Source organism: Micromonospora sp. NPDC050187 (genome assembly GCF_044459745.1).
GTDB lineage: Bacteria > Actinomycetota > Actinomycetes > Mycobacteriales > Micromonosporaceae > Micromonospora.
Genome location: NZ_JBITJH010000002.1, coordinates 360388 through 416644, shown reverse-complemented (window position 1 = coordinate 416644; position 56257 = coordinate 360388). Strand labels below are relative to the sequence as shown.

Sequence of the window (56257 nt, the reverse complement as noted above, 5' to 3'; positions counted from 1 at the left end):
GGCGGACCGCCGGCCCCCGGTGCCGACGCCCCGCTGCCCGCCCTGCTGCGCCCCGACCGGGCCACCGTGGTCGGTCCGGACGGGCGGCTCACCGGGCCCCAGCTGCGCGGGCGGGCGGAGGCGGTGACCGAGGCGTTGCGCGCGGCGGGCGTCGGTCCCGGCGACCTCGTCGGGATCCACCTGCCCCGCAGCGCCGACGCGGTCGCCGCGATGCTCGGTGTGCTGCACGCCGGCGCGGCCTACGTTCCGCTGGCACCCGATCAGCCCACCGCCCGGCTGGCCGACGTCGTCGAGCAGGGCGCGTTGCGCGTGGTGGTGTCCCGGTCCGCGCTGCCCCCGCTGCCCGGCGCGACGGCGACCCTGCACCTGGACCGGCTCACCGCCGCCGACCCTGGCGGTACCGACCACGGTGGTGGCGACCCGGCCGTCGGGCTGGACGACGCGGCGTACGTGCTGTTCACCTCCGGCTCCACCGGCCGGCCCAAGGGCTGCGTGATCCCGCACCGGGCGATCAGCAACACCGTCGCCTGGTACACCCGTGACCTGGACATCACCGCCGACGACCGGCTGAGCTGGTTCTGTAGTCCCGGCTTCGACGCCTCGTGCATCGAGGTGTGGCCGGCGCTGCGGGCGGGAGCCACCCTGCACGTGGTCCCCGACGAGGCCCGGCTCGACCCCGTGCGCCTGCGGAACTGGTTGGTCGCCACCGGCATCACCGTGGCGTTCCTCCCCACCCCGGTCGGGGAACTGCTGCTCGACCTGGACTGGTCCGCCGGGCCCCGACCGGCACTGCGGCACCTCGTCGTCGGCGGCGACCGGCTGCGTCGGGGGGCCACGCCGGACCTGCCGTTCACGCTCACCAACGTGTACGGTCCCACCGAGGCGACCGTCGTCTCCACCTGGGTCCACCTCGACGGCACCACCGGCGACGACGAGCCGCCGTCGATCGGTCGACCGGTGCCCGGCACCTTCGTCCGGGTGCTCGACGACGAGGGTCGACCCACTCCGGTCGGCGTACCCGGTGAGGCGTACCTCGGCGGCCGGCAGTTGGGCCGGGGTTACCTGGGACTGCCGGAGGAGACCGCCGCCCGGTTCCTCCACCACCCCGAGTACGGTCCGGTCTTCCGCACCGGCGACGTGCTCCGATGGCGCCCCGACGGGCAGTTGGAGTTCCTGCACCGCGCCGACGCCCAGGTGCAGATCCGTGGCTTCCGGGTGGAGCCCGGGGAGCCCGAGCACCACCTGCGCCGCCTCGACGGGGTGCGGGACGCGGCGGTGCGCGGCTGGACCGACCCCGAGGGCGGGCACTACCTGGCCGGGTACGTGGTGCCCGACCGCCCCGGGGTCGACCCGGCGGAACTGGCCCGCCAGCTCGCCGCCCGACTGCCGGACTACCTCGTGCCGACCGTGTGGACGATCCTGCCCGAGTTGCCCGCCACGGAGAGCGGCAAGATCGACCGGGCGGCGCTGCCGGAACCGGACCGGACGTCGGCGGAGTGGGCCGGCACGGGAAGCCCGCCTGCGGACGACCTCGAACGCCGGCTGCACGACCTCTGGTGTGCCGAGCTGGGCCTGCCCACGCTCGGGGTGGAGACCACCTTCTTCGCTCTGGGCGGCACCTCGCTGACCGCGATGCGGCTGCTCAACCGGGTCCGCGCGGAGACCGGCGAGAGCATCGGAGTGCTGGACTTCCTGCGGGAACCCACGGTCCGGGCAATGGCGCGGCGGCTGCGGGAGACGTGGGCGGAGCCGGCCGACGCCGGAGCGCCGGCCCGGGTGAGGGGGACACTGTGACCGCTCCCCAGCCGGCCGATCTGGACGACCTGCTGCGCGAGCTGCGCCGCCGGGACGTGCGGCTCACCGTACGCGGAGGGCAGCTCGACTACGACGCGCCCGCCGACGCGCTCGACGCGGACCTGCTCGCGGCCATGCGTCGGCTCAAGCCGGCGCTGCTGGGCCGCCTCCGCCGAGCCGGCCCGGCGGTGACGTCCGCCGGACCGGACGGCGCAGCCCGGCCCGCCGACGTCGGCTCCGTCGATGCCGTGCCCGGCGACGACGACGGCGACGACCGGCGGGTGCTGGTGACCGCGCCGACCAGCGTCGGCCAGGCCCGGCAGTACCAGATCACCAGGGAGACCGCCTTCCCGCAGGTGCTGACCGTCGCCTTCCGGCTGACGCTGCACGGCCCGCTCGACCGGGCGGCGCTGCGTCGGGCACTGGCCGACCTGACCGTCCGGCAGGCGGCCCTGCGGACCCGGCTGGCGGTGCGGGACGACGGGGTGTGGCAGCAGGTGCTCGCCCCCCGGTCGGTGCCGCTGCCGGTGCGGACGGTCGCGGCGGACGACCTCGACCGGGCGGTCGAGGAGTGGGCCTCGATCCCGTTCGCCCTGGAGCGCGAACCGGCGTTCCGGGCGGCGCTGTTCCAGACCGACGGCCCGACCGGGCCGGACGACCGCCGGCACGAGCTGGCCCTCGCCATCCACCACGGTTTCGTGGACGGCTGGTCGGCCCAACCGCTCCTGGACGACCTGGCGGAGTTCTACCGGGCGGCGGTCACCGGCCACCCGGCCGAGCTGCCGCCGTTGCCCGCCGAGTTCGTCGACTTCTGCCGGTGGGAGGTCGAGTACCTGGCCCGGCCGGAGACCCACCGGATGCTCCGGGAATGGGTCGACGAGCTGCCCGCCGGGACCGTCCCGATGCGGCTGCCCACCGACCGGCCGCGCGTTCCCCTCACCACCGACCCCGGCGGGGTGCTCCACCACACCTTCCCGCCCGACCTGGTCGCGGCGGTGTCGGCGTACGGCGTGAGTCGCGGCGCCACCCCGTACGCGGTGTTCGCGGCGGCCTTCACCTGGCTGCTGCACGACCTGACCGGCGCACCGACCGTCAACCTGGTCGCCTCGGTGGCTAACCGCACCGATCCCCGGTACGACCGGGTGGTGGGGGTCTTCGCCCAGGCGGCCCTGCTGCTCGTTCCGGTCGTCGGCGTGGCGTCCTTCGACGAGCTGGTCCGGCGGACCGCGCGGGTGACCTGGCAGGCCCTGGCCCGCCAGTCGGTGCCCTCGTCGGTGCAGATCGCGGCGCTCGGCGAGGCGTTCACCAACTTCCCCTGCCGGGTCTACTTCGACCTGCTCGACATGGCCGACCCGGTCCTACGCCTGGCCGGCCTGGAACCGGCCCCGGCCCGGGACGTCGTGCTGGCCGGCTCCCGGGGCGACCTGACCTGGCAGCTCCGTCCGCTGCCGGAGGGTGGGATGGCGTTGCTCATCGAGTACGCGACGAACCTCTTCGACGCCGACACGGTCGTCGGTTGGCTCGACCGGTACCAGCGGCTGCTCTCCCGGTTGTTGGCCGCGCCGGATGCCCCGCTGCCCCGCGCCGGTGACGCCGGGGCGCCGTGACCGGCGGGTGGTCCGCCGGGTTCGGCGGACCACCGGTGCGGGCGTGCGGACGGCCGGTACCTGAGGGCCGACGGGTGGGCGGCCCCGGGCCGGAACCTAGGCGATCTCGACGAAGTCGAGTTCCGCCCAGCGGCTGCGGTGGGTCAGCCGGAGGGTGTTGTTGCCGGCGTTGAGCGTGACGTCGGCCCGGACCTGCCGCCAGGTCTCCCATCCCGTGTTCGGGTAGGTGACCGCCTGGGCCGCCCCGCCGTTCACGATGAGGGTGTGCTGGGCGTCGCCGTAGCCGGCGGAGTACGCGATGTGCGCGGTGTAGTTCCCGGCGCGCGGGGCGAACACGGTCACCTCGACCCAACTGTCGGCGTGGTCGATGTACGCGACGGCCTGCCCCTGGGAGGCGGTCGTGGTGGTGCGTACCGCGCAGTTGTTGAGCCGGCCCCGCTCGCTCTCGTAGCGCACCCGGCTGCCCCGCACGACGGGGTACCCGCCGGACCAGCCGAGGTCCGCCACGTACATCCCCCGGGCGCTGTTGTTGTTGATCCAGCCGTGGAAGACGATGCGGTCGCCGCCGGCCTCCCGGACGACGTCCGCACCGCCCGGCCCCCGGACGGCGTTGTCGAACGAGGCCGTGGTGAGCAGCGAACGGTACGCCTTGGTGTACGGGCCGGTCAGCGAGCCCGAGGTCGCGTAGCTGGTCTGGTAGGCGTCGCCGCCGTACCCGCCGAGGGAGTAGAACAGCACGTACTGGCTGCCGACCTTGGTCAGCACCGGTGCCTCGATGACCCCGGCCTCCTCCGGGCGACCGCTGCGTAGCAGCTCCACCCGGGATCCCTGCAACGTCACCCCGTCGGCGGCGACCTGCTGGAGCCAGAGGCTCGTCGGTTGGCCGATCGCGTTGCCGTCGTCCTTGTAGAGCATGTACCGCAGGCCGGTGCTGTCGACGAAGCTGGACGCGTCGATGTCGCCGCCCTCGCCGCCGTTGCAGATCAGCGGCCCGGTGCCGACCGGGGTGAACGGCCCCAGCGGCGATCCGGCCGTGGCCGCCCCGATGCACTGCCGGCCCACGCTGCGGCTGAGCGCGGTGTAGTAGAGCACGTACCTGCCGTCGGCGCGGCGGAACACCTCGGGTGCCCAGGTGCGTCCGCCGCTGGCCCAGGCACCGAGAGTGGGCAGGACGTCGGGCCGGCGCGTCCAGGGGCCGGTCAGCGAGGTCGCCGTGGCCACCGGCACGTTGCCGTTGCCGTTGTTGGTCGAGTAGGCGTGGTAGGTGTCACCGACCTTCAGGATGTCGGGGTCAGGGAAGTCGCTGCCGATGACCAGCGCCGGTGCCGTGGTGGCGGCCAGGGCGGGTGGTGCGGCAATGAGGACGAGAGGGCTGGCCGCGAGGGCGGCGACCAGGCAGGAGAGAAGTCGGCGCATGACCGAATACAACCACGTGCATCGATGTAAAGAAAGGGATCCGGCGCTACCGGGCGGCGTGGGGGGCGCGCGGCGGGCGGGGGATCGGCTCGACGGGCACCGCCGGTGACGCGGTCGACACCAGGCTCGGCGACTGCTCCGGCCCGCCGGCGAGTGAGATCAGGGACGTCAGCAGCGACAGGACCGCGCCGCCGGCAGCCACCCCGCCGGCCATCGGCCAGTCGGCGGTCAGGATGTCGAACCAGCCGTCGAGGGCCCAGAGGCCGAGCAGCGCCTGCGCGGCCGACTTGACCGCCCGTTCGGCGGTCTGCTTCCAGAAGGTCGTGGTGAACACGGTGTCTCCAGGTGCGACACGGCCCGGAAACGGCGCGGTCCGGGCGGAGGGGACGGGGTCGGCGGGCCGCCGGACGCACCGGCGCTCACCTGTGGACAGCCTGCCCGGACCACCGTCCCGCCGCCGTCATCGGCCGCCCGGCCCGCGAAGACGCGACCGCGCCTTCCAGGCGGCGGTGGACCGGACGCGTTCGTCGACGCCCGTGCTACCAGCGGTTGCGTGCCTCCTCCGCCCAACCGACCAGACCGTCGAGGTCGACCCGCTCGCCGTCGTCGGTGGCCGCCCAGCCCGTGAAGTGCCCGAAGCACTGGTGGGTCTCGTTGGCGACGACGCCGAGGCCGGTGCGGGAGACCCGCTCGTGGAAGGGATGGAACGTCACGTCGACCCGGGGACCGGCGATCCGCCACGGACGGATCCAGTCGGAGCGGTCGTACCGCCAGCGCAGCTCGTCACCGATCTTGTGTAGCCGGCCACCGACGACGAGCGCGTTCTCGGTGCTCCCGGTGCCGTCGGTCCAGGCCCCGCCGAGCTGGATCGCGCGACCGGGTCCCGCACCCGCCGCCCAGTTCCAGGTGATCGAGTACGGCCACTTGCCCCGCCCGTGGTCCAGCACCGCGAACGACTCCGCCGGCGGGACGTCGTAGCAGGTGGGACCCACCCGGAACCGGCCGCGCACCGGCCGTCCGACGTCCTTGACCGTGTACTGGAAGCGGTGCCGTCCCCAGGGCACCACCACGCCGAGCGACTCGTGCCCCGGCGGCATCGGCACGGTCAGGTCGATCTCGACCTGCCCGGCGCTGGCCCGCAGGGCGGTCGCCCCGGGTGTCTGGTCGACCGTCACGGTCACCGCGCCGGCCCGGACCGACACCCGCCCCGCGCCGCTGCGCTCGGGCAGGACGACCCCGCGGGCCAACGGGACCACCGCCTCCGTGGCGACCTCCGTGCCGGTGGCCCGGTCGAGCAGGTAGACGCTGTGCACCCCGGCGTAGTCGAGGGAGGACGCGACGACCCCGAGGACGTGCGTGGGGGTGACCACCCCCCAGTACTCCCACCGCTTGCGCCGGCCCCAGCCCCGCAGGTTGGCCCGGTGCAGCGGCCGGCGGGTCCAGCCGACCGCGTCGGGGTTGAGGCGGCCGTCCGGCAGACACAGCTCGACCGGCTCGGTGATCTCGCGCTCGTGCGTCATGGCGGCAGGCTACCGACCGGTCGGTCGTCGATGGAGGGTCGGCGGAACCGGCAACGGGCGGGCACTCCTGTGGTTCTCCGCACTCCGTCCGGTGTGGTCGTCGCCGACGGAGTCGGTGGCCGGCCCCGTGGTCGACCCGCCGATTCGTTCGTAACGTGTGGAGCATGATTCGCACCGCGCACGCCCTGCTCACCACCGGCACCGCCACCCGGCGGGCCGCGCCGCCCGAGGACGGTCTGGTCGGCCACGTCACCGACCTGGTCGAACGGCTCGGTGGCCCCGGAGCGGGCCTGGCCGTCGCGCTGGAGAACCTCTTCCCGCCGATCCCCAGCGAGGTGATCCTTCCCCTGGCCGGCTTCGCGGCGGCCCAGGGACGGATGAGCGTGCTCGGCGCGATCTTCTGGACCACCCTCGGCTCGTTGCTCGGCGCACTCGCGCTGTACCGGATCGGCGCGGTGCTCGGCCGGGACCGGATCCGGGCGGTCGCGGCGCGGCTGCCGTTGGTCAAGCTCAGCGACGTGGACCGCACCGAGGCGTGGTTCCTGCGGCACGGGGTCAAGGCCGTCTTCTTCGGCCGGATGATCCCGATCTTCCGCAGCCTGATCTCCGTGCCGGCCGGGGTGGAGCGGATGCCCATCGGGACTTTCGCCGTCTACACCACGCTGGGCAGCCTGATCTGGAACAGCGCCTTCGTGCTGGCCGGCTACCTGCTCGGCGACAACTGGCACCTGGTGGAGGGGTACGTCGGAGTGCTCCAGAACGTGGTGATCCTCGGCTGCGTGGTGGCCGTCGGCTGGTTCGTGGGCTCCCGCCTCGTCCGGGCCCGACGGGGCGGGGCGTCAGCCGCTGGTCCGGTCCCGCCGGTCGAGCCCGCGCCGCTGAGTGTCGCCCCCGATCCGGTCGAGCCCGCGCCGCTGCGTGTCGCCCCCGATCCGGTCGGACCCGCGCCGCTGCGTGTCGCCCCCGATCCGGGCGGGCGGGGCACGATCTACCGCAGCGCCCGCTCGGACGGGTGGCCGTCCGGCGGACACTCCGACGGGAGGCCCTGAGCCGGTGGCGGGAGACCGGCCGGTGCCGCCGCGCCCGGGAGGGATTCCCCTCGGGGTCGCCCTCGGGATTCTCACCGCCGGCGTCGCGGGGCTCTTCCTCACGGTCGCGGCCGTCGCCGGGGCCGTCGCCGGGGTCGTGCCCCCGGTCCGCCGCCCGGTACGCGCCGAGATCCGGCGGTACGCCTCGGCGCTCGTGCGGCACGAGCGCCGTCGCCTCGTCCGGTTCCACGACGCCGAACTTGCGCCCGGCGCGGCGGGCGGGCGGAAGGATGTGGGCTACCTGGCCGTACGCCTGCTGCCCGGGGCGCTCGGCCTGCTGGCGTACGGGCTGCTCGCCGTCGGCGTGGTGCTGGCGTCTATCGTGCTGCTGGCCACGCTCCGGGGCGACCTCGGCGTGGCCGACGCGCTGGTGCAGGTGGTCGTCGGTGCGGCGTTGTTCCTGGTCAACGTCCAGGCCGTGGCGAGTGTCGGTGCGTTGGACGTGCGGCTCGCCCGGCGTCTGCTCGGCCCGAGCCGGCGGGAACTGCTCGAGGACCGCGTCCGGGAACTGGTGGTGAGCCGGGCGGGCGTGATGGCCGCGGTGGACGCCGAGCGGCAGCGCATCGAGCGGGACCTGCACGACGGGATCCAGCAGCGGCTCGTCGCCCTCGGCATGCTGCTCGGCCGGGCCCGCCGCAGCCGGGACGCCGCCCGAACGGCCGAACTGATCGCCCAGGCCCACTCCGACGTTCAGCAGGCCGTCGTGGAGTTGCGTGAGGTGGCCTGGCGGGTGTACCCGTCGGCGCTCGACGACGCCGACCTCGGGCAGGCGCTGGAGTTGGTCGCCCAGCGCTCCGACGTGCCGGTCCGCATCCGCTGCGACCTGCCGGCACGGCCCGCCCGGCAGGTCGAGACGGTGTTGTACTTCGTGGCCTGCGAGGCGCTGACGAACGCGGCGAAGCACGCCGTCGCTACCCTGATCACCGTCGAGATCGGTGCGGGGGAGGGGATGGTCCGGATGGCGGTGGGCGACGACGGCGTCGGCGGGGCCGACCCTGCCGGGCGGGGGCTGTCCGGCCTGGCCCGCCGGGTCGGGGCCCTCGACGGGCGGCTGCGCGTCGACAGTCCCGCCGGCGGGCCCACCACCGTCTCCGTGGAACTGCCGTGCGGATAGTGCTCGCCGAGGATTCCACCCTGCTGCGGGAGGGGCTGGCCCGGCTGCTGGTCGAGGAGGGGCACGACGTCGCGGCCACCGTCGCCTCCGCCGAGGAACTGACCGGAGCCGTCGACCGGCACCGGCCCGACGTCGTGGTCACCGACGTGCGGATGCCACCCACCCACACCGACGACGGGCTGCGGGCCGCCCTGGAGGTCCGGCGGCGCTGGCCGTCGACCGGCATCCTGGTGCTCTCCCAGTACGTCGAGAAGCGGTACGCCACCCGCCTGCTCGCCGACCGCCCGGAGGGCGTCGGCTACGTCCTCAAGGACCGGGTCGCCCAGGTGGACGACTTCCTCGACGCCCTCGACCGGGTGGCAGCCGGCGCGACCGCGCTCGATCCCGAGGTGGTCCGGCAGGTCCTGGCCGGCACGGACCCGGCCGATCCGTTCACCCGGCTGACCCCGCGCGAGCGGGACGTGCTGCACCACATGGCACAGGGCCACACCAACGCGACCATCGCGGAGCGGCTGCACGTGTCGCAGAGCGCGGTGGAGAAGCACATCAACACGATCTTCGACAAGCTCGACCTGCCGCGGGCGGCCGGCTACAGCCGCCGGGTGCTGGCGGTGCTCCGCTACCTCGGGGTCTGAGTCCGTCGGCTGGGTCAGTCCCGCGCGGGCAGGGTGAACCGCCAGCGCCGCGTCCGTAGGACGGGGACGACCCGGTCGACCGCGTCGACGGTCTGGCTGCGGTCGCCGCCACCGTCGTGCATCAGCACCACGGCACCGGGCGTGACCCCGTCGAGCAGCCGTCGGACGAGTTCGTCGGTGCCGGGCGGTTCCCAGTCGCCGACGGCCAGCCGCCAGCCGAGCGGCCGCATGCCCAGGGACGCGGCCACGGCGGGCGTCCCTCCCCAGGCGCCGTAGGGGGCGCGGAAGTACCGGATCCGGGCACCCGGTACGGCGCGCCGGATGGCGTCGTCGGTCTCCCGCAGGTCCGCCACGATCCGCTCGGGCGGCCAGCGGCCCATGTCGTCGTGGCGCATGCCGTGGTTGCCCAGGGCGTGCCCGTCGGCGACGATCCGGCGGACCACGTCGGGATGGTCGTCGACGTGCTCGCCCCAGAGGCAGAACACGGCGGCGATCCGGTGCCGGCGCAGGACGCCCAGCAGCCGCAGGGTGTCGGCGGGATTCGGTCCGTCGTCGAAGGTGAGGCTGACCGCGCGGCCACCGCCCCGGGCGGTGTCGACGATGGCGGCGCTGACGGGGCGGGGCCGGGCGGGGCCGGGCGCGCCGGCCGGGCGGGTCACGGCGGAAGGTGGCATCGGGTGTCCTGTCCGTACCGGGGCCGTCGCCGGGGCGCCGACCGGGTTCAGTGTTCGAGGTAGGTGGCGTGGTCGAAGTCGGCGTGGACGCCGTCGTTGCCCAGGTCCTGGACCCAGAGGCCGAGGAACGCCCCGGTGAAGCCCCACGCCGCCGGTTCCCCGTCGATGATCAGCGCGGCGTGCTCGTCGGAGAGGATGGTCGCGTCCAGCGTCGTCGGCAGCTCCCGCCAGCCGGCCCCGAGGTCGTACCCGAACCGGACGACCGGACCGTCGAACACCGCCCGCAGCCCGACCCGACCGGCGTCGCCGACCTCGACGGTCAGGTCGGGGTACGTCCGGCGGCGTCCACCGTCCGCGCTGAGCAGTTCCAGCACCACCTGCCCGTGGTCGGCCCGGGTCAGGTAGAGGTAGTGCCAGTTCAGGGTGTTGTAGTACGCGGTTATCCCGGCCAGGTGCCGGTGGTCGAGCGGGTCGAACTCGACCACCGTCTCCAGCGAGCACCGGGTCGCCCCGACCCGTCGCGCCACCAGGCTGGGCGTCTGCCGGCCGACCGGTGACTGCCCACCGTGGATCCGCAGGTGGGACGGGCGGGTCCGCAGGTCGAGCCAGTCCGGGCCGGCCGGCCGGCGCAGCGTCGACCAGCCCGGGCCGAGCCGGTCGTCGTCGAAGTGGTCGGTGGCCGGCTCCGGCGGCCAGGGGTGCGCGGGCAGGTCGGGCGCGGTGACCTCGTCCGCCGGGACGCCCCCGGGGACGCGGGGCCAGCCGCCCGGCGCCCACTCGATCCGCTGGATCGCGGTCTCCCGGCCCAGCACGCAGTTGCCCAGCGGCGTATAGGGCCGCCCGACCAGGTGCGCCAGGTACCAGTCGCCCGCCGGGGTGCGGACCAGGCTGCCGTGGCCGGCCTTCTGCAACCGTAGATCCGGGCGGCCGACCGAGGTCAACAACGGTCCCGCCGGATCCACCTCGTACGGCCCGAACAGCTCGCGTGACCGCGCGACGGTGACCTGGTGCTCCCAGCTGGTGCCCCCCTCGGCGGTGACCAGCCAGTACCAGCCGTCGTGGCGGTAGAGGCGCGGCGCCTCGGTGAGCCCGACCGGGGTGCCGGTGAAGATGGTCCGGGGACGGCCGACCAGTCGGCGCCGGACCCGGTCGTAGCGTTGGATCTCGATGCCGGCGAAGCGGTCGCGGCCGGGCCGCCAGTCGGCGCTCATGCTCAGCAGCCAGCTGTCGCCGTCGTCGTCGTGGAACAGCGAGGCGTCGAAACCCCGCCCGTGCAGCTTTACCGGATCGGACCAGGGACCGGCGATGTCGGGCGCGGTGACCAGGAAGTTCTGCGGATCCCAGTAGCCGCTCGCGAAGCTCGCCACGTCGCTGTACACCAGGTGGAACTCACCGTCGTGGTGGGACAGGTCCGGTGCCCACACGCCGTTGGAGTCCCCGCAGCCGCGCAGGTCGAGCAGGCGACGCTCGGTGATGATCCCGCCCAGTGGTCGCCAGTGCACGAGGTCACGGGAGTGGTGCACCCGCACCCCCGGATACCACTCGAAGGTCGAGGTGGCCAGGTAGTAGTCGGCGCCCACCCGCAGGATCGACGGGTCCGGGTGGAATCCCGTCAGGACGGGATTGCGGATCGACCGGGCGGCGGTCGCCACGTCAGCGGTCTCGGTCGACATGTCGGCTCCTCTGGTGCGGCTTTCGGCAAACTTCCGGAAGTCCCGTCCGGAAACGCGGTACGTCTCAACCACGGTAACCGCTCTTGTCGCGATAGGACAGACCCCTTGACCCGGTGTGCAACCACGTCGTAGCGTGCCCGCCATCACTTGGTAATTCCGGCACCGCTTGCGAAACTTCCGGAAAACCATGGCCGAATCGCGTCGGCCAGATCGGCATCCGAGCACCTCGTGAGTCCCCGAAGGGATGAACCATGGCAGCGCACCTCTCCCGCAGAACGCTGTTCGGCCTCGTCGGCGCCGGTGCCGGCGCCTACCTGCTCGGCGCCTGCGGCGGCGGGGACTCCGGCGACCCGGACGGCCCGCAGGCGATCAACTGGTGGCATATCCAGAACACCGAGCCGATGCTGCCGGTCTGGGCGGCGATGGCGAAGGAGTACCAGTCCACGCACGACGGCGTGACCGTCGAGATCCAGCCCCTGGAGAACGAGGCGTTCAAGGCCAAGCTGACCACCGCCACCCAGGCCGGAAGCCCGCCCGACCTCTTCCAGTCCTGGGGCGGGGGAGTGCTCCGGCAACAGGTCGACGCGGGCCTGGTCCGGGACCTCACCGACGACGTACGGCCCTGGATCGACACCCTGCTGCCCGCTGCGGTGCAGCCGTTCACCGTCGACGGCAGGATCTACGGCGTCCCGTTCGACGTCGGCATGGTCGGCTTCTGGTACAACAAGGATCTCTTCGCCTCCGCCGGTGTCACCGCCGAGCCCACCACCTGGGCCGGGCTCCTCGACGCGGTCCGGAAACTCAGGGCAGCCGGCACCGTTCCCATCGCGCTCGCCGGCAAGGAGAAGTGGCCGGGCCACTACTACTGGGCCTACCTGGCGATGCGCATCGGTGGGCTCGGCGCACTGCAACAGGCCGCCAAGGACAACAACTTCGACACCCCCGACTTCGTCGCGGCCGGTGAGCGGCTCAAGGAACTGGTGGACCTGCAACCGTTCCAGAAGGGCTTCCTCGGCGCGGACTACAGCTCCCCGGACGGGCAGGCCGCCACGATGGGCAACGGCGGCGCGGCCATGGAACTGATGGGCCAGTGGGCCCCGTCGGTGCAGGCGTCCTCCTCCACCAGCAAGAAGGGACTCGGCGACAAACTCGGCTTCTTCCCGTTCCCGTCGGTCGAGGGGGGCCGGGGCTCGGCGTCGGAGGCGTTCGGCGGCGGCAACGGCTTCGCGGTCGGCAAGGACGCGCCCGCCTCGACGGTCGACTTCCTCCGGACGCTGCTCACGGTCGACAACCAGCGCAAGGCCGCGGCGACGGGGGCGGTGCTGCCCACGGCCACCGCCGCCGCCGACGCCATCTCCGACCCCAACAACCGGGTGGTCGCGCAGACCCTGGCCGCCGCGACCGGGTTCCAGCTCTACCTCGACCAGGCCTACCCGCCGGCCGTCGGCCAGCAGGTCAACGACAGCGTCGCCGAGCTGGTCGCCGGTAACCGGACGCCCGCGCAGATCGTCCGGGACATCACCACGGTGGCGAAGAACCAGTAGGCATGGTCACCGACCACACCGGCCCGGAGTCGGCCGCCAGAATCGAGGGGAAACGGGTATGACCACGGCGTCGACCACGTCCGGCCCACGGCGTGGCGGTGCGACGGGCCCTCCGGTCCCGGGACCGGACGGCGCGCGACCGCGTCGCCGCCGGCCCCGGGCGGGCCGCCTAACCGCGATCACCACCTTCCTCACCCCGGCGTTGGTGCTGTTCCTGCTGCTGGTCGTCGCCCCGATCGTGGTGGCCAGCTATGCCAGCCTGTACAAGTGGAACGGCTTCGGCCTGCCGGACAACTTCGTCGGGCTGGAGAACTACACCCGCGCCCTCGGCGACCCCACGTTCCGGGGGGACCTGTGGCGGGGCCTCGTCCTGGTCGTGCTGTCGCTCGTCGTCCAACTGCCGGTCGCGTTGGGCCTGGCCATGCTGCTCAACCAGCCGCTCGCCGGCCGCAGCGTCTACCGGCTGCTCTTCTTCGCGCCGTACGTGCTCTCCGAGGTCACCACCGCGGTCCTGTTCACCCTGGTGTTCTCGCCCAACCGGGGACTCGGGGACACACTGTCGCGGTGGCTGGGCGCCGACGCGGGTGCGGTCTTCGCCGACCCGGACACCGTGCTGCTCGCGGTCTTCCTCGTGATCTCCTGGAAGTACTTCGGCCTCCACATGATCCTCTACCTCGCCGGCCGGCAGGGCATCCCCAAGGAACTCTTCGAGGCCGCCACCACCGACGGCGCCGGGGCCTGGCAGACGTTCCGCCACGTCACCCTGCCGCTGCTCGGCCCGACCATCCGGATCAGCGTGTTCCTGTCGGTCATCGGCACCATCCAGCTGTTCGACATGGTCTGGGTGCTCACCGGCGGCGGCCCGATCCACGCCTCGGAGACCATGGCCGTGACGATGTACCAGTACGGATTCCGCCGCTTCGAGGTGGGTTACGCCAGCGCGATCAGCATCGTCATGTTCCTGCTGAGCCTCGTCTTCGCCCTCGTCTACCAGCGGTACGTGCTGCGCCGCGACACCGAGGGCGCCCTCACCAACCAGGGAGGCCAACGGTGACCGGCACCGCGAACCCCGGGCGGCGGGCCCGCCTCGTGCTGCACCTCGTCTGCGTCGCCGTCGCCGCCCTCATCGTCGTGCCGGTCTGGTTCGGGCTGCTCGGCGGGTTCAAGGACAACGGCCAGCTCTCCACCAACCCGCTCGGCTGGCCCGACCCGTGGGTGACGGAGAACTACACCGGGATCCTCGGCTCCGGGGTGTTCTGGCGGCAACTGGGCAACAGCGTCCTGATCGCGGTGGCCACGACGGCTGTGGTCGTCGGCGCGGCGGCGATGGCCGCGTTCGTCTTCGCGCGTTTCGCGTTCCGCGGCCGGGAGTTGCTGGCCACCCTCTTCGCGGTCGGGCTGATGTTCCCGTTCGCGGTGGCCATCCTGCCGCTGTTCGTCCTGCTGCGCGGGATGGGCCTGCTGGACAACCCGCTCGGGGTGATCCTGCCGCAGGCCGCGTTCGGGCTGCCGGTCACCATCATCATCCTGCGGCAGTTCTTCCGCACCATCCCCGGGGAGGTCGAGGAGGCCGCCGTCCTCGACGGGTGCGGCCCCTTCGGGTTCTTCTGGCGGATCCTGCTGCCGATGGCCCGTCCCGCGCTGGCCACCGTCTCGGTGCTGGCCATCGTGTCGAGCTGGAACAACTTCATGCTGCCGTTGGTGGTGTTCACCGACCAGAGCTGGTGGACCCTCCCGGTCGGGGTGCAGGCCTTCCAGGGGCAGTACGCCGACGACACCGCCCGGGTGCTCGCCTACGTGGTGCTGTCCATGCTGCCGGCCCTGGGCTTCTACGCCGTCGCCGAACGCCAGCTCATCGGCGGTCTGGCCGGCAGCGTGAAGGGCTGAGCCGCGTCCCCCGCCACCGGGGGGCGCGTCGGCGGCTCCGGTAGCCTTCACCGACCACAGGCACGAGCCACGACGAAAGGGCGGACCGTGGGCACCGACAACGACCGGAACGTCACCATCGCGATGATCGCGCGCCTGGCCGGCGTTTCCGTGCCGACGGTCTCGCGGGTCATCAACGGCCGGTCCGACGTCGCCCCGCAGACCCGCGAACGGGTCGAGGAGCTGCTCACCCGGCACGGCTACCGCCGCCGTCCGCCGAGCCGGCGGCCCCGCTCCGGCCTGGTCGACCTGGTCTTCAACGACCTCGACAGCCCGTGGGCGGTGGAGATCATCCGTGGGGTGGAGGACGTCGCGCACAGCAGCGGCGTCGGCACCGTCGTGTCGGCGATCCACCGGCGCACCTCGTCGGCCAAGCAGTGGCTCGACAACATGCGGACCCGCTCCACCGAGGGGGTCATCTTCGTGACCTCGATGGTGGCGCCACCGTTGCAGGCCGAGCTGCGCCGCCTCAACATCCCCGTGGTCATCGTCGACCCGGCCGGGGTGGCCCCGCAGGAGGCGCCGACGGTCGGGGCCACCAACTGGGCGGGCAGCCTGCGGGCCAACCAGTACCTGCTCGGCCTCGGCCACCGGCGGATCGGGTTCATCGCCGGGCCGCCCCAGCTGATGTGCAGCCGGGCCCGGCTCGACGGCTACCGCGCGGCCCTCGAGGCCGCCGGCATCGCCTTCGACGACGCGCTCGTCCGTCCCGGCAACTTCTACCACGAGGCCGGGTACGCCGCCGGCACCCAGCTGCTGGCGTTGCCCGATCCGCCGACGGCCATCTTCGCCTCCAGCGACCAGATGGCGCTCGGCGTCTACGAGGCGGTACGCAAGCGTGGCCTGCGAGTGCCCGACGACGTCAGCGTGGTCGGCTTCGACGACCTGCCCGAGGTCCGCTGGTGCTCCCCGCCGCTGACCACGATCCGCCAGCCGCTGGCCGAGATGGGCATGCTCGCCGCGCGGACCGTGTTGCGGCTGGCCCGTGGCGAGAAGATCGAGAGCCCCCGGGTGGAACTCGCCACCGAACTCGTCGTCCGCGACAGCGCCGCCCCGCCGGCCGACCGGTAGGGGACCCGTCTCACCGGTCCCGGACCGCCCGGCGGGACAGCCCCAACCCGAAGGCGGCGGCCAGCGTCGCGGCGGTCGCGAGGAAGAGCACCGTGCTGCCGTACGTCTCCACCACCACACCGGCCATCACGGTGGAGAGCGGGAACAGACCCAGCGCGGCGAAGAGGACCGCGCTCATCACCCGACCGAGCAGGTGCGCGGCGGTGTTCTGCTGGACGACCGTGATGATCAGCACGTTGGTGACCGTACTGGCGACCCCGGCGACGGCGAGGGCGACGAGCGCGCCGGCATAGCCGGCGAACGGCACCAGCGCCACCGCCCCGGCCATCACCAGCCCGGAGAGCATGGCGGTGGCCCCCCGACGTCGGAGACCGGTCAGTCCGGCGCTGAACAGCCCACCCGCGAGCGAACCGCCGGTGAACGCGGCCAACAGGCCACCGAAGCCGCCGGGACCGGCGGCCAGGTCCACACTGGCCAGTGAGGGCAGACCGACCCGGATCATCCCGCCGACGGTCAGGTTGGCCGCCGCGGTCACCACCAGGACCGTCCGCAGCAGCGGCGACTCGCGCAGCAGCTGCCGGAACGTCACCCGCGTCGCCGGCGGCGACCCGGCCTCGGCGACGACCGGCACGGCCCGGCGGTGGCTCGCCCCGATGGCCGCCAGACAGACCGCCGACACCGCGAAGGTGAGCGCGTCCACGGTGAACGCCGCGCCCGGCGAGAGCGCGACCACCACCAGGCCGGCCACTCCGGGTCCGGCCAGCCCGGCGGCGAAGGCGGCGGTGCTGTTCAGCGCGTTGCCCGCCTGGAGCTGCTCGGGCGGGAGCAGCCGGGGCGTGATGGCGTACGCCGCGGGTTGGAACAGGCCGGCCCCCAGGCCGGTGCCGGCGACCAGGAGTCCGAGCAGCAGGAGGTCGCGGACGCCGGTGAAGGCGGCCGCCGCGATTCCGACGGTGGACGCCAGCCGCGCGAGGTCGGCGGCCAGCATCACCCGCCACGCCCCGATCCGGTCGGCGAGGATCCCGCCCAGCGGTGTGGTCGCCAGCCGGCACAGGCCGTAGACGGCGACCAGCAGCCCGAGTTCCCGGGCGCCCCCGCCGATCCGGTAGACCAGCCAGGGCAGTGCGACCGCGTGGAACGCGTCGCCGAAGACCGAGACGGACTCGGCCGCGAACAGCAGCCGGAAGTTCCGGGACCGCAGCGGCGTCAGGTCCAGCCGGGGCCGCAGGCGTCGACGGGTGGCGGTGGCGGAGTCAGCCATGCCGGGCCACCGGCAGTGACTCCAGCCCGCGCAGCATGATCGTGTTGCGCCACCGCAGGGTGTCCTCGCCGCCGGCCAACGTCAGCCCGGGGTGGCGTTCCAGCAGCCGGCCCAGCGCCACCTCTCCCTCGAGCTTGCCGAGGAACGCGCCGAGACAGCGGTGCAGGCCGTGCCCGAAGGCGAGGTGCCCGGGATCGGCGCGGTCGAGGACGAGCCGGTCGGCGTCGGGAAACCGGTCGGGGTCGCGGTTGGCCCCGCCCAGCGAGACGAGGACCAACTCGCCGGCGGGGATCTCGACCCCGTCGACGTCCACCGGCGCGGTGGTGAACCGCAGCGTTGCCATGCTGACCGGGGACTCGTACCGGAGGAACTCGTCCATCGCCACGGGCAGGGCCGCCGGGTGCTCCCGCAGCCAGCGGTACTGGTCGGGGTGGCGGATCAGGGCGAGGGTGGCGGTGCCCAGCAGGTTGACGGTCGTCTCGTGACCACCGATGAGCAGCAGGAACACCATGCCGACGATCTCGTCGTCGGTAAGTTGGCCCTGGTCGCGGGCGGCGAGCAGCACGGTCAGGATGTCGTCGCGGGGATCGGACCGGCGCTGCCGGAGCAGCCCGGTGATGTAGTCGGTCAGGTCCCGCATCGCCCGGTCGAACGCCTCGGAGTCGTCGCTGTGGGTGAGGATCGCGGTCGACCAGTTCCGGTAGGCGAGGCGGTCCTCCGGCGGGAAGCCGATCAGCTCACAGATGATCAGCATGGGCAGCGGGAAGGCGAAGTCCGTCACCAGGTCGACGGTGTCCCGGCCGTCGAGCCCGTCGAGCAGCGTGGTGGTGATCCGCTCGACCATCGGCCGCATCGCCGCCACCCGCTTGGCGGTGAAGAACCCGTGGATCAGCCGGCGGAGCCGGGTGTGGTCGGGTGGGTCGCTGTTGAGCATGTGGACCATGTCGCTGCCGAGGGTCGTACCCTCGACCCGCTCGTCCGCCAGTTCCTGCGCCCGCCGGACGTCCTGGCCGAACCGGGGGTCGGCCAACGCGGCCCGTACGTCGCGGTACCGGGCGATCACCCACATGGGCAGGCCCTCGTCGCTGTGCAGGATCGACACCGGGCCGTTGGCCCGGATCCGGGCCAGGGTGGGGTAGGGGTCGACGATGAACGGGGCCTGCCCCGGTGACGCCGGCTCGTCCCTGGTGGTGTCCATGGGTCTCCTCGTGGCGAGCGGTCGGGGTGCTGGCGGGCGGTCGGGGAGCTACACGATGAGGGCGGGGAACGGCCAGCGGTAGGCGCGGGTCGGCAGCCACCACAGGTGCCCGGCCCGCTCGACGACCAGACGCGCCCCGACGAGATCGCGACGCACCTCGGCCGGCACCAGGTCCGTGGCGACACCTTCCGCCGCCGCGGCGACGGCCGCGAGATGCTGCGGTTCGTCGATGGTGACCACCTCCAGCGAGCCGGACCGCCGGTCCCGGACCTCGACGAAGCCCGGTCCCCGTCGGTGGACGCACCGGCAGGGGAAGAACGCGTTCCGCCAGCCGGCGGTGGCCGTGCCGTCCGGGTCGCCGTCGATCCGCGTCGGCGGGTACAGGTGGGTGAACAGGCCGTCGCCGTGGCACCCGTCGTGGCAGCGGGCCGTCCAGTCGACCGCGACACCGTGTGCGGTCAGCTCGCGGAGCAGCGCGACCGCCCGGGCCGAGGCGGCGTCGGCGTCGGGACACAGGTCGACCGGGGCGGGCAGCCGCGCGTGCCGGGCCCCCTCGCGGTACCAGCCGGCGGCGGCCGGGGTGCACGCCCCGGCGAGGTGGCGGGTGCCCAGCGCCATCCCGGGCAGCCGGGCGGCGACCGGGTCGTAGTCCCGGGACAGGTCGACCCGCACCCCGGCGGCGTCGACGTCAACCGGCCGCGACGGCATGGCGATCCTCCCCACCTGCTGCCGCCCCGTCCGCCCCGGCGCGCCGGTGGTCGATCCGGGCCAGCACCTGGTTGTGCGACTCCACGGCGGTGTGCACGTAGCAGCCGCCCTCCCGGAACACGATGCCCAGCTCCCACCACTGCTCCAGCAGCGGACGCACCACGGCCTCCCCGCCCGGGGTCCGGTCCGCCAGCGCGGCGGGCGTGCGGGGCTGCTCCAGCATCCGGAACAGTCCGACCTCGACCGGCGAGGTCAGCTCCCGCACCGACCAGTCGTAGGCGGCACGCCGGCTGACCAGTACGATCCGGTCGTCGAGGTCCTGCCAGGTGAGTCGGCTGACCGGGTAGGCGGCCCGCCAGCGGTCCAGGGCGGCGTCGAGGGCCGCCGCCTCCTGCCGGTCGATGCCCCGGGCGACGGTGGTGAAGATGTACGCCAGGTCGGCGAGTTCCCCGGCGGGCAGCTGGTAGATCTCCCGGTACTGCGGGGCCGGCTCCAGGGTCGGGAAGCCCAGCTCCGGTCGGTCGAAGTAGGGGCTGAACCGTTCGATGGCGATCCGGGCGGAGCCCATCGGGGGGTCGAGGTGGTGCAGCATCGGCAGTTGGGCGACGACCTCGGTGTAGTCCTCGGTCTTCTCGCCCGGGAAGCCGTACAGGTAGTTCCAACTGGTGGTCACCCCGGCGCTCTGCGCCTCGCGCAGCGCCCGGACGTTCTGGCAGCCGGTCACGCCCTTGTCCATCAGCCGCAGCACGTGGGTGCTGAGGTTCTCGATCCCCGGCTGGACCTGCACCGCGCCCGCCTCGGCCAGCCGCCGGAAGTGCTGCCGGCGCAGGTTGGCCTTGACCTCGAAGTGCAGGCGTACGTCGTACTCCGACTCGGCCAGCCGCAGCAGCACCGAGTCGAAGTACGCCATGTCCAGGATGTTGTCGACCACGATGAAGTCGAGCAGTTGGTGTTCGCGGGCCAGGCCGAGCACCTCGTCGAGGAAGCGGGCCGGGCTCTTGCTGCGGAACTGCATCAGCGAGCCGTTGAGCCCGCAGAACGTGCAGTGGTGCTTCTCGCCCCACCAGCAGCCGCGTGAGCCCTCGACGACCAGCTTCGGCGCCACCCACTCGGCGGCTGCCGAGGCGTCCAGACGCTCGACGTAGCCGGCGTAGTCCGGCGCGACGATCCGCTCCGGCGGCAGCGGCCGGGTCGACAGCGGGTTGGCCCGTGCCGTGCCGGTCGGGTCCCGCCAGCACAGCCCGGGGATGTCCGCCAGGTCCGCCGTTGCGGCGGCCACCGCGTCGAGCAGCCGGGGGAAGGCCAACTCACCCTCGCCCCGGACGACGAAGTCCAGGAAGGGGAAGTTACGGTGCAGCGCCGCGCCCTGCGCCCCGTCGCAGTTGGCCCCGCCGAGCACGGTCCGCACGTCCGGGCGGCGCTGCTTGAGCAGGCGGGCGGTGGCCAGGCTGGCCGTGTTCTGCTGGAAGGTGCTGGTGAAACCGACGACGTCGGCGTCCGTGGCGCACAGGTCGGCGACGAGCGTGTCCACGAAGTCGGGCACCAGCCGGTGCAGCTCGGCGGTCAGCGCGATCTCGGCCGGGTCCGACCCGGCGTCGGCCAGCAGCCCGGCGAACGACGTGGCCGGCCGTGGTGCGCCGTAGAGGGCGCCGGAGAACACCCAGTCCCCGGCTCCCTGGAAGTAGGACGACTCGGAGAAGTACTGGTAGTCGGCCAGGCCGAAGGGGAGTCGTGCCACCGCCCAGTCGACGAAGTCGAGGTTGGCGTGGCGGATCTCGACGTCGTGGCCGGCCCGGGTGGCCGCCGTACGCAGGATGCCCAGCGCCAGCGACGGGACGTCGAGCGACCCCCACGGCATGTGCACCAGGACGATCTTCAACAGCGGACTCCTCTCGACCGGACGGGGGCACCGTTCCCGGAGCCGCGCTCGCGCTCCGGAAACGGCGCGTGGGCGTGCCTCACCGGGTCACTTGCCGGTGTTGCGGTCCGCGTCGGTCGCCTGCGGACGCGCGGCCGGGACCGCCCGGTCAAGATCGAGGAGCATCTTGACGATGACGGCGCCACGGTCCCGCTCGCCGGTGCTGATCGGGTCGTTCCGCACGATGCGTCGCTTCATTCCATTCACCTCCCTCCGATGGGGTCCGGGGTAGCCCCCCGCCCGCTGCGGAGGTCCGGTTCGGGTGCGTCGGTGGGCTGCCGCCCGGCCTCAGGGCGTGGGGGCAGCGCCGTCGCGGCGTAGCGGAGCAGGGCGGTGAAGACCGCCGTCTGGCCGGCGGGATCCCCGTGGTGTCCGCCCGGGACCCAGAGCACCTCGTGCGGCACGGACCGGCGGCGCAGCCCGGCCACGTACCGCCGGACCGCGTCGGCCGGGCACCGCTCGTCGTCGGTGGCGGCGGCGAGGAACAGCGGACCCCGGACCCGGTCCAGGTAGGTCATCGGGTCGGCGGCGCGGTACCGGTCGGGGACCTCGTCGGGGGTGCCGCCGAAGAGTTCCTCGTCCGCCTCCCGCAGGGCGGGGATCGTCGCGCGGTGGGCCGCCGGGTAGTCGGCCACCGGGGAGACCGCCAGCCCGACCGCCCAGTCCGCCGGCCGGAGGCCCATCGCCAGCAGGACCAGGTAGCCGCCCCAGGAGTAGCCGCACATCCCGGTCTGCCCGGGCCGGGCGACGCCGAGGTCGATCAGGTGCCGGCGTACCGCGGTGAGGTCCTCGACCTGGGCGAGGCCGGCCCGGTGGCCGAACCCGTGCCGCCAGCGCGGGCCGTAGCCGGTGGAGCCCCGGTAGTTGGTGCGCACCACGGCGTACCCGGCGCGGGTGAGCGCCTCGACCCTCGGGTCGTAGCTGTCCCGGTCGTGCAGGAACGGCCCGCCGTGCACGAGGAGGATGGTCGGCCACGGACCGGCGCCGGGTGGGGTGGCCAGGAAGCTGTGGATCCGACCGTACGGCCGGGGCGTCCACACCTCGCCGCGCCCGGGTACGGCCGCCGGGACCGCCGCCGGGGCGTCGCTGGTCGGGTCGACGACCAGTCGCCGGGGTGGCACCGCCTCCCGGCTCCACACGTAGTGGATCGTGCCCTCGGGCGCGCAGGCCAGGTCGAGGATGGTCCCGGCCGGGGTCGGCAGCACGCGCGGCGCGCCGCCGTCGAGGTCGGCCAGGAGCAGCCGGCTGCGACCCGCCCGGTCGTGCTGGACCAGCACCCGGTCGCGGTCGGCGTACCAGTGCGCGGTGATCTCCGAGTCGAACGCGAGGTGTTCCCGCAGGCGCAGGCCGTGCCCCGGGCACCAGGTGCCGACGGTGTACCGCCCGTCCGCCTCGACGACGACCAGCAGGTCGGCGTCGTCTCCCGGCCCGGGTCGGAACTCCAGTGCCCACACCCGGCGGTGCCGGTCACCGGTTACCACGTCGACGTGTCCGTCGTCGGGCCGCAGCACGGTGACCGCCTGGGGACCGTCGGGCCGTCCGGCCAGGGCGAGCAGCCGACCGTCCGCGCTGAGGTCCACCAGGGACAGGTAACCCGGGGCGGTCGCGAGCAGGTGCCCCGGCCCGCCGGGCCGGCCCAGGTAGCACCGTGACTCCGCGTCGATCCCGACGCAGACGGCCACCCGTGTCCCGGCCCGGTCGAAGGCGACGCCGTACGGCCGGCCCCGGGGGAGGCCGGCCAGGCCCGGACCGGTGGGTCCGCCGGTGAAAGGCTGGCGACGCCAGACCCCCGCCCCGTCCGGACCGGCGTCGAACCACCAGACGTGACCACCGTGCGGTTCGAGGTCGTAGGCGTCCACTCCGTGCCGGGCGTCGGTGAGGACCCGGCGGTGACCGGTGGTGCGGTGCCAGGCGACGAGCTGGCTGCGGCCCCCGACGTGGCGCAGGTCGACGGCCCGGTGGGGATCGTCGGCGGCGAAGGCCGGCGCGCGCGGTGGAATCACGACGACCCCGTTCCTGCGGTAGGTCCGCCACCGATAGTAATCGGCACTCATCGATATGTAAACGAGGTTCGCGGCCGGGTGCGCTGGGCTGGCGTGCCGCTGTCCGGCGGATTTTCGCCGTCGCGTAGAAAACCTTCCCCTTGACGGTTGACTCCGGCGAATCCCAACATAAAAATCTCCGTCAATATAGAGAACGATCGATAGATTTCGATCGTGGACGTGGAGGGAGGCAACCGTGGTAGCTCTGAGAGGCGAGGTGTCCTGGTTCTGTTGTGGCAACGCCTGGGGGCCGTGCGGCTCGACCGGGTTCGGGGCCTGCGGCACGTGCAGCTCCGGCAACTACCAGCACGCGTGGCCGAACGCCTCGGACGCGTGCCTGGCCATCACCCGGCCGCACGTCTGCGGGATCACCGGGATGAGCCGCCGTACCTGCGGCTACCGGCACTACACCACCAACCTCTGCAACGGCGCGCGGATCGGCACCACCATCGCCGACTGCGGCCCGCAGACCGACCTCTGGTGCGGCGAGCGCACCTGCTGCGGGTCGGCCTGCGGCAGCAACCGGATCATCGACCTGACGCCTGCGGCGTACAGCGTGATCGCCAGTCTCTCCACCGGGCTGCGGCCCTGTTCGGTCGATTCGGTCTAGAGGGAGGCCCAGGATGAACCAGACAGTGGACCGCCGGCGGCTGCTCGCCACCGCCGCGCTCGGTGGCGTCGTCGGCGCCACCGGACTCGGCTCGCTCGCCCCCGAGGCCGCCTTCGCCGCCGAAGCCGTCGGCGTCGAGCCGGGCGCGCCCGACCCGAACTTCGCCGAGGGGCTGATCAGTTCGATCTCCGGCCACATGCTGCTGGTGACCGGCTCGGACACGGTCCTGCACTCGATCCGGATCACCGACGGCACGAGCATCTGGAAGCTGCACCCGACCACCTTCGACCGGATCGCCGTCGGCGACGGCCTCTACGCCCGGGGCGTCCGACTGCCCGACGGCACCCTCGCCGCGGACTCCGTCTGGGTCAACATCGTCAACCTGCACGGCCACATCGCCGCGGTCGGCCGCAACGTCGTGCACCTGGACCACAAGGGCCGGCGGATCGTCGCGCACGTCGTGCCCGGCCGCTCCGCGGCGGTCTACAACGGCACCCCGGCGGTCAGCGACCTGTCGCTGCTGCGGGTCGGCCGCCACGTCCAGATCCTCGGGGCCTGGCACCCGAAGACCAACGAGATCGACATCGCCACCGTCTACGCCGCCGCCTGACGCACCGCGCCCCGGGCGACCGCACCGCCCGGGGCGTCACCCGCCGGATCACCTGAGGGAGAACCCATGATCGACATGATCGCGGCGCTGCAACCGCTGATCATCGGTGCGGTACTGCTCTGGTCCGCCCGCCTCAAGCTGTTCAGCCGGCACGCCACCGCGACCGCCCACCGGTCCGGGCTCGTCGTGCTGCTCGGCGAGCGCCGGGCCCTGCCCGCCTACCGGGTGGTCGGTGCCGTCGAGCTGACCCTCGGTGCGGCGCTGCTGCTGCCGCCCACGTCACGGCTGGAGGCGGTGGCCGCGACCGCGCTGGCTGTCGGTTTCCTCGCCTACCTCGGCCACACCCGCCGGGTCGCGCCGACGGCCTCCTGCGGCTGCCTCAGCGCCCAGCCGACCCCCGTCTCCGGGCGCAGCCTCCTCCGGGCCGGACTGCTGGTGGCCGCCGGCGCGCTGGCCGCCACGACCACCACCGGCTGGTCCGCCGCGCTCGCCGACCGGCCGGCGGCCGGTGGCATCGTGCTGCTCGCCGAGGTGGCGGCGGTGGTGGCGCTCTCGCCCGAACTGGACGCGACCTGGCTGCTGCCGCTGCGCCGGTTGCGCGCCCGGCTGACCCACCCGCTGCGTGGCGGCTCCGGTGTGCCGCTGCTCGCCACCGTGCAGCAACTCCAGCTCAGCCACGCCTACCGGCGGGTGGCCCCGCTGCTGCGCTCCGACGTCCGCGAGCACTGGGACGCCGACGGCTGGCGCTTCGCCGCGCACGCCGCGCGCTACCAGGGCCGGGCGGTGACCGCCGTGTTCGCCGTTCCGCTGGCCGACCCGGAGCCAGCGGCGGTCCGCGTCGCCCTGGTCGACGACACCACCGGGCAGACCCTGCTCAGCCTGGCCGGCACCGCCCCACCCAGCGATGGCCGGCTCACCGTCGTCCCCGCCTGAGTCCCGGCCGCGAAACACCTAGGATGGCGGGCGGGCGACCACCCGGGCGGCCGGGACCGGCCCGGTGCCGTTTCCGCGCGGCGACCGGTGCGATCCGAGAGCCGGGGCGGACGTGGCCCGAGGGCGCGTGCGGTCTGGGGGAGGGGGCGACCGGTGCACCGGCTGCTGGACCCGGCGACGTACCTCGACCTGATCAAGATCGGCGTCAACCTGGGACTCTGCCTCGGCGTCACCGTCGCCGTGGTCGTCACCGTCAGGCGGTGGGTCGGTGGCCGCAGCGGCGTCCTCCGGACCTCGGATCTGCCCAACCGGCCACGGCCGGGCGAGATCTGGTGGGCCGACGTCCCCTACGTCGAGGGCACCGGCTCGAAGGTCCGCCCGTGCCTGGTGCTGCGCGTCCACCCTCGGTTCGTCGACGTACTCAAGATCACTAGCAGGGCGCGGAGCTGGCGATCCGGCCATGTCGTGATCCCGACCGCCTCCTGGGACCGGCGGGCCACCCACGACAGTTACCTCGACCTGTCGCGCGTCTTCCGGATGAGCGACGGAGCCTTCGTCCGCCGGGCGGGCAGCGTGGACCCGGCGACCTGGCGGCGCACCCTGCCGCACCGCCTCCGTGGCGTGTTCACCTGGCTCGGCTGAGGCGGCCGGCCGGTCACCGGGCGCGTTCGGCCGCGACGAGCTCGCGGGTGGCCGGAGCGACGTCGGCGGCGAACCGCTCGATCGTGGCCGGGTCGTCGGCCGCCAGGACGAAGGCGCTCACCCCGTACTCGACGGTCAGACCGGCCAGGTCCTCGGCCCACTGCTCAGCCGGCCCGTCGAGGAACGCCGTGCCGGTCGGGGCGAAGCGGCCGGTGATGTTGAGCAGCCGACGGATCTCCGTCGGCGCGCGACCGGCCGCGCGGGCACCCTCGTCGATGTGCGTGTTCAGCCCGGCCAGGTCGTCGGCGCCGCCCGGCAGGTAGCCGAGGGAGGGCAGCGCGCCGTCGGCCAGCCGGCCGACCAGCCGCAGCATCCTCGGCTTGTAGGCGCCCACCCAGATGTCGACGTCGTGGGCGGGAGCCGGGCCGCGCTTGGCGCCGACCACCCGGTAGTGGTCGCCCTCGACCCGCACCGGGCCGCTGCGCTCCGCCGCCCAGACCTCCCGGATGATCCGGATGCCCTCCGCCAGCGCCGCCACCGACTCGCCCGGGGAGAGGCGACGTCCGCTCATCGCCTCGATGGCGTCCCAGAACCCGCCGGCCCCGATACCCAACTCGATCCGGCCGCCGCTGAGCCGGTCCAGGCTGGCCACGCTGCGCGCCAGCACCGCCGGTGCGCGTAGCGGGAGGTTCAGCACGTTGCCGGCGAGGCGGACGCGTTCGGTGCGCGCGGCCACGTACGACAGCAGCGTCCACGTGTCGTGCAAGGTCGGCAGGTAGGGGTGGTCCTGGAACGTCACCAGGTCCAGCCCCGCGCGGTCGGCCACCACGGCCAACTCGACCGCCCGGTGCACCGGCTCGGCAGCGGGCGTGACGAACACCCCGAAGAGCAGGTCGTGCCCGTAGTCGGTCATCGCGGTTCTCCCTCCGGGCACCGGCCACCGACGCCCGCTGGCCCCATGATGGCCCGGCCCCGGTCCCCGGCGGGCCGGAACCGTGCGGCCACCGGCCGCCCGGGTGCCGGTCAGGGCTTGCGGGCCACCCCGCCGTACTGCGGCACCGACGCGGCGCCCGCCTCGTCCGGCCCAGTCCGCCACCGGGAGCAGGAGACCAGGCCCGGTGCGACCAGCTCCAGTCCGGTGAAGAAGCCGGCGATCTCCGCGCCGGTGCGGGACCGGATCGGCGGGGCCGCGTTCTCGTTCCAGAAGGCCATCGCCGCCACGTTCGCCTCGCCGCCCAGCTCCAGGGTGGGGTGGGTGACGGCCAGGTAGCTGCCCGACGGCACCGCGTCCATCAGCCGGCGCACTATCGCGTACGCCTCGTCGGTGTCGAGGACGAAGTTGAGGATGCCGAGCATCATGACCGCCACCGGCTCGTCGAAGTCGAGCGTCTCGGCGGCGGCGGTCAGGATCGCCTCCGGCCGGTGGATGTCGGCCTCGACGTAGCGGGTCACGCCCTCGGGACGGCCGGTCAGCAGCGCGCGGGCGTGCACCAGCACCATCGGGTCGTTGTCGACGTAGACGACCCGGGACTCGGGCGCGACGGCCTGGGCGAGGTCGTGGGTGTTGTCGGCGGTCGGCAGCCCGGTGCCGACGTCGAGGAACTGCCGGACGCCCGCCGTGCCGGCCAGGAACCCGACCGCCCGGGCGAGGAACCGCCGGTCGGCGCGGGCCACGTCCCCGATCACCGGGAACGCCCGGCGGACGTGGTCGCCGACCCGGCGGTCGGCGTCGAAGTTGTCCTTGCCGCCCAGCCAGTAGTTCCACACCCGGGCGTTGTGCGCCACGGACGGGTCCACCCGTGGCGGTCTCGCCGCCGGCTCCGGTACGCCGTGGTCACCGGTCTGCGGCACCTGACAACTCCTGTCCACTGTCGATGTTTCCTGTAACAGGGTAACGGGTGACGATCACCGCACCGGTGTGCGACGGTCCGCCGCCCCGGCGGGTGGCGACGGACCGGCTGGTCGCCGGCGGACACCGGGGCGGTCGGCCGGCGTGTCAGGTGGACGACAGCGGGAGCCAGGCCAGGACGTCCCGGATCCACTCGTCCCAGTACGCCCAGTCGTGCCCGCCCGGTCCGAACCGGACGGTCACCGGCACGTCCCGCTTCCGGGCCGCCTCGACGAACCGCACGCTGTCGTCGTACAGGAAGTCCTCGGTGCCGCAGGCGACGTAGAGCCGGGGCAGCGGCCGTGACCGGTCCGCCGCCATGTCGAGCAGGTGCAGCACGTCGTCGGGGGAGCCGGCCACCGGCCGGTCGCCGAAGACGGTGTGCCAGAGCCGCGCGTCGACCGGGTGGCCGTCGGTGCCGGGGGAGCGTCCGGCCACGTCCAGCGCCCCGGACAGGCTGGCCGCCGCCGCGAACCGGTCCGGGTGCCGCAGCGCCCACTTGACCGCGCCGTACCCGCCCATCGACAAGCCGGCGACGAAGGTGTCGGCGGGCCGGTCGGACAATCGGAAGAACGACCGGCAGACCTCGGGAAGTTCCTCGCTGAGGAAGGTCCAGTACCGGTGGCCGTGCTCCTCGTCGGTGTAGAAGCTCCGGTCGACCCGGGGCATGACCACCGCCAGGCCCAGCGGGGCGACGTACCGCTCGATGGAGGTGCGCCGCAGCCAGATGGTGTGGTCGTCGCTGAGCCCGTGCAGCAGGTACAGCACCGGCGGGTCCCCGGCCGGGGCGGCGCCGGCCAGGCCGATCTGGGACGTCGTCCGCTGGGGCAGGATCACCGTCATCGAGGTGCCCATGCCGAGCGCCTCGGAGTGGAAATCGCAGGTGATGAGGGCCATGACCGGCAACGATAGTGCCCGGTCGGCCCGCACCGCCGGCGCCGGACTTCGCACCGCGCATCCCGTCCGGTCCGATCGACGGCACCCGCCGTAGCCGCCGACGCCTGCCCCGACGGACCCCGGGCGGGGTCACCCGGCGAACGGATGGGCGGCGAAGCCGGGCACCGCCGGGCGGGCCCGGAACACCGCCCCCGCCGGGGACCGGTCGCCCGGCGGCGAGCCCTGCCGCGACGTGGTGACGTAGAGGTCGGCGTGGTCCGGGCCGCCGAAGGCGCAGGCGGTCGGTCGGCGGACCGGCAGGTCCACCACGACCGACAGGTCACCGTCCGGGGTGTAGCGGTGCACCGCACCGCCGTCCCAGAGCGCCACCCAGATCCCGCCGGCCACGTCGACACAGATCCCGTCGGGCACGCCCCGCTCCGGTGGTACCACCACGACCGGCCGCCGGCCGGTCAGCTCCCCGGAGGCGGGGTCGACGTCGAACGCGTCCACCCGGCCCAGAGCCGAGTCGACGTAGTAGGCGGTGCCGCCGTCGGAGGTCCAGGCGAGCCCGTTGGAGACGGTCACCCCGGTCAGTACGGTGCTCACCGTGCCGGCCGGGTCGAGCCGGTACAGCGCGGCCCGGCCGGGCGCGGCGTCGTACGCCATCGACCCGCAGTGGAAGCGGCCCCGCGGGTCGCAGGCTCCGTCGTTCATCCGGACCGTCGGATCCGACCAGATCTCCGGCAGCAGCGTCACCGTGTCGTCGGTGAGCAGCGCGAAGCCCCGTTCGACGGCGGCGACCAGACCGCCTCCGGACCGGGGCCGGATGGCGGCGACCACCCCGGCGACGTGTCGGCGGGTGACCGCGCCGGTCACCGGGTCGAGGGCCAGCACGTCCCCGGCCAGCAGGTCCACCCAGCGCAGCCGGCCGTCGTCCGGGCACCACACGGGCCCCTCGCCGTGGTCGGCGACCATCGGGGTGACCTGCTCGGCGACCAGCCGCCCGGGAGCCCTCACAGGTAGTCCCCCGGCCAGTGGAACGCCCCCGGCGCGTCGGTGGTCGCGGCGAGCCGGGCGGCGTCGGCGTGCACCGGCCGGACCATGCCGGTCTCGTCGACCTCGGGCACCGGGTCGCTCAGCAGCCACGGCAGCGCCGCCGCGACCACCGGGTCGGCGGGCAGCCGGGCGACACACCGCTCCGCCCGGTCGGCGTGCGCGGTCGTCGCGACGGCGGCGAACAGTGCCCGCAGCGCGTCCACCCCGCCGGCCACCTCGACCACCCGGACCTGCCCGGCGGACCGTTCCCGCACCAGGTACCCGGCCGGCTCACCGGGTCGGTGGGCGACCAGCAGCTCGGCGGGCGGGGCGTACCAGGCCGGCACCCGGTGCCGCCAGTCGTGGTCGTCCCGGACGGTGCTCAGCGGGCGGTGCGCGTTGAACGCCCGGTGCAGCGGCGCGAGGTCCGGCCAGTCCGCCCAGGAGCCCGACCGCACCGTCCAGCCCTCGGGTGGCGCCGTCGGCGGGGCCGGACGGCCGCTGGTGTAGCCGAGGCGGAAGGTCCGGAAGCCGCTGCCGTGGTAGACGGCCGGCGTGCCGGTGAACAGCAGCGCCCAGGCGCAGCCGTCGACGGTCATCGCCGTGCCGGCCAGGTCCAGCAGCCGTCGCACGTGCCCCTGCCCCCGTTCCGCCGGGCGGGTGGCCACGTTGGCCACCCCGCCCACCAGGTCGACCGTCCCGTCGGCGGCGCGCAGCCGACGCGGCAGGTAGTGCACGGCGGCCACCACCCGGGCGTCACGTACCGCGACGAAGGTCCGCCGGAACCGTCCCGGATCCGTGGCCCACAGCGCGCTGACGTCCGTAGCGGGGAACGCCTCCGCCCAGGTCGACCGCAGCGACGGCAGGTCCTCCGGGGTGGCCGTGCGGTATCCGGCCCCGCTCACGCCGGAACGAGAGGGTTGCGCTGCCGGCCCAGCCCCTCGACCTCCACCTCCATCACGTCCCCCGCGCCCAGGTACGGGAACCGGCCGGACAATGCCACCCCCTGCGGCGTGCCGGTGTTCAGCACGTCTCCCGGTTCGAGGACGGTGAACCGGGACAGGTGCCAGATCAGGAACGCCACGTCGAAGATCATGTCGGCGGTGCGGGAGTCCTGCCGGGGCTCGCCGTTGACCCAGGACCGCAGCCGCAGCGCCTGCGGGTCGCCCACCTCGTCCGGGGTGACCAGCCATGGGCCGAGCGGGTTGAACGTCTCGCACGACTTGCCCTTGGCCCACTGCCCACCCGGATCGGCGAACTGGTACTCCCGCTCCGACACGTCGTTGCTGACCGCGTAACCGGCGACGTGGCTCAGCGCCTCGGCCGGCGAGTCCAGGTAGCGCACCCGGGAACCGATCACCACCGCCAGCTCGACCTCCCAGTCCGTCCGCGTCGACCCGCGCGGGATCCGCACCTCGTCGTACGGCCCGACCACCGTGTTCGGCGACTTGTGGAACAGGATCGGCGCGGCGGGTGGCGCGACGCCGCTCTCCGCGGCGTGCGCGGCGTAGTTCTGCCCGATGCAGAGCACCGCCCCGGGGCGGGCGACCGGTGCGCCGACCCGCTGACCCGTCACGTCGAGGCGGGGCAGCGGCCCGGCCGCCCGCACCCGGGCCACCGGGTCGGCGGCGAGGAACGCCGCGTCGATGTCGGCGGTGACCCCGCTCAGGTCGAAGTGGTCGGTGCCGTCGACGAGCACCGGACGTTCGGCGCCGACCGGCCCGATCCGCATGAACCGCATGATGTTGTCCTCCTTGTGACTCAGCCCGTCCGGGCGAGCAGATCGGGCGTCACCGCGTGGGCCAGGGGCCGGCCCGTGGCGTACCGGATGATCTCGTCCACCACGATCTCGCCCTGCCGGCGGCGTCCCTGCACCGTGCCGGCCGCCTGGTGCGGGGTGAGCAGCACGTTCGGCAGCGAGCGCAGCGGGTGCCCGACCGGCAGCGGCTCGTCGTCGAAGACGTCCAGCGCCGCGTCGATCCGGCCGGCGGCCAGCTCGTCGACCAGCGCCGCCTCGTCCACCAGCCAGGACCGGGCGGTGTTGACCAGCCCCGCGCCGTCGGGCAGCAGGGCCAGCTCCCGGGACCCGATCAGGTGCCGGGTCTCCGGCAGGGTCGGTGCGTGCAGCGCCACGATCCGGCTGCCGGCCAGCAGCTCGTCCAGCCCGACCAGCCGGGCACCGAGCGCCGCGGCGTCCGCCGGGGTCAGGGTCGGGTCGGCCACCGTGACCTCCGCGCCCAGCAGGCGCACCAGCTCCACGTACGCCCGCCCGGTCCGGGACGCCCCGACCACCCCGACCGGGCAGCCGAGCAGCTCGTGCCGCGGCGGGGCCGCCTCGGCGACGTGCCACTCGACGCCGTCGTGCAGCGCGTGGTCGAAGCGGGGCAGCCGGTGCAGCAGCGCCAGGGTGAACGCCAGCGCCACCTCGGCCACCGGGCGGGCCATGGCCTGCCCGGCCTGGGTGACCGCGACGCCCCGGGCGAAGACCTCGTCGGTCACGAACGGTTTCACCGACGCGCCGGTGTGGGCGACCAGCCGCAGCGCCGGGGCCCGGTCCAGCAGGTCCGCGTCGAGCCGGGGGACGCCCCAGGCGGTCACCAGCACCTCGGCGCGGGCCAGCACCGGGGCCAGCCCGGGACGGGTGAGCGCGGCGTGCCCGTCGAGCAGCGTGCACTCGGCGGCGGCGGCCAGCCGCTCGCCGACCCGGTCCGGGAAGAACTGGGCGCGCAGCGGCGGCGGCACGCTCACCACGGCGACCGGACGGCGGGTGACGACGCCGCCCGGCCGGTCAGCGGAGCCAGTCATCGCGGTGCGCGGCGACGAACTCGTCGTCGGTCAGCCACGGGTGGGCGGCGGCGACCCGGGTCAGCGCCTCGGCCTGGCCGGGGGAGAGGCCCTCGGCCGGGTCGAGGCACCACACCCCGTCGAGCAGACCCTGCCGGCGCAGCACCTCGTGCACCCCGGCGATGCAGCCGTGGAAGTCGTGCGCGGCGTCGAAGACGGCCGCGTTGGCGTCGGTGACGGCCGCCGCCCGGTCGGTGAGCAGCGCCAGCGCGGCCGGGTCCCCGGCGCGGGCCGCCCGCACCTGCCCGAACAGCTCCACCGCCGCCCGGGTCCAGACCGCCCACTGGCCGAGCAGCCCGCCGACGAACCGCCGGCCGGCGAACTCGCCGAGCAGGTCACCGACGATGTGGTCGTCGTTGCCGGTGTAGAGGGCCACCTGGTCGCCCCGGTCGGCGGCGGCGATGCCGCGCACCGCCTCCAGGGTCCGGTACCGGTCGAACGGGGCGAGCTTGACCGCCACCACCGACGGCAGGTCGGCGAAGGCCCGCCAGAACGCCGTCGACAGCCGGGGCCCGCCGATCGCCGGCTGGAGGTAGAAGCCGACCACCGGCAGCACCTCGCCGACCGCCTTCGCCCGGGCCAGCAGGGCGACCTCGTCCGCGCCGGGCACCACCGGGGAGAGCAGGACGGCGTGGTAGCCCAGCCCGGCGGCGAGTTCCGCCTCGGCGACCGCCTGCGCGGTGTCCCCGCACGCCCCGGCGACCTTGACCACCGGGCGTCCGGCCTCGCCGTCGACCACCTCGGCGGCGAGGGCGAGCACCGGCTCCAGCAGCCCGGCCTGGCGGATGGCGAACTGGGTGGTGTGCACCCCGACGGCCAGCCCGCCCGCCCCGGCGGCCAGGTAGTAGCGGGTCAGCGCCCGCTGCCGGCGTTCGTCGAGCCGCCGGTCGGCGGTCAGGGCCAGCGGGTGGGCGGGGACCACCGTGCCGTCCCGCAGCAGCTCCAGGGACATCTCAGAACCTCCCGTCGCGGACGGCGAACTTCGTCGGCTTGCCGGAGGTGGGCAGTCCGGCGGCCAGCCAGTCGGCCTGCCAGTCGACCAGGGTGCCCAGCGGCACGTCCGGGTAGCCGAACAGCGCGTGGCAGCGGGTGGCGTCGTTGAGCAGCGCGGTGGGCGCCTCGACGCCGGTGAGCGTGACCGGTCGGCCGAGCCGTTCCCCCATCCGGGCGGCGATCCGCCGTACCGGCGCGGTCTCCGGCCCGGTCAGGTTGAGGGTGCACACCTCCGGCGTGGCGTGCCGCAGCGACCGCAGCGCCACCTCGTTGGCGTAGCCCTGCCAGACCACGTTGACGTGCCCGGTGGTCACGTCGACCGGCTCGCCGGCCAGCACCGCGTGTCCGATGTCGGCGAGCACCCCGTAGCGGAGGTCGACGGCGTAGTTGAGCCGGAGCACCGCGACCGGGGTGCCCCGGGTGGCGGCGGCATGCGCGAAGACCTGTTCCCGGCCGAGGCAGCTCATCGCGTAGTCGCCGACCGGGCCCGGCGGGTCGGTCTCCACGCAGCCGCCCGAGCCGACCGGCACCATCGGGTAGACGTTGCCGGTGGAGAACGCGGCGATCCGCGCGGCCGGGTAGCGGCGGGCCACGGCGGCCGGCAGCACCGCGTTGACGACCCAGGCCAGGTACGGCGCGGCCGAGGTGCCGAACTTCGCGCCGACCATGAAGACCACGTCGGTGGCGTCCGGCAGCCCGCCCAGGTCGACGTCGCCGAGCAGGTCGAACGGCACCGGCTCGACGCGGTCGGCGGCCAGCGCCCCGGCGGCGGCCCGGTCCGTCCACCGGGACACCGCGTACACCCGGTCGCCGGTGCGGCCGGCGGCGTCCAGCCCCCGGCGTGCCAGCCGGCACAGCGACGGCCCCATCTTGCCCCCGGCGCCGAGCACCACCAGGTCACCGCGGCCATCGGCCAGGTCGGCGACCAGGGCCGCCGACGGGCGGGCCAGCCGCTGCTCCAACTCGCTCTCGTTCGTGAACACTCGTCTCAACCCTTGATTCCGGACATCGTGACGCCCTCGGTGAAGTAGCGCTGGCCGACCAGGTACGCGGCGAAGATGGGCACGAAGGCGACCACCGAGCCGGCCAGCATGACGTTGAGCGGCACCTGCTCCTGCTGGAGGGAGGCGATGCCGACGGTGAGCGTGCGCATGTCCCCGCTCTGCCCGATGATCAGCGGCCAGAGCAGGTCGTTCCAGTGCCACAGGAAGACGAACACGCCGAGGGTGGCCAGGATCGGCTTGCACAGCGGCAGCACGATCCGGACGAAGGTCCGCCACTCCGAGGCGCCGTCGATCTTCGCGGCCTCGAACAGTTCGTCCGGCAGTCCCTGGATGAACTGCCGCATCAGGAACACCGCCTGCGCGTTGGCCAGGGTGGGCAGGATCAGCCCCCAGTAGGTGTCCACCCCGCCGGCCTTCGCGATCAGGATGAACGTGGGGATCAGCGTGACGTGGTAGGGCACCATCACCATGGCCAGGAACGACCAGAACATGGTCTCCCGGCCGGGGAAGCGCTTCTTGGCGAAGGCGTACCCGGCCATCGCGGCGAGCAGCAGCACCGCGACCACGCTGACCACCGAGTAGATGGTGGTGTTCAGCAGCCACCGCAGGATGCTCCGGGAGGCCAGCACCTCCTGGTACGCGCCGACGTCGACCGGCCAGGGCAGCAGGCTGGCCGGGAACTCGATCGCGGCGGCCGGCTTCAGGCTCAGCACCACCATCGCGTAGAACGGGAAGAGGGTGACCACGCTGGCCACGGCGAGCAACGCGTACCGCGCCACCCGGCCGGCGGGACCCGGCTCCAACGCCCGGTAGGCACGCCGTCGCCGGGCGGGCGGGGTGGGCGTCGGGGTGGTCGGCGCGGGGGTGGTGGTCGTGGCGGTCACTTGTCCCTCCCGAGGGCGAGCCGTTGGATCAGCGCGACGACCAGGGTCATCACGAACAGGGCCACCCCGATCGCACTGGCGTAGCCGAGGTCGAAGTACTTGAAGCCCTGGTCGTACAGGGCCATGACGAGGGTGTAGCTGCCCCGGGCCGGGCCGCCGCCGGTCATCGCGTAGACCAGGTCGAAGACCTGGAACGAGGCGGTGGTCTCGATCACCAGCAGGAAGAACAGCACCGGCTTGAGCTGCGGCAGCACGATCCAGCGGAACCGCTGCCACGGACCGGCGCCGTCGGTCAGCGCCGCCTCCTCCTGCTCGCGCGGCAGGTCCTGGAGGCGGGCCAGCACGATCAGCATGCCGTAGCCGAAGTGCGACCAGACCCCCACCAGCGCCAGCGCCGGCAGCACCAGCGTGCTGGAGGCGAGCCACGACTCGTCGGGCAGGCCCAGCCAGCCCAGGATCCGCGACCACGGTCCCTCGGCGGAGAACACCCAGGCGAAGATCGTGGCGACCAGCACCAGACTCGTGACCACCGGCAGGAAGAACACCGACCGGAAGAACCCCACCCCCCGGAAGCCCCGGCGGACCAGGAGCGCGAGCCCGACCGAGGTGACCACGGTCAGCGGCACGTAGAGCAGGGTGTAGACGACGGTCACCCGCAGCGACTGCCAGAACACCGGGTCGTCGACCAGCCGGCGGGCGTTCTCCAGGCCGGTCCAGCCGGCCTCCCCGCCGATGGTGTACTCCATGAAGCCGAGCACCAGCCCGGCGATGGCCGGGCCGAAGCGGAAGGCCAGGAAGAGCAGGAAGGCGGGCAGGACGAAGAGCAGACCCCAGCGGGCCTCGCGCCGCGCGACCACCCGCCGGGACCGCCGGGCCACCACCTGTGCCGGTACGGCCATCTCGTCCTCCTTGTCTCGGGTGCGGCACCGACCGTCCGGGCCGGTGTCGTGGGGCCCGCCGCCGGTGACCTCCCGGCGGCGGGCCGTGGTCGACGGGTCAGAGCAGCGCGTCGGCGGCCTTGGCCGCGTCGGCGAGCGCCTGCTCAGGGGTCTTCTTGCCGATCAGCGCGGCCTGGATCTCCGGGGCCAGCACGCCCATCACCTCGCGGCTGGACTCGTGCAGCGTGCCGACGGTGGTGCTGGTCAGGGTCTGCTCCATCGCGCTGCGCACCGGGTCGTCGGCGTAGAGCGGGCCGGCGGACTTCTTCGCCGAGAAGTAGTTGCCCTGCTTGTCGTAGGCGGTGGCCACCGAGGGGCCGGTCACGAACCCGACCCACTCGCCGGCGGCCTTCTTGGCCTTGCTGGCCTTGAGGATCGACAGGCTGCCGACGGTGCCGTACCCGACGCTCTTCGTCTCGGCCAGCGGCGGGAAGATCTTGATGTTCTCCTTGCCCCAGAACTGCTCGACGTCGGCCGGGACGTGCTGCCAGGTGCAGGCGACCTTGTTCTTGGCGACATTGGTCTGCTCGAAGGCCGGGATGCTGGTGATCAGGTCCTTCTGCACGTACCCGCCGTCGACGAGCTGCTTGAGGAAGGTCAGTGCCTTGACGCCCTCCGGCCCGTCGAAGGCCACCGACTTCCCGTCGGCGCTGAACACGTCCCCGCCGGCCTGCCAGAGCAGCGGGTAGAACGACTGGTTCAGGGTGGCGCTCGGGTCGGCGTAGTAGTTGGTGACGTCGAAGCCCTTGGCCTTGAGGGTGGGCGCGAGGGCGAGCAGGTCGGCCCAGGTCTTCGGGTACGCGGTGACCCCGGCTGCGGTGAACACCCTCGCGTTGCACATCAGCGGGTTGCTGCTGGTCAGGAGCGGCGCGCCGAGCATCTTGCCGTCGAGGGTGACGGCGGCGCGGACGTTGTCCAGGTAGTCGGCCTTCGCGTCGTCGGACAGGTGCCCGTCGACCGGCTCGATGACGTTGTGGAACTTGCCGAGCTGGTCCGGGATCAGGTACACCACGTCCGGCCCCTTGCCGCCGGCGATCGCCGTGGTCAGCGACTCCTCCCGCTTGGCCCAGGGGAAGATCTCCACCTTGACGTCGACGTTCGGGTGGTCGGCCTTGAAGGCGGTGACCTGCTGGTCCCAGAAGCCCCGGTGGGTGGCCTCGTCGGGGATCACCGGGTAGATCCACATGGTGACGGACTGCTTCTCGTCGCTCCCGGCGCCGTCCCCGCCGCCGCACGCGGCGACCAGCCCGGTCAGCAGCGCGGCGACCGCGACCGGCGCGAACCTGCGTACTCGCATCTGTCTCGTCCTCTCTGGGGTTCAGTGCGCGGGCACGGTCACGACCGTGCCGGTGTGCCGGGCCGTCTCGGCGGCGAAGACCGCGAGGTGACTGGCGAGCGACTCGTCCAGTCCGGACCGGATGTGGTGGCCGTCGCCGGTGGCCACGGCGCGGACGAAGGCGTCCATCACGCCGCTGTCGCCCCCGCCGTGGTCGTCGGCGGCGGTGGCGCCGCCGACCGTGCCGGCCTCGATCTGCTCGATCCGGTCGGTGCGGAAGTCGTGCACCCGGACCCGCTCGCCGTCGCCGGTGAGCGTGCCGTGGGTGCCGAAGAGCCGGGTCTGCCGGTGGGTCTGTTCGGTGAAGGCGGTGACGGTGAAGGTGGCGGTCAGGCCGCCGGTCAGCTCCATCGCCACCACCTGGTGGTCCACGACGTCGTTGTCGCAGGAGTAGACGCAGCGCCCGTACGGGCCGGTGCGCAGCGCGTCGAGCAGGGCCGGCTCGTCGGTGCCGTCGGTGACCACGCTGACCGGCCAGATCGGCCCGCGTTCGCGCAGCGTCGGCAGGTAGAGCTTCGGCGCCGAGTACGGGCATTCCGGCTCGACCGGGCAGGTCAGGCAGCGGTCGGTGGCCCCGGCCGGTCGCTGGTCGGGGCGGAAGTGCCGCAGGCCCCCGAAGCTGGACACCCGCTCGACCCGCCGGCCGGTGACGTAGCTCAGCCAGTCCAGGTCGTGGCTGGACTTGGCCAGCAGCATCGGGGTGGCCAGGTCCTCCCGCCGCCACGGGCCACGCACGTACGAGTGGGCGAAGTGCCACCAGCCGACCGGTTCCAGGTGCTGCGCGCTGACCACCTCGCCGAGCACGCCGCTGTCCACCACCCGTTTCACCAGGTCCGTGTAGGGGGTGTAGCGCAGCACGTGGCAGACCGCGAAGAGCACCCCGGTGGTGCGGACCGCGTCGACGATCCGCCGGCACTCCTCGGCGGTCGGGGCGAGCGGCTTCTCCACCAGCAGGTGGTGGCCGGCGGCGGCGAACGCGACCGCCGGCTCCACGTGCATCCGGTCCTGGGTGGCGACGATCACCGCGTCGGCGGCCACCCCGGCCGTCCGCAGGTCCCGCCAGTCGGTGAACCCGACGGCGTCCGGGTGCGCGGCGGTGACCAGGGACCGCTGGTGCGCGCGCGGATCGGCGACCGCCACCAGCCGCGCCCGGTCCGGGTGGGCGGCCACCCAGCGGGCGTACGTCTGGCCCCGGTTCCCGGCACCCACCAGCGCCACGGTCACCGGCCGGTCCTGCTGCGGCACGTCGCTCCTCCTCGCTCCGGGTCGGCTGGTCAGACGGTCAGGTTGCCGGCGTCGCGGATCCGCGGCCCGGCGGCGGGCAGCGTCCGGTCGACGTCCTCCTCGACGCAGCCGGTGTGGTGCAGGTGGGAACCCTCACCGAAGCCGGCGTCGGTCAGCCGCAGCCGCCCGCCGCTGAACTGCGTGCCGACCGCCGAGTACCGGTTCCGCCCGGACTCGACCACCACGTGCGCGGTGTCCGCGTCGGCGGCCACGCTGAGGTATCCGCCCAGCTCCCAGCGCACCGTACCGGTGGTCGCACCCCGGCTGAGCAGCGCCTTCGCCGCGTTGGTGCCGCGCAGCACCGCCCCACCGCCGACGGTGAGTCGCTGGTCGGCGGCGCCGGCCAGCCTGATCCCGGTGTCGGTCAGCGTGCCGCCGGAGACCCGTACCTCGGCGGCCTTCACCACGACCGGGGCGGCCCCGGCCGCGCCGGTCAGGGTCACGTCGGTCAGGTGCAGCGCCCCGGTGCCGTCGAAGGTGTGCCCGTCCAGCCCGGTGATCGTGGTCCGCACCAGGTGCACGGGCACGGTGACGTTCGCCTGCACCACCGGGGTGGCTCGGGCGGCGAGCCGGAACGCGCAGCCCTCGATGATGTTGGGCCGCCCGGACCGGTTGGACGCCTGCGAGACGATCAGCGTGTCGTCGGCGGAACAGCCCCGCATCTGGATCCCGTCGGCGTTGACCCAGATCATGCCGGAGCCGGCCAGGCCGTCCTTGCGGATCACCTGGACGTCCTCCAGGGTCAGGTCGGTGACCTTGACCCGAGCCACGAACCAGGAGCAGACGTGCTTGCGGACGGTGATCCGTTTGGCCGCCGAGCCCCAGGCCGCGCCGGAGTTGGCGAAGGTCATCAGCCCGGAGTTGCCGGTGTAGACCAGGTCGTGCTCGTACTGCCCGTGGGTGACGAAGGGGCCCTGGTCGTCGCCGTCGCCGTGGCAGTTCGTCACGTAGCAGTACGCCGAGGCGGTCCAGTCGTTGAGGTGCCGGGCGTTGGAGGTGCGGCAGTCCTCGACGTGCCCGTAGAGGCAGTAGATCTGCTGGGTGAGGTAGCCGGCGCCGCCCCAGGTGACCGACGTGGGGTTGGTCAGGGTGCAGCGGGCGGTGTGGAAGTACGTCGACCAGCGCCGCATGATCACCGGCCAGAAGGAGCCGGTGGCGTCGATGTCGCTGGCGTCGCAGTGCACCGCGTACTCGTAGGCCAGCGGGTGCGAGCCGGTGTACTGGTCGCCGCCGTTGCCGGTGAAGACCAGGTTGCGCACGTGCACCCGGCTGACCGGTTCGACCCGGGTCCAGGTCAGGGTCCGGCCGGCGGCCAGTTCCCAGCCGTTCTTGTAGTTGATCCGGATGTGCGTGCCGTCGACGATCTGGGTGACCTGGACGAGTTTCTGGAGTTCCTTCTCCCAGCGGCCGGCGAGCTGGTTGACCTCGACGGCGTACCACTGCCCGACGGCGAAGGCCGACGAGTCGCCGACCTGGAAGGAGTCCCAGCCCTCCCGGACCACCTCGGTCAGCTTGTGGGTGTGCACCTGGTCGGTGACGGTGCCCCGGAAGAAGAGCACCGCGGCGAACGGGTCGTCCTGCCCGGCGTTCTCGATGCCCTTGGTGGACATGGTGTGCCCGCCGAAGTCGAGCACCAGGTCACTGCGGGTGAACCGGTGCCGCTTGACGAAGTGCAGGTCGGAGTGGGCCTCGATGCGGTGCACGGTCGGGTCGTTCACCATGGCGTCGAGAGCGGCGTCGGCCGGGGTCCGCGCGTCGAAGATCCCGAAGTGCCGGAACTCGACGACCCCGTCGTGCACCTGGAGCCACCGGCCGGCGCCGGGCCGGTCGCCGTACGGGCTGAGCACGGTGCCGCCGTTGCCGGCCGTGGTGCTGCTGGCGGACCAGCGGACCAGGCGGGCCCCGCCGTCCCCGGCGGCGTGGTGGCCGTCGACGTGCACCAGCTGGCCGTCGTCGATCCGCGTCGGGTCCAGGCCGAGCAGGGCGGCGACGGTGGGGACGTGGAACACCGCGTCGCGGCCCGGGCTCAGCGGGGCCGCCCCGGAGCCCGACTCGGTGGGGGCGGCGGAGGCCGCCGGGGTGGGGGAGAGGGCCAGCGTGGTGCCGGCGAGCGCGAGACCACCGAGGCCGGAGGCGCGCAGCAGGGTCCGGCGGGTGGTCGGTTCGGAGCGTTCCATGGGGGTGTCTTCTCCTACGGGCGGGGGAGCCGGGGCGGTCAGCGGACGAGGTTGTCGCCGGTGGCGACGCGGGTGGAGTCGGCGGGCAACTCCCGGTCGACCCCCTCCTCGACGCACCTGGTGTGCAGCAGCGTCGACGGCGCGCCGAAGCCCGCCGGGGTGAGGACCAGGCGTCCGCCGGTGAACCGGGAGCCGACCGCCCGGTACCGGTTGACGCCGGTGTCGAGACGGACGTGCGCGGTCCGCGCGTCCGCCGCGGTGCTGTGGTAGTCGCCCAGTTCGACGCGGACCTGCCCGGGGCCGGCGGCCCGGCCGAGCAACGCGCCCCGGGAGTTCGTGCCGGTGACCACGGCACCGCCGTCGAGCACCAGGCGCTGGTCGCGGAGGGCGGTGAGTTCGATGCCGGTGTCGGTCAGCGTGCCGCCGGTCACCACCACCTCGGCCGCGCCGACGCTCAACGGGGCCGCGGTCGGGCTGCCGGTCAGCGTGCAGTCGGTGAGGTGCACCGGCCCGGAGCCGCGCAGGATCGCGCCGTCGAGTCCCCGGAAGGTGGTCCGGACGAAGTGCACCGGGTTGCTCACCGGGGTCTGCACGACCACCGTGCCGGCGGGCTGGTCGAAGTCGCAGTCGGCGATGATGTTGGGTCGGCGGGAGCGGGTGGACCGTTGGGCGATGCTCAGGGTCCGCGCCGAGCAGCCGCGCATCTGGATGCCGTCGGCGTTGACCTGGAGGGTGCCGGCCGGATCGAAGGTCGACCGGGCGATCACCCGGACGTCCTCCAGCGTGAGGTCGGTGATCTTCGTGCCGGCGACGAACCAGGAGCAGACGTGCCGGCGGACGGTGATCCGCTTGGCGCTGATGCCCCACTGTCCACCGCTGTTGGCGATGTCCATCAGTCCGGAGCAGCCGGTGAAGACGAGGTCGTGCTCGTACTGGCCGTGGGTGGTGAAGGGGTTGCCTCCGGCGTCGTCGCCGTCGCCGTGGCAGTTCTCCACCAGGCAGTACGCCGAGGCGGTCAGGTCGTTCAGGTGCCGGGCGTTGGAGCTGCGGCAGTCCACGACGTGCCCGTAGAGGCAGTAGATCTGCTGGGTGAGGTAGCCCGCGCCGCCGTACATGACGGTCGGGGGGTTCTTCAGGGTGCAGTTCGCGGTGGTGAAGTGGGTGCACCAGCGTCGCATGATCACCGGCCACCAGGTGCCGGTGGCGTCGATGCCGGAGACGTCGCAGCGCACCGCGTACTCGTAGGCGACCGGGTGGGAGCCGCTGTACTCCCGGTCGTCCGGTCCGGAACCGGGGTACTCGCCGGTGAACGCGACATGGCCGAGGAAGACCATGTTGCGGACGTGCGCCCGCCGCACCGGCTCGACCCGCCGCCAGGTGATCGTCCGCCCCGGGGCCAGCTCCCAGCCGTTGAGGTAGTTCACCCGGACGTGCCGGCCGTCGACGATCTGGGTGACCTGCACCATCTTCTGGAGTTCGCGCTCGTCGGCGCCGGTGAGCGCGTTGCTGGTGACGGTCCACCACTGCCCGACGGCGAACCGGCCGGAGTCCGGCACCTCGAAGACGTCGGAGAGTTCCGGCACCGTCTCGGTGAGGGTGTGGGTGACGACCGTGTCGGTGACCCGGCCCCGGAAGTAGAGCACCGCGCCGAACGGGTTGTCGTGGGTGTTGCGCTCGATGCCGTCGGTGTGCACGGTGCGCCCGCCGAAGTCCAGCTCGATGTCGCTGCGGCCGAAGGTGTGCCGCTTGACGAAGCGCAGGTCGGTGTGGGCCTCGACGCGGTGGATCGCCGGGTCGGTGACCATCGCGTCCAGCGCGGCGTCGGCGGGTGTGTCCCGGCCGAGGACGCCGAACATCCGGAAGTCGCCGACGCCGTCGTGCACGGCCAGCCAGCGGCCGGCGTGCCGACGGTACGGGTCGTGCACGGTGCCGCCGTTGCCGGCGGCGGTGCTCGTCGGCGACCAGCGCAGCAGGGTGCCGCCCCCGTCGCCGGGGGTGTGGTAGCCGGCGACCCGGACCAGGGTCCGGGCGGTCAGGTCGGCGGGGGTGAGCCGGCGCAGGTCGGCGATGGTGTCGACCTGGAGCACGGGTGGGCGGGCTAGAAGGGACGAACCGGGTTGACCCATGGAGAGCCTCAACCTTCGCGGTCCAGCGGACGGCGGCGTCGCTGCCGTCCGACGGTGCGGGGCGCCCGTCCGGCACGGGGGAGCGCCGGAGGGCGGAGGGGGAAGGTCGGGCAAACGCGCGAGGCGCGCAGGCGGCGGAGCTGCTGACCGTACGGCCCGGCGCCGGGGCTGCGGCGCGGCGGGCGTCAGCATGTTCGCCCGAGAGTGGTCGTGACCTGGGTCCCGACCCGTCACGACCCGCAGGTCGTGACGTTGGCGGTGACGTTAAACAGCTGGTGAACCAGGTGTCAAGAGGTGAGCGGTGGGCTGGCGTAGCCCAGGCGGGCGGAGATGTCCTCGGCGGCCTGCCGGACCTGCCGCCCCAACTCCTGGTAGCGCCAGCTGGGCAGACCGAGCTTGAGTCCGGTGACGCTGATCGCCCCGGAGCAGGCCCCGGTGTGGTCGCGCAGCGCGCTGCCGATGCAGAACACGCCCTCGGCGTCCTCCTCGTCGTCGAGCGCGTAGCCGGCCTGCCGGACGTCGTCGAGGTGGGCCAGGAGGGAGTCCAGGTCGACGATGGTGTGGTCGGTCCGCCGGGGCAGGCCGACCCGGTCGATCAGCTCGCGGACCTGCGGCGGGGACATCTCGGCCAGCAGCGCCTTCCCGAGTCCGGTGCAGTGCGGCAGCTCCCGGGTGCCCATCCGCAGTTCGAACTGGATCCGTTCGCCGTTGCTGACCTGGTCGATGACGACCGCGTGCTCCCCCTCGGGCACGGCCAGTCGGGAGCTGAGCCCGGTCTGCCGGGTCAGGGCGGCGAGCACCGGGCGGGCGATGTCGCGGAGCGAGAGCTGCTCCTGCGCGCGGACCCCGAGCCGGGCCAGCGCCATGCCGAGCCGGTAGCGCCGGTTCAGCCCCTCGCCGTCGTCCGCGGCCAGCCCGTGCTGGCAGAGGGTGTGCAGGGTGGCGAAGGCGGCGCTCTTGGACAGTCCGCAGGCCCGCGCGACGTCGGTGACGCTCAATCCGTGCCCGGGCGTGGCGGCGGCGAGCGCCTCCAGCACCTCGGCCGCCCGGCTGACACTGCGCACCAGGTAGCGGGAGCCGTCCGTTTCTTCGGTGACGGTCATGGTCCTCTCTTCGGTCAGCGGATCGGAGGGTGTTCGGCCAGTACGGCAGCCAGTGTTCGTCAAGGCCGAACAGCGTAACAAAGTTGTCCCGGAAATCTGGGCCCACCCAGTTGACCATGGGGAATCGCCGTGCCTAGTATGCCGAACAGCGTTTGGTAATGCCGAACACTGTTCTGAGAATTCGACAAGTTCCTCTCGCGGCGGACAACACCGCGGTGTCGTGACCGGGCTGGGTCACGACACCGCACCGATGAGGAGACAGGTGTGAATCCACGATCGGCCCCGTCCGGTACCTCGCTCGCCGAGCGGGCCCGCCGGGTCATTCCCGGGGGCGTCAACAGCGGTCAGCGCAGCATCCCCGGCCTCACCGACCTGGTGATCACCCGGGCCGCCGGTGCGCGCTTCTGGGGCGCGGACGGGCGCGCATACACCGACTACCACGCGGCCTTCGGCCCACCCCTGCTCGGACACAACGACCCCGACGTCAACGCCGCAGTGGCGGAGGCCGGACAGCGGCTCGACCTGTGCGGCGTGGCCGTCACCGAGGGCGAGGTGCAGCTCGCCGAGGCGCTGGCCGACCTGGTCCCCAGCATCGAGCGGGTCCTGCTGACCAGCACCGGCAGCGAGGCCACCTTCCACGCGCTGCGGGTGGCCCGGGCCGCCACCGGCCGTCGCCTGGTGGTCAAGTTCCAGGGCTGCTACCACGGCTGGCACGACTCGGTCAGCCTGAACGTCATCTCGGCACCGGACCGGGTGGGCCGGCCCGACCCGATCTCCACCGGCATCCTGCCCGAGGTACTCGACGCCACCCTGGTGCTGCGCTTCAACGACGTGGCCGAGGTCCGGGCGGCCTTCGCCGCGCACGGGGCGGACATCGCCGCCGTGATCGTCGAACCGGTGCCGCACAACGTCGGCTGTCTCCTGCCCGACCAGGAGTTCCTCGTCGCGCTCCGCGAGGAGTGCACCCGTGCCGGCAGCGTGCTGGTCTTCGACGAGGTGATCACCGGCTTCCGGCACGACCTGGGCGGCTGGCAGAAGATCAGCGGCGTCACCCCGGACCTCACCACCCTCGGCAAGGCCATCGCCAACGGCTACCCGCTCGGCGCGCTCGGCGGTCGGGCCGACCTGATGGACCTGTTCAGCACCCGCCCCGGTGCCCCTGCCTTCTTCGCCGGCACCTACAACGGGCACCCCGCCGTGGTGGCCGCCGCGCTGGCCACCCTCGACAAGCTGCGCGCCGAGCCGGTCCACGCGCACGTCTTCCGGCTCGGCGAGCGGATCCGCGCCGGGCTGACCGAGGTCTTCGCCGACCTCGACGTCCCGGCGGTGGTCACCGGTCACGGCTCGGTCTTCGTCAGCTACTTCATGCCCGGCCCGGTTCCGCGTACCTACGACGACCTGCTGCGCAACGATGCGGGCATGTTCATCGGCTACCGACGGCGGATGCCCGAGCACGGCATCTTCGAGTTGCCGCTCAACCTGAAGCGCAACCACGTCTCCTACGCCCACACCGACGCCGACGTCGACCACCTGGTCGAGGCCACCCGGGCGGCGGTCCGCGACACCGTCGCGGCGGGCGGGGTGACCGAACTGGCGGGCACGGCCACCATGGGTGGCGCACAGGCGGGCACGGCCACCACGGGTGGCGCGGTCCCGGCCCGGGGGGTGTCCTGATGCTCACCGTCGACACCACGCGGCCGGTCGGTCCGGCCGGCCGGATCAGCCGGGTGGAGACCCTCACCCTCGGCACCGCCTGGCGGGACTTCTCCTACGTGCGGGTGCACACCGACGCCGGGCTGACGGGGGTCGGCGAGATCACCCACCCGTACCGGGGCCGGGAGACGTGCCAGCTCACCGAGGCGATGGCCGGCCGGCACCTGATCGGCGCCGACCCGTTCGACGTCGAGGAGATCTGGCTGCGGATGTACCAGGGCGACTTCCTGCGCGGCGGGGACGTCGGCGGGATCGTCGTCTCCGGCGTCGACCAGGCCCTGTACGACCTGATGGGCAAGGCGCTCGGGGTGCCGGCGTACCGGCTCACCGGCGGCGCGTGCCGCAGCCGGGTCCGGGTCTACGCCAACGGCTGGTACACCGGCGACCGGGAACCGGCGGCGTTCGCCGAACGGGCCGTCGCCACCGTCGCCAAGGGGTACACCGCGCTCAAGTTCGACCCGTTCGGGGCCGGGCTGGGCGAACTGTCCCGCGCCGAACTGCGCCGGTCGATCGACATCGTGGCCGCCGTCCGGGACGCGGTCGGCCCCGACGTGGACCTCTTCGTCGAGGGACACGCCCGGTTCGCCATGCCCACCGCCGCCCGACTGGTGCGCGAGCTGGCCCCGTTCGACCTCGGGTGGTTCGAGGAGCCGCTGCCCTGGACGCACATCGAGCGCTACGCCGAGCTGCGCGCCCGGGCCACCATGCCGATCTCCGGCGGGGAGCACTTCCACAACCGCTACGAGTACGCCCGGCTGTTCGCCACGAACGCGGTCGACATCATCCAACCGGACCTGTCGATGGCGGGCGGGTTCACCGAGGTCCGCAAGCTCGCCGCCATCGCCGACCAGCACGCCATGCTGGTCGCCCCGCACAACTCCAACTCGCCGCTGTGCACCACCGCGTCGGTGCACGCCGTGCTCGGCATGCCCAACTTCTCGATCCTGGAGACCTTCGACGGGTTGCTGGAGGACCATGTCTTCGAGGCCGTCCGGGGTGTCCTGCCGGTGGTGGACGGGCACGTCGACCTGCCCACCGCCCCCGGCCTCGGCGTCGAACTCGTCGACGAGGTCTTCGCCGAGTACCCGCCGAGCCACGGCTTCTGGAACATGTTCGCCGAGGGCTGGGAGAAGCGGGACCGGCGATGATCGTCGACGTGCACTCGCACCTGTTCGACTGCCCGGAGCACGTCGGCGACCCGTTCGCGGCCGAGGCGTCCCGGGCACACGGCGGCGAGGTCGACCTGACGGTGCGGTGGTCGGAGTACGCGGCCACCGCACCCGCCGGCACCCGCACCGTCGTGGTCGGTGGCAAGGCCCGTCGCTCCGGGCTGTGGGTCGACGACGCGGCGGTGGCGGCGTACGTGGCCGCCCGGCCGGACCGGCTGATCGGCTACCTCGCCCTGGACCCCACCCAGCCCGGCTGGCGTGACGAACTGGAACACGGGCACCGGGACCTCGGCCTGCGCGGCATCAAGCTGATGCCGATGTACGCCGGCTTCGATCCCGCCGACCCGGCCTACGACGACCTGTACGCCTACGCCGAACGGCACGGCCTGCCGCTGCTGGTGCACACCGGCACCACCTTCGTCTCCGCCGCGCCCCTGCGCTACGCGCTGCCGGTGCACCTGGACGAGGTGGCCATCCGCCACCCCGAGCTGCGGATGGTCCTGGCCCACCTCGGTCACCCGTACGAGGGGGAGTGCATCGCGGTGATCCGCAAGCACCGGCACGTCTACGCCGACGTCTCCGCCCTGCACTACCGGCCGTTCCAGCTCTGGCACAGTCTCCGCCTGGTGCAGGACTACGGGGTGTGGTCCAAGCTGCTGTTCGGCAGCGACTACCCGTTCACCACGGTGGACGCCTCGGTCGAGGGGCTGCGCCGGGTGGGCCGGGTGCCCGGCATCCCCGGTCTGGACCCGCTCGACGTCGACCAGATCGAGCAGCTCATCCACCGTCCGTCGCTCGACCTGCTGGGGTTGGCGTGACCGCCGTACCCCCGTCGTTCGACCTCACCGGCCGCCTCGCGATCGTGACCGGGGCGGCCCGGGGACTCGGCGCCGCGTTCGCCGCCGGTCTGGCCGCCGCCGGCGCCGACCTGGTCCTGGTCGACCGGCCCGGGGTGGACCTCGGTCCGGTCGCCGAGCAGGTCACCGGCTTCGGCCGGGCCGCCCACCGGCACCCGTTCGACCTGGCCGACACCGAGGCGATCGGGGGCTGGGTGGACGACCTGCGCGCCACCCACGGCCCGCTGCACATCCTGGTCAACAACGCCGGGGTGGCCCGGCTGGAGCACTTCAACGAGATCACCGTCACCGGCTGGCGGGAGCTGATGCGGGTCAACGTGGACGCCGTCTTCTTCTGCGCCCAGCGGGTCGCCGAACACATGATCGCCGACGGTGTGTCCGGCCGGATCGTCAACATCTCCTCCAAGAACGGGCTGGTCGCCGAGGCCGGGCTGGCCCACTACAACGCCTCCAAGGGCGCGGTGGAGCTGCTCACCCGGTCGCTCGCCGCCGAGCTGGGCCGGTACGGGATCACCGCGAACACCATCGCCCCTGGCATGATCGCCACGCCGATCGACGGGGAGTTCCCGTTCGACCGGGCCGCGTTCGAGGCGGCCTGGGAGCAGCGCATCCCGCTGCGCGGCGGGTACGGGACCCCCGCCGACTGCGTGGGTGCGCTGCTCCTGCTCGCCTCGGACGCCGGCCGGTACGTCACCGGTACCCACCTGGTGGTGGACGGCGGCGTGCTGGCCGACCAGATGCCCCGGCTGCGCTTCATGCCGCCCTACCGCAGCACGCTGCCCCGGGAGGGTTCCCCGGCCGACCGCGACGGGACCTGACGGGGCAGCGCCGGCTGATCAGGTCTGCGGGCGCAGCCACACCCGTAACGGTCCGACCGGGCGGAACCCGAGGGCAACGGCGGGCGGGAGGTCGCCGTCGGTCTCCCAGCCGACCAGCGGCCCGGCGCCGAACCGGGCGCACACCCCGCGCCACACCGCCGCCGGGTCGGTGCCGAACACGTTCGACACGCCGGGCGCCCCGCCGCCCGTGCTGACCACCGCGCCGCCGGTCACCGTGCCCGCCGGGCCGTACGCGGCCAGCACGGTCACCGCCGGGTCGGCCAGCAACGCCGGGTGGCGCAGGGCCGTCCCGCCGTGCGCCTCGGCCCAGGCGGCCAGAGCCGGGGCGGTGGTCACCGGGGTCAGCGGGGGGCCGTCCGGCACCCCGCCCGCCGGCCGGTGGATCCACTGTCCCTCGACGAGCACCCGGAACCCGTACGGTGCCAGGTCGAGAGCGGCGAAGCTGTCCTTGACCGACGCGCCCGGGCCGGCGTCGATCCGGTCGAGCAGCGCGTCGGCCGGCGCCTCGGGCCGGAGGGTCACCGCGTCCGGATACCACGGCGGGGACCGGCGCGGCACCGACCAGGCGTCGGCGTCCCATGTCCCGGTCGTGCCGTGGGCACGGCAGACCACGTCGCACCACGCCGCGTTGTTCCGCGCCGCGGTGACCGCCTCGGCGTGCGCCACCGGGCACCTCCTGTCGTCCCCGGCAATCTCCGGCACGCCGGCACGACCCGCAAGGGATTTCCCGGCCGTCCGGGGGCGGGGAACGCCGGTTGGTCCGGGGCGGTGCGCCCGCGGGTTCCCCGTGGTCGGGGTCGACGTCCGGGCGCGCTCGGGGCGGACGCCGGCCGCCGGGCGGGGCTAGGGTCGACCGGTGACCCGCTTCCTTCTCGTGCCGGGGCGGGGCGTGCCGCGTCCGGGGCACTGGCAGCAACGGTGGGCCGCCGGGCGGCCCGACCACCGGTGGGCGCACCCGCCGTCCGGGCCGCCGTACCGGCTGGACGAGCGGGTGGCCGCGTTGCACGCGGCGGTCACCGCCGACGACGAGCCCGCGGTCCTGATCGCGCACAGCGCCGGCTGTCTCACCACGGTCGTGTGGGCCGCCCGGCACGCCGGGCCGGTTCGGGCGGCGCTGCTGGTAGCTCCGCCGTACGTCGGTCCGGACTGGCTGTCCGAGATGGACGGCACCGCCGTGGCAGCGCGGGAACGACGGCTGCCGTTCCGGTCGGTGCTGGTGGCCAGCCGCACCGATCCCCACGCGACGTGGGACCAGTCCCGCCGGTACGCCGAACGGTGGGGCGCGGAGCTGGTCGACGTGGGCGACGCCGGGCACGTGGACACCGGCAGCGGCTACGGTCCCTGGCCCGAGGGTGAACGCCTGGTCGCCCGGCTCGCCACGGCACCGGAGGCCGGCTCCGACCCCGACCCCGACCCCGGTCGCCCGGCCGACCGGGCGTGACCGTCCGTCAACCCGTCCGCCGTCGACCGGCGGCCCCCGCCGCACACCGCCGCCCTCCCCGTCGACCAGGGACCGTCCGCCGGGTCCGGGGCGCCCGTGGCGTCAACCGGCGACCAGTCGGGCGAGGAGCAGCCCCGCCCACGCCGCGCCGAGCCCGGCGGTCACGTTGAGCAGCACGGTGCCCAGCGCGGCGCCGTGCCGGCGGTCTCGACCCAGGCGCAGCGTCTCGTACGAGAGGGTCGACCAGGTGGTCAGCGCGCCACAGAAGCCGGTGGCCAGCACGGCGGTCACCGCCGGGTCGACCGGCATCGCGAGGACCACGCCGAGCAGCAGCGAACCGGCCACGTTCACCGCGAGCGTCCCCCACGGCAGCGCCGACCCGAACCGGGCTCGCAGCGCCCAGTCGGCCAGGTAGCGCAGCGGGGCGCCGACGGCCGCGCCGAGCGCGATCAGCAGCGCGGTCACCGCGCCGACCCGCCCGCCCGCGTCCGGTCCAGCAGCCAGCCGGTCGCCGCGTCGCCGAGCCAGACCGCGCCGAGCGCGGCGAGCACCGTCGTGCCGAGGTAGGCGAGCGCGGTCCCCGGCGCGCCGGCCCGGAGGGCCTGCTGCACGTCGAGCACGTACGTGGAGAAGGTGGTGAACCCGCCCAGCACCCCGACCCCGAGGAACGGACGCAGCAGCGGCCGGTCCGTCCAGACCCGGGTGAGCAGCACCATCAGCACGCCGATCAGCAGGCAACCGACCACGTTCACGGCGAACGTCGACCAGGGGAACGCGGTGGGTCGGTAGGGGAACGCGGCGAGCGTCCCGGCCCGGGCCAGCGCGCCGACCACACCCCCCGCGGCGACCACCGCGAGCATCGTCGCCAGCGGTGTCGGCCGGGCGGCGGGGAAGCCCGGCCCGCCGTCGGGTCCGGGGCGGGGACTGTCGGACACCGCTCCTCCACCGGTACGTCGATCGGGGCACCGCGTCGGCACGTCGGGCGGAGCCGGCGGGGCGGCGACGCCGGACGCCAGCCTAGCGGGACGTGGCGCGTCACCCCACCGCCCGCCGACCGCATCCGCAATGTCGGTTTCAGCCAGGTTGGTCGGGGGCAATTCGGGTCCCGACAGCGTCGTCCACCGGAGGGGGGAGACATGATGGGGGAGAGCACGGTACCGACCACGGGCCGGTCGGCTCCGCCGGTCCGTACGGGTGGGAGCCGCCGGGACGGCCCGCCCTTCCGAAAGCCGCGCTGGCCCCGGGCGTACGCCTTCGCCCTGGTCACCGGCGCGCTCTTCGTCTTCTCCTGGATCGGCCAGTTCCTCTTCCAGATGACCGTGGCCGGCAACGAGGCCCGGCAGCACGGGGAGTCGTTCGCCTGGGGGGATTTCCTGCCCCAGTTCCTGGCCAGCACGTTCGAGAACTGGCAGAGCGAGTTCCTCCAGTTGATCTGGCAGGCGGCCGGGTTGGCCCTCTTCTACTACTGGGGCTCCTCCCAGTCACGGGAGTCCGACGAACGGATCGAGGCCAAGCTGGACGCGCTGCTGCGTGAGCGCGGCCTCGACCCGGACCGCCCTTGACCTCAACCCCGCTTCACGTCGGAGGCTGGTCGGCGTCGACGACGGAACGGGGAGGGGCGACATGCGGGTGGTCGAGGTGTCCAGGTTCGGTGGGCCGGAGGTGATCACCCTGATCGAGGTGCCCGACCCGGTGCCCGGACCGGGCGAGGTCGTGGTCGACGTGGCCGTGGCGGACGTGCTCTGGGTGGAGACGATGATCCGCAGCGGTCACGGCGGTCGCTACTTCCCCGTCCAGCCGCCGTACCGGGCGGGCGTCGGGGTGGCGGGCACCGTGGCGACGGTCGGGCCGGGCGCCGACCCCGCCTGGGCCGGCCGGCGGGTGGTCGCCCGCACCGGCGAGCGCGGCGGGTACGCCGAGCGTGTCGCGGTCCCGACCGACGGCCTCGTCCCGGTGCCGGAGCCGGTGGGCCTGCGGGACGCGGCGGCGCTGCTGCACGACGGCACCACCGCGTTCGGGGTGCTGGACCTGATCCCACCCCGCCCCGGCGACCGGGTGCTCGTCACCGCCGCCGGTGGCGGCCTCGGCGCGCTGCTCGTGCAGTGCGCCCACGCCGCCGGGGCGCGGGTGGTCGCCGCCGCGCGGGGCGCGGCGAAGCTCGACCGGATCCGGCGGCTCGGCGCCGACCACGTCGTCGACTACTCCGCGCCGGACTGGACCGACCGGGTGCGGGCGGTCACCCGTGGCCTCGACGTGGTGTTCGACGGGGCCGGCGGCGCGTACGGCCGGGCCGCCTTCGACCTGCTGGAACCGGGCGGTCGCTACTCCGCCCACGGCACCCCCGCCGGGGCGTTCGCGGTGCCCGATCCGCAGCGGGCGGCGGCCCGGGGCATCACGGTGATCGGCATCGACGACATCCGCTTCCCGCCGGAGGTGGCCCGGCGACACCTGGTGCGGGCCCTCGACGCGGCCGCCGCCGGGCGGCTCGCCCCGCTGGTCGGGCAGACCTTCCCGCTGGCGCGTGCCGCCGACGCGCACCGGGCGATCGAGGCTCGGACCACGACCGGCAAGACGCTGCTGACGATCTGAGCCGGTCGGCAACGTCGGCGCGTCGCGCCCGGCCGTCGGCCTGACCGCCGGACCACGGGGCACGATGGACCGATGCGGGACATCGTGCTCTTCCACTCGGTGTACGGCCTCCGCCCGGCGGTCCTGGCCGCCGCCGACCGGCTCCGCGCCGCCGGGCACCGGGTCGTCACCCCCGACCTGTACGGGGTGCCCGCCGTCGCGTCCATCGAGGAGGGCTTCGCGCTGTTCGGCCGGATCGGCACCGAGACCGTCCTGGCGCGGGCCCGGGCCGCCGTGGCGGACCTGCCGGCCGACACGGTGCTGGCCGGGCTCTCCATGGGCGCCGGGGTGGCGGGCGCCCTGCTGGCCGACCGGCCCGCCAGCGCCGGGCTGCTGCTCCTGCACGGCACCGGCGGCGCGCCCGAGGCGGTCCGCGCCGGTCTGCCCGTGCACCTGCACATCGCCGACCCCGACCCGTACGACCCGCCCGCCGAGGTGGACGCCTGGCGGCGGGCGATGGACGCGGCCGGCGCCGGGGTCGAGGTGTACCGCTACCCGGGCACCGACCACTTCTTCACCGATCCCGACCTGCCCGGTTACTCACCGGTCGACGCCGACCACCTCTGGGACCGGGTGCACACCTTCCTCGGCTAGGTTCGTCCCCGCGCCCTTTGCTCTGCACCCCTGCCCGCGCCAGGCACTCTGCGTGAGCGGTGGCTCCTCGCGCCGAAGCTCGTCGACGACCCACGACCCCTGCTCGACGGCGGTGTCGCGTATCCGGATGCAGAGCAAAGGGAAACTCCGGGGACGGTGCCGTCCGTCGGACGGTCACCCATCGTGAGAACCCGTCCCCACCACCTCTCTGTGCCTTCCCGCGCCATCGATAGCCCACCGTGTCGTGGGTCCACGCGCGGCCCTTTGGGCCGCGAGATGGCCGCTGAGCAGGCGAATCTCGGGTCTTGCCAGGTGCGGTGATCAGGTGTACAACTATGCGAGCTAGGTACATACCTAGCTTCACATTGGTGCGCAACTATGGGAGGCCTGGCGTGGACCGCCTCAGGATCGGTGTGGTCGGAATCGGTGTCCAGGGCCAGCTGCACGCCCGCGCGCTGCGCGAGATGCGGCAGGTCGAGCTGGTCGCCGTCGCCGATCCGGCACCCCGCAACCGCGACTGGGCCGTGGACACCCTCGGGGTCCGGGCCGTCCCGGACATCACGGACCTGCTCGACGAGGTCGACGCGGTGAGCATCTGCACCCCCGACCACCTGCACGAGGACGCGACGCTCGCCGCGCTCGCCGCCGGCCGGCGGGTGCTGCTGGAGAAGCCGATGGCCCTCTCCACCGCCAGTTGCGACCGGATCCTCGCCGGCCGGCCCGACCCCGACGCCCTGACGATCGGCCACATCCTGCGCTTCGACCCCCGCGTGACCCGGCTGCGCGAGATCGTGCGCTCCGGCGAACTCGGCGAGATCTGGCACGTCAAGGTCTGGCGCTGCACCTCCCAGGCGGTCGGCGCGGGCATCTGGGACCGCACCTCGGTGGCCTGGTTCCTCGGCATCCACGACGCCGACCTGCTGCGGTTCGTCACCGGACGCGAGGTCGAGGTCACCGGGGCGGTCGGCCGCAAGGTCCTCTCGCCCAGCCACGACGTCGTGCACGCCACCGTCCGCTTCGACGACGGCGCGATCGGCACCATGGAGAACACCTGGACCCTGCCGCACTCCCGACCCTCCCGGGCCGACGCGGGACTGCGGATCGTCGGCGAGCACGGCCTGCTGGAGATGGACCTCTCCCACAACGACCTGCTCTACGCCCAGCGTCAGGGCCCGGCCAACTACCTGGACACGTACTTCTGGCCCAGCCGCGGTCCCGGCGGCGCGTACAACCTGCGCACCCAGCTGGAGGCGTTCGCGGACGCCGCGCTGACCGGCGGACCCACCCCGGTCAGCGGCGAGGAAGGCCGGGCCGCCGTCGCGATCGTCGAGGGCATCGAGGCGGCCCTGGCCGCCGACCCGGCGTCGACACCACCAACCGCCGGCTGAGGCCCGGACATGCTGCGCTACGCCATCCGCCGGCTCGCCATCTCGGTGCTGGTCCTCTTCGGCGCCGCGACCGTGGTGTTCTTCGCCATGCGGGCGGTCGACGGGGACCCGGCCACCGCCGTGCTCGGCCCCGACGCCGACCCGGCGGCCGTCGACGCGCTACGCCGGGAGTACGGCCTGGACGCCGCGCTGCCGGTGCAGTACGTCCGGTTCCTCCAGCGGGCCGCCGCGTTCGACTTCGGCGAGTCCTTCCGGCTCGGCGGCAGCGCGGTGGACCTGGTGCTCAGCCACCTGAGCGCCACGGCCGCGCTGTCGCTCACCGCTTTCGCCATCGCCCTGGTGGTCGGCTTCGCCCTCGGGGTGCTGGCCGCGACCCGCCCCGGCGGGCTCGTCGACCGGACGGTCTCCGTGCTGTCCATGCTCACCCAGTCGCTGCCCTCGTTCTGGGTCGGCATCATGCTGATCCTGGTCTTCTCCCGGTTCCTGCACCTGCTGCCCAGCTCCGGGGCGTCCTCACCGGCCGCCATGGTGATGCCCGCCGTCACCCTGGCCCTGCCGCTGCTCAGCGTGGTGCTGCGGCTGGTCCGCAGCGGACTGCTCGACGTGCTGCACGAGGACTACGTGGTCACCGCCCGGGCCAAGGGCCTGTCCGAGTGGCGGGTCGTCGGCTCCCACGCGATGCGGACCATGCTGCTGCCGGTGGTCACCGTCGCCGGCCTGGAGTTCGGCAGCCTGCTCGGCGGCGCGGTGATCGTGGAGACCGTCTTCGCCTGGCCCGGCGTGGGCCGGCTGATGACCGACGCCATCGCCGCCCGGGACTACTCCATCGTCCAGGCCTGCGTGATCACGGTCGCGGCCATCTTCATCGTCATCAACCTCGTGGTCGATCTGCTGTACGTCCGGCTGGACCCCCGGGTCCGCGAGAGCGTCTGAGGAGATGGTCGACATGACCGGCGCCGTCCCCGGCACCCCGCTGACCGACGTGGCGCCCGCCCCGGCGGAGACCCCGACCGGCACGCCGCCCCCGACCAACACCCCCGCCCGGCGCCGTCGTCGCCGGCTGCGGCTCTGGACACCCCTGGGGGTCATCGCGGCGTACCTCGTCGCCGGGGTGTTCGGGCCGATGGTCGCGCAGTACGACCCGATCGCCACC

Annotated in this window: 54 protein-coding genes (2 of these 54 running past the window's edge); 24 read left to right on the top strand and 30 right to left on the bottom strand. The window is 73.6% G+C overall.

All coding sequences use genetic code 11. From position 1 onward, the window contains the following. Together ACIBJE_RS05085 and ACIBJE_RS05080 are read left to right on the top strand one after the other, a co-directional pair. Positions 1-1794, top strand: partial view of a MupA/Atu3671 family FMN-dependent luciferase-like monooxygenase gene (locus tag ACIBJE_RS05085; RefSeq protein ID WP_396743023.1) — the 3' portion only. Its footprint begins 11661 nt before the window's first position; 1794 of the gene's 13455 nt are visible here — the last part of the coding sequence; its start codon lies beyond the left edge, outside the window; the stop codon is at positions 1792-1794. Then, on the top strand, positions 1791-3401 hold the full coding sequence (locus ACIBJE_RS05080; RefSeq protein ID WP_396743020.1) for a condensation domain-containing protein: 1611 nt from the start codon (positions 1791-1793) through the stop codon (positions 3399-3401). The genes ACIBJE_RS05085 and ACIBJE_RS05080 overlap by 4 nt, the downstream gene beginning before the upstream one ends. Before the next feature lie 96 nt (positions 3402-3497). On the opposite strand, the gene ACIBJE_RS05075 is transcribed toward ACIBJE_RS05080, so the two are convergent. From ACIBJE_RS05075 to ACIBJE_RS05065, 3 genes are all read right to left on the bottom strand, one after another. After that, positions 3498-4817: a family 43 glycosylhydrolase gene (locus ACIBJE_RS05075; RefSeq protein WP_396743017.1), complete on the bottom strand. Its 1320-nt coding sequence runs from the start codon at positions 4815-4817 to the stop codon at positions 3498-3500. A 46-nt stretch (positions 4818-4863) separates the two neighbouring features. After that, complete coding sequence (locus tag ACIBJE_RS05070) at positions 4864-5151, bottom strand: holin (protein WP_396743014.1); 288 nt, start codon at positions 5149-5151, stop codon at positions 4864-4866. Positions 5152-5356: 205 nt separating this feature from the next. Next, positions 5357-6337 carry a DUF2804 domain-containing protein gene (locus ACIBJE_RS05065; RefSeq protein WP_396743011.1) on the bottom strand — a complete coding sequence of 327 codons (981 nt, stop codon included), beginning with the start codon at positions 6335-6337 and terminating at the stop codon, positions 5357-5359. A gap of 164 nt (positions 6338-6501) precedes the next feature. On the opposite strand from ACIBJE_RS05065, the gene ACIBJE_RS05060 reads away from it, so the two are divergent. From ACIBJE_RS05060 to ACIBJE_RS05050, 3 genes are read left to right on the top strand one after another with little or no spacing between them, the layout of a single operon-like run. Beyond that, the gene (locus ACIBJE_RS05060; protein WP_396743008.1) at positions 6502-7386 is read left to right on the top strand and encodes a VTT domain-containing protein; all 885 of its coding nucleotides are present in this window, start codon (positions 6502-6504) and stop codon (positions 7384-7386) included. A gap of 22 nt (positions 7387-7408) precedes the next feature. Continuing rightward, the gene (locus ACIBJE_RS05055; RefSeq protein ID WP_396743005.1) at positions 7409-8539 is read left to right on the top strand and encodes a sensor histidine kinase; all 1131 of its coding nucleotides are present in this window, start codon (positions 7409-7411) and stop codon (positions 8537-8539) included. Continuing rightward, positions 8530-9174 (top strand): response regulator, encoded by a 645-nt coding sequence (locus ACIBJE_RS05050; RefSeq protein ID WP_396743002.1) that lies wholly within the window; start codon positions 8530-8532, stop codon positions 9172-9174. Before ACIBJE_RS05055 ends, ACIBJE_RS05050 begins: the two co-directional genes overlap by 10 nt. A gap of 14 nt (positions 9175-9188) precedes the next feature. On the opposite strand, the gene ACIBJE_RS05045 is transcribed toward ACIBJE_RS05050, so the two are convergent. Together ACIBJE_RS05045 and ACIBJE_RS05040 are read right to left on the bottom strand one after the other, a co-directional pair. After that, on the bottom strand, positions 9189-9848 hold the full coding sequence (locus ACIBJE_RS05045; RefSeq protein ID WP_396742999.1) for a polysaccharide deacetylase family protein: 660 nt from the start codon (positions 9846-9848) through the stop codon (positions 9189-9191). Between the two features lie 47 nt (positions 9849-9895). Then, entirely contained in the window at positions 9896-11521 is a 1626-nt protein-coding gene (locus tag ACIBJE_RS05040; RefSeq protein ID WP_396742996.1) for a glycoside hydrolase family 43 protein, read from the bottom strand. A 251-nt stretch (positions 11522-11772) separates the two neighbouring features. On the opposite strand from ACIBJE_RS05040, the gene ACIBJE_RS05035 reads away from it, so the two are divergent. From ACIBJE_RS05035 to ACIBJE_RS05020, 4 genes are all read left to right on the top strand, one after another. After that, a complete protein-coding gene (locus ACIBJE_RS05035) occupies positions 11773-13065 on the top strand; it encodes an ABC transporter substrate-binding protein (RefSeq protein ID WP_396742993.1) in 1293 nt (430 codons plus the stop codon). 58 nt (positions 13066-13123) lie between these two features. Next, positions 13124-14119: a carbohydrate ABC transporter permease gene (locus ACIBJE_RS05030; RefSeq protein ID WP_396742990.1), complete on the top strand. Its 996-nt coding sequence runs from the start codon at positions 13124-13126 to the stop codon at positions 14117-14119. Continuing rightward, on the top strand, positions 14116-14952 hold the full coding sequence (locus ACIBJE_RS05025; RefSeq protein WP_396742987.1) for a carbohydrate ABC transporter permease: 837 nt from the start codon (positions 14116-14118) through the stop codon (positions 14950-14952). Before ACIBJE_RS05030 ends, ACIBJE_RS05025 begins: the two co-directional genes overlap by 4 nt. 123 nt (positions 14953-15075) lie before the next feature. Then, on the top strand, positions 15076-16062 hold the full coding sequence (locus ACIBJE_RS05020; RefSeq protein WP_396743503.1) for a LacI family DNA-binding transcriptional regulator: 987 nt from the start codon (positions 15076-15078) through the stop codon (positions 16060-16062). 10 nt (positions 16063-16072) lie between these two features. Here the strand turns inward: ACIBJE_RS05020 and ACIBJE_RS05015 are convergent, their stop codons facing one another. From ACIBJE_RS05015 to ACIBJE_RS04990, 6 genes are all read right to left on the bottom strand, one after another. Continuing rightward, a complete protein-coding gene (locus tag ACIBJE_RS05015; protein WP_396742984.1) occupies positions 16073-17323 on the bottom strand; it encodes an MFS transporter in 1251 nt (416 codons plus the stop codon). Next, positions 17316-18521 carry a cytochrome P450 gene (locus ACIBJE_RS05010; protein WP_396742981.1) on the bottom strand — a complete coding sequence of 402 codons (1206 nt, stop codon included), beginning with the start codon at positions 18519-18521 and terminating at the stop codon, positions 17316-17318. Before ACIBJE_RS05010 ends, ACIBJE_RS05015 begins: the two co-directional genes overlap by 8 nt. A gap of 48 nt (positions 18522-18569) precedes the next feature. Beyond that, positions 18570-19229: a DUF5825 family protein gene (locus ACIBJE_RS05005; RefSeq protein ID WP_396742978.1), complete on the bottom strand. Its 660-nt coding sequence runs from the start codon at positions 19227-19229 to the stop codon at positions 18570-18572. Continuing rightward, entirely contained in the window at positions 19210-21108 is a 1899-nt protein-coding gene (locus ACIBJE_RS05000) for a RiPP maturation radical SAM C-methyltransferase (protein WP_396742975.1), read from the bottom strand. Before ACIBJE_RS05000 ends, ACIBJE_RS05005 begins: the two co-directional genes overlap by 20 nt. Before the next feature lie 87 nt (positions 21109-21195). Then, on the bottom strand, positions 21196-21345 hold the full coding sequence (locus ACIBJE_RS04995; RefSeq protein ID WP_396742972.1) for a hypothetical protein: 150 nt from the start codon (positions 21343-21345) through the stop codon (positions 21196-21198). Positions 21346-21350: 5 nt separating this feature from the next. Continuing rightward, the gene (locus ACIBJE_RS04990; RefSeq protein WP_396742969.1) at positions 21351-23201 is read right to left on the bottom strand and encodes a prolyl oligopeptidase family serine peptidase; all 1851 of its coding nucleotides are present in this window, start codon (positions 23199-23201) and stop codon (positions 21351-21353) included. Positions 23202-23385: 184 nt separating this feature from the next. Between ACIBJE_RS04990 and ACIBJE_RS04985 the strand changes: the two genes are divergently transcribed. The 4 genes from ACIBJE_RS04985 to ACIBJE_RS04970 all read left to right on the top strand — a co-directional run bounded on the left by ACIBJE_RS04985 (position 23386) and on the right by ACIBJE_RS04970 (position 25984). Further along, positions 23386-23799 carry a hypothetical protein gene (locus ACIBJE_RS04985; protein WP_396742966.1) on the top strand — a complete coding sequence of 138 codons (414 nt, stop codon included), beginning with the start codon at positions 23386-23388 and terminating at the stop codon, positions 23797-23799. A gap of 13 nt (positions 23800-23812) precedes the next feature. Then, positions 23813-24409, top strand: a complete 597-nt coding sequence (locus ACIBJE_RS04980) for a cell wall protein (RefSeq protein ID WP_396742964.1) — start codon at positions 23813-23815, stop codon at positions 24407-24409. Between the two features lie 66 nt (positions 24410-24475). Next, positions 24476-25342 carry a MauE/DoxX family redox-associated membrane protein gene (locus ACIBJE_RS04975; RefSeq protein ID WP_396742961.1) on the top strand — a complete coding sequence of 289 codons (867 nt, stop codon included), beginning with the start codon at positions 24476-24478 and terminating at the stop codon, positions 25340-25342. A 153-nt stretch (positions 25343-25495) separates the two neighbouring features. Next, positions 25496-25984: a type II toxin-antitoxin system PemK/MazF family toxin gene (locus ACIBJE_RS04970; protein WP_396742958.1), complete on the top strand. Its 489-nt coding sequence runs from the start codon at positions 25496-25498 to the stop codon at positions 25982-25984. Positions 25985-25997: 13 nt separating this feature from the next. On the opposite strand, the gene ACIBJE_RS04965 is transcribed toward ACIBJE_RS04970, so the two are convergent. The 16 genes from ACIBJE_RS04965 to ACIBJE_RS04890 form a co-directional block, all read right to left on the bottom strand. After that, a complete protein-coding gene (locus ACIBJE_RS04965) occupies positions 25998-26897 on the bottom strand; it encodes an LLM class flavin-dependent oxidoreductase (RefSeq protein ID WP_396742955.1) in 900 nt (299 codons plus the stop codon). A 110-nt stretch (positions 26898-27007) separates the two neighbouring features. Then, complete coding sequence (locus ACIBJE_RS04960; protein WP_396742952.1) at positions 27008-27835, bottom strand: SAM-dependent methyltransferase; 828 nt, start codon at positions 27833-27835, stop codon at positions 27008-27010. A gap of 145 nt (positions 27836-27980) precedes the next feature. After that, complete coding sequence (locus tag ACIBJE_RS04955) at positions 27981-28769, bottom strand: alpha/beta hydrolase (protein WP_396742949.1); 789 nt, start codon at positions 28767-28769, stop codon at positions 27981-27983. A 129-nt stretch (positions 28770-28898) separates the two neighbouring features. Then, positions 28899-29768 (bottom strand): SMP-30/gluconolactonase/LRE family protein, encoded by an 870-nt coding sequence (locus ACIBJE_RS04950; RefSeq protein ID WP_396742946.1) that lies wholly within the window; start codon positions 29766-29768, stop codon positions 28899-28901. Further along, positions 29765-30691: a GNAT family N-acetyltransferase gene (locus ACIBJE_RS04945; RefSeq protein WP_396742944.1), complete on the bottom strand. Its 927-nt coding sequence runs from the start codon at positions 30689-30691 to the stop codon at positions 29765-29767. Before ACIBJE_RS04945 ends, ACIBJE_RS04950 begins: the two co-directional genes overlap by 4 nt. Further along, positions 30688-31527 (bottom strand): fumarylacetoacetate hydrolase family protein, encoded by an 840-nt coding sequence (locus ACIBJE_RS04940; protein ID WP_396742941.1) that lies wholly within the window; start codon positions 31525-31527, stop codon positions 30688-30690. Before ACIBJE_RS04940 ends, ACIBJE_RS04945 begins: the two co-directional genes overlap by 4 nt. A gap of 20 nt (positions 31528-31547) precedes the next feature. Beyond that, on the bottom strand, positions 31548-32591 hold the full coding sequence (locus tag ACIBJE_RS04935) for a hydroxyacid dehydrogenase (RefSeq protein ID WP_396742938.1): 1044 nt from the start codon (positions 32589-32591) through the stop codon (positions 31548-31550). Further along, complete coding sequence (locus ACIBJE_RS04930; protein WP_396742935.1) at positions 32575-33582, bottom strand: dihydrodipicolinate synthase family protein; 1008 nt, start codon at positions 33580-33582, stop codon at positions 32575-32577. The genes ACIBJE_RS04935 and ACIBJE_RS04930 overlap by 17 nt, the downstream gene beginning before the upstream one ends. A gap of 1 nt (position 33583) precedes the next feature. Then, a complete protein-coding gene (locus tag ACIBJE_RS04925) occupies positions 33584-34606 on the bottom strand; it encodes an NAD-dependent epimerase/dehydratase family protein (protein WP_396742932.1) in 1023 nt (340 codons plus the stop codon). Between the two features lie 5 nt (positions 34607-34611). Next, positions 34612-35511, bottom strand: coding sequence for a carbohydrate ABC transporter permease (locus tag ACIBJE_RS04920; protein ID WP_088984274.1), 900 nt, complete (start codon positions 35509-35511; stop codon positions 34612-34614). Continuing rightward, positions 35508-36410: a carbohydrate ABC transporter permease gene (locus ACIBJE_RS04915; protein ID WP_396742928.1), complete on the bottom strand. Its 903-nt coding sequence runs from the start codon at positions 36408-36410 to the stop codon at positions 35508-35510. Before ACIBJE_RS04915 ends, ACIBJE_RS04920 begins: the two co-directional genes overlap by 4 nt. Before the next feature lie 97 nt (positions 36411-36507). Further along, positions 36508-37746 (bottom strand): ABC transporter substrate-binding protein, encoded by a 1239-nt coding sequence (locus ACIBJE_RS04910; RefSeq protein WP_396742925.1) that lies wholly within the window; start codon positions 37744-37746, stop codon positions 36508-36510. A 21-nt stretch (positions 37747-37767) separates the two neighbouring features. After that, entirely contained in the window at positions 37768-39030 is a 1263-nt protein-coding gene (locus ACIBJE_RS04905) for a Gfo/Idh/MocA family protein (RefSeq protein ID WP_396742922.1), read from the bottom strand. A gap of 29 nt (positions 39031-39059) precedes the next feature. After that, entirely contained in the window at positions 39060-41246 is a 2187-nt protein-coding gene (locus ACIBJE_RS04900; RefSeq protein ID WP_396742920.1) for a hypothetical protein, read from the bottom strand. A 38-nt stretch (positions 41247-41284) separates the two neighbouring features. Further along, positions 41285-43333, bottom strand: a complete 2049-nt coding sequence (locus ACIBJE_RS04895) for a hypothetical protein (RefSeq protein WP_396742917.1) — start codon at positions 43331-43333, stop codon at positions 41285-41287. Positions 43334-43659: 326 nt separating this feature from the next. Then, entirely contained in the window at positions 43660-44475 is an 816-nt protein-coding gene (locus ACIBJE_RS04890; RefSeq protein ID WP_396742914.1) for an IclR family transcriptional regulator, read from the bottom strand. Between the two features lie 264 nt (positions 44476-44739). Between ACIBJE_RS04890 and ACIBJE_RS04885 the strand changes: the two genes are divergently transcribed. From ACIBJE_RS04885 to ACIBJE_RS04870, 4 genes are read left to right on the top strand one after another with little or no spacing between them, the layout of a single operon-like run. Next, the gene (locus tag ACIBJE_RS04885) at positions 44740-46149 is read left to right on the top strand and encodes an aspartate aminotransferase family protein (RefSeq protein WP_396742911.1); all 1410 of its coding nucleotides are present in this window, start codon (positions 44740-44742) and stop codon (positions 46147-46149) included. Beyond that, the gene (locus ACIBJE_RS04880; protein WP_396742908.1) at positions 46149-47336 is read left to right on the top strand and encodes a mandelate racemase/muconate lactonizing enzyme family protein; all 1188 of its coding nucleotides are present in this window, start codon (positions 46149-46151) and stop codon (positions 47334-47336) included. The genes ACIBJE_RS04885 and ACIBJE_RS04880 overlap by 1 nt, the downstream gene beginning before the upstream one ends. Further along, the gene (locus ACIBJE_RS04875) at positions 47333-48175 is read left to right on the top strand and encodes an amidohydrolase family protein (protein WP_396742905.1); all 843 of its coding nucleotides are present in this window, start codon (positions 47333-47335) and stop codon (positions 48173-48175) included. Before ACIBJE_RS04880 ends, ACIBJE_RS04875 begins: the two co-directional genes overlap by 4 nt. Continuing rightward, positions 48172-49032: an SDR family NAD(P)-dependent oxidoreductase gene (locus ACIBJE_RS04870; protein ID WP_396742903.1), complete on the top strand. Its 861-nt coding sequence runs from the start codon at positions 48172-48174 to the stop codon at positions 49030-49032. Before ACIBJE_RS04875 ends, ACIBJE_RS04870 begins: the two co-directional genes overlap by 4 nt. A gap of 18 nt (positions 49033-49050) precedes the next feature. Here the strand turns inward: ACIBJE_RS04870 and ACIBJE_RS04865 are convergent, their stop codons facing one another. Beyond that, positions 49051-49719 carry a hypothetical protein gene (locus tag ACIBJE_RS04865; RefSeq protein ID WP_396742900.1) on the bottom strand — a complete coding sequence of 223 codons (669 nt, stop codon included), beginning with the start codon at positions 49717-49719 and terminating at the stop codon, positions 49051-49053. Positions 49720-49909: 190 nt separating this feature from the next. On the opposite strand from ACIBJE_RS04865, the gene ACIBJE_RS04860 reads away from it, so the two are divergent. Beyond that, positions 49910-50494: an RBBP9/YdeN family alpha/beta hydrolase gene (locus ACIBJE_RS04860; RefSeq protein ID WP_396742898.1), complete on the top strand. Its 585-nt coding sequence runs from the start codon at positions 49910-49912 to the stop codon at positions 50492-50494. Positions 50495-50596: 102 nt separating this feature from the next. On the opposite strand, the gene crcB is transcribed toward ACIBJE_RS04860, so the two are convergent. Both crcB and ACIBJE_RS04850 read right to left on the bottom strand, forming a co-directional pair. Next, positions 50597-50959, bottom strand: a complete 363-nt coding sequence (crcB, locus tag ACIBJE_RS04855) for a fluoride efflux transporter CrcB (RefSeq protein WP_396742895.1) — start codon at positions 50957-50959, stop codon at positions 50597-50599. Then, positions 50956-51429 (bottom strand): fluoride efflux transporter FluC, encoded by a 474-nt coding sequence (locus ACIBJE_RS04850; RefSeq protein WP_396742892.1) that lies wholly within the window; start codon positions 51427-51429, stop codon positions 50956-50958. The genes crcB and ACIBJE_RS04850 overlap by 4 nt, the downstream gene beginning before the upstream one ends. A 204-nt stretch (positions 51430-51633) precedes the next feature. Here ACIBJE_RS04850 and ACIBJE_RS04845 point away from each other — a divergent pair, with 204 nt between their 5' ends. From ACIBJE_RS04845 to ACIBJE_RS04820, 6 genes are all read left to right on the top strand, one after another. Further along, positions 51634-52056 (top strand): DUF6766 family protein, encoded by a 423-nt coding sequence (locus ACIBJE_RS04845; RefSeq protein ID WP_396742889.1) that lies wholly within the window; start codon positions 51634-51636, stop codon positions 52054-52056. A gap of 61 nt (positions 52057-52117) precedes the next feature. Next, on the top strand, positions 52118-53083 hold the full coding sequence (locus tag ACIBJE_RS04840; RefSeq protein WP_396742886.1) for a zinc-binding dehydrogenase: 966 nt from the start codon (positions 52118-52120) through the stop codon (positions 53081-53083). Between the two features lie 72 nt (positions 53084-53155). Continuing rightward, on the top strand, positions 53156-53716 hold the full coding sequence (locus tag ACIBJE_RS04835) for a dienelactone hydrolase family protein (RefSeq protein WP_396742883.1): 561 nt from the start codon (positions 53156-53158) through the stop codon (positions 53714-53716). Positions 53717-54108: 392 nt separating this feature from the next. Next, positions 54109-55104 (top strand): Gfo/Idh/MocA family protein, encoded by a 996-nt coding sequence (locus ACIBJE_RS04830; protein ID WP_396742880.1) that lies wholly within the window; start codon positions 54109-54111, stop codon positions 55102-55104. A gap of 9 nt (positions 55105-55113) precedes the next feature. Then, entirely contained in the window at positions 55114-56037 is a 924-nt protein-coding gene (locus ACIBJE_RS04825) for an ABC transporter permease (RefSeq protein ID WP_088984259.1), read from the top strand. A 13-nt stretch (positions 56038-56050) separates the two neighbouring features. Then, positions 56051-56257 carry the start of an ABC transporter permease gene (locus tag ACIBJE_RS04820; RefSeq protein WP_396742876.1) on the top strand. The gene runs 726 nt beyond the window's last position, so 207 of the gene's 933 nt are visible here — the first part of the coding sequence; its start codon is at positions 56051-56053; its stop codon lies beyond the right edge, outside the window.

Excerpts from the sequence above, each read along its gene's own strand:
- ACIBJE_RS05075 (WP_396743017.1), bottom strand. The coding sequence starts at position 4,817 with ATGCGCCGACTTCTCTCCTGCCTGGTCGCCGCCCTCGCGGCCAGCCCT.
- ACIBJE_RS05065 (WP_396743011.1), bottom strand. The coding sequence starts at position 6,337 with ATGACGCACGAGCGCGAGATCACCGAGCCGGTCGAGCTGTGTCTGCCG.
- ACIBJE_RS05060 (WP_396743008.1), top strand. The coding sequence starts at position 6,502 with ATGATTCGCACCGCGCACGCCCTGCTCACCACCGGCACCGCCACCCGG.
- ACIBJE_RS05045 (WP_396742999.1), bottom strand. The coding sequence starts at position 9,848 with ATGCCACCTTCCGCCGTGACCCGCCCGGCCGGCGCGCCCGGCCCCGCC.
- ACIBJE_RS05040 (WP_396742996.1), bottom strand. The coding sequence starts at position 11,521 with ATGTCGACCGAGACCGCTGACGTGGCGACCGCCGCCCGGTCGATCCGC.
- ACIBJE_RS05035 (WP_396742993.1), top strand. The coding sequence starts at position 11,773 with ATGGCAGCGCACCTCTCCCGCAGAACGCTGTTCGGCCTCGTCGGCGCC.
- ACIBJE_RS05030 (WP_396742990.1), top strand. The coding sequence starts at position 13,124 with ATGACCACGGCGTCGACCACGTCCGGCCCACGGCGTGGCGGTGCGACG.
- ACIBJE_RS05020 (WP_396743503.1), top strand. The coding sequence starts at position 15,076 with ATGATCGCGCGCCTGGCCGGCGTTTCCGTGCCGACGGTCTCGCGGGTC.
- ACIBJE_RS05015 (WP_396742984.1), bottom strand. The coding sequence starts at position 17,323 with ATGGCTGACTCCGCCACCGCCACCCGTCGACGCCTGCGGCCCCGGCTG.
- ACIBJE_RS05010 (WP_396742981.1), bottom strand. The coding sequence starts at position 18,521 with ATGGACACCACCAGGGACGAGCCGGCGTCACCGGGGCAGGCCCCGTTC.
- ACIBJE_RS05005 (WP_396742978.1), bottom strand. The coding sequence starts at position 19,229 with ATGCCGTCGCGGCCGGTTGACGTCGACGCCGCCGGGGTGCGGGTCGAC.
- ACIBJE_RS04995 (WP_396742972.1), bottom strand. The coding sequence starts at position 21,345 with ATGAAGCGACGCATCGTGCGGAACGACCCGATCAGCACCGGCGAGCGG.
- ACIBJE_RS04990 (WP_396742969.1), bottom strand. The coding sequence starts at position 23,201 with ATGAGTGCCGATTACTATCGGTGGCGGACCTACCGCAGGAACGGGGTC.
- ACIBJE_RS04980 (WP_396742964.1), top strand. The coding sequence starts at position 23,813 with ATGAACCAGACAGTGGACCGCCGGCGGCTGCTCGCCACCGCCGCGCTC.
- ACIBJE_RS04975 (WP_396742961.1), top strand. The coding sequence starts at position 24,476 with ATGATCGACATGATCGCGGCGCTGCAACCGCTGATCATCGGTGCGGTA.
- ACIBJE_RS04965 (WP_396742955.1), bottom strand. The coding sequence starts at position 26,897 with ATGACCGACTACGGGCACGACCTGCTCTTCGGGGTGTTCGTCACGCCC.
- ACIBJE_RS04955 (WP_396742949.1), bottom strand. The coding sequence starts at position 28,769 with ATGGCCCTCATCACCTGCGATTTCCACTCCGAGGCGCTCGGCATGGGC.
- ACIBJE_RS04940 (WP_396742941.1), bottom strand. The coding sequence starts at position 31,527 with ATGCGGTTCATGCGGATCGGGCCGGTCGGCGCCGAACGTCCGGTGCTC.
- ACIBJE_RS04935 (WP_396742938.1), bottom strand. The coding sequence starts at position 32,591 with ATGACTGGCTCCGCTGACCGGCCGGGCGGCGTCGTCACCCGCCGTCCG.
- ACIBJE_RS04930 (WP_396742935.1), bottom strand. The coding sequence starts at position 33,582 with ATGTCCCTGGAGCTGCTGCGGGACGGCACGGTGGTCCCCGCCCACCCG.
- ACIBJE_RS04915 (WP_396742928.1), bottom strand. The coding sequence starts at position 36,410 with ATGGCCGTACCGGCACAGGTGGTGGCCCGGCGGTCCCGGCGGGTGGTC.
- ACIBJE_RS04910 (WP_396742925.1), bottom strand. The coding sequence starts at position 37,746 with ATGCGAGTACGCAGGTTCGCGCCGGTCGCGGTCGCCGCGCTGCTGACC.
- ACIBJE_RS04900 (WP_396742920.1), bottom strand. The coding sequence starts at position 41,246 with ATGGAACGCTCCGAACCGACCACCCGCCGGACCCTGCTGCGCGCCTCC.
- ACIBJE_RS04890 (WP_396742914.1), bottom strand. The coding sequence starts at position 44,475 with ATGACCGTCACCGAAGAAACGGACGGCTCCCGCTACCTGGTGCGCAGT.
- ACIBJE_RS04880 (WP_396742908.1), top strand. The coding sequence starts at position 46,149 with ATGCTCACCGTCGACACCACGCGGCCGGTCGGTCCGGCCGGCCGGATC.
- ACIBJE_RS04875 (WP_396742905.1), top strand. The coding sequence starts at position 47,333 with ATGATCGTCGACGTGCACTCGCACCTGTTCGACTGCCCGGAGCACGTC.
- ACIBJE_RS04845 (WP_396742889.1), top strand. The coding sequence starts at position 51,634 with ATGGGGGAGAGCACGGTACCGACCACGGGCCGGTCGGCTCCGCCGGTC.
- ACIBJE_RS04840 (WP_396742886.1), top strand. The coding sequence starts at position 52,118 with ATGCGGGTGGTCGAGGTGTCCAGGTTCGGTGGGCCGGAGGTGATCACC.
- ACIBJE_RS04835 (WP_396742883.1), top strand. The coding sequence starts at position 53,156 with ATGCGGGACATCGTGCTCTTCCACTCGGTGTACGGCCTCCGCCCGGCG.
- ACIBJE_RS04825 (WP_088984259.1), top strand. The coding sequence starts at position 55,114 with ATGCTGCGCTACGCCATCCGCCGGCTCGCCATCTCGGTGCTGGTCCTC.